The 57,671-nt window shown below is 40.4% G+C and carries 28 protein-coding genes; 19 read left to right on the top strand and 9 right to left on the bottom strand.

What is annotated here, in order from left to right:
• Positions 1-1,058, top strand: a 1,058-nt coding sequence (locus M23134_RS27490; protein WP_045114451.1) for a serine hydrolase domain-containing protein, incomplete at its 5' end; no start/stop codon positions are given.
• A gap of 375 nt (positions 1,059-1,433) precedes the next feature.
• Here M23134_RS27490 and M23134_RS27495 read toward each other — a convergent pair.
• The 6 genes from M23134_RS27495 to M23134_RS27525 form a co-directional block, all read right to left on the bottom strand.
• The gene (locus M23134_RS27495; RefSeq protein ID WP_157558675.1) at positions 1,434-1,850 is read right to left on the bottom strand and encodes a DUF1987 domain-containing protein; all 417 of its coding nucleotides are present in this window, start codon (positions 1,848-1,850) and stop codon (positions 1,434-1,436) included.
• A 64-nt stretch (positions 1,851-1,914) separates the two neighbouring features.
• Complete coding sequence (locus tag M23134_RS27500) at positions 1,915-2,640, bottom strand: helix-turn-helix transcriptional regulator (RefSeq protein ID WP_002701852.1); 726 nt, start codon at positions 2,638-2,640, stop codon at positions 1,915-1,917.
• A gap of 2,263 nt (positions 2,641-4,903) precedes the next feature.
• Positions 4,904-5,266, bottom strand: a complete 363-nt coding sequence (locus M23134_RS27510; RefSeq protein ID WP_045114455.1) for a hypothetical protein — start codon at positions 5,264-5,266, stop codon at positions 4,904-4,906.
• Between the two features lie 646 nt (positions 5,267-5,912).
• Positions 5,913-6,773, bottom strand: coding sequence for a helix-turn-helix transcriptional regulator (locus tag M23134_RS27515; protein WP_002701855.1), 861 nt, complete (start codon positions 6,771-6,773; stop codon positions 5,913-5,915).
• A 1,087-nt stretch (positions 6,774-7,860) separates the two neighbouring features.
• Positions 7,861-8,019, bottom strand: a complete 159-nt coding sequence (locus M23134_RS41885) for a hypothetical protein (RefSeq protein ID WP_198145102.1) — start codon at positions 8,017-8,019, stop codon at positions 7,861-7,863.
• Between the two features lie 247 nt (positions 8,020-8,266).
• Positions 8,267-9,547: a TAXI family TRAP transporter solute-binding subunit gene (locus M23134_RS27525; RefSeq protein WP_082226724.1), complete on the bottom strand. Its 1,281-nt coding sequence runs from the start codon at positions 9,545-9,547 to the stop codon at positions 8,267-8,269.
• A 1,349-nt stretch (positions 9,548-10,896) separates the two neighbouring features.
• Here M23134_RS27525 and M23134_RS27530 point away from each other — a divergent pair.
• A complete protein-coding gene (locus M23134_RS27530; RefSeq protein WP_002701859.1) occupies positions 10,897-12,231 on the top strand; it encodes a leucine-rich repeat domain-containing protein in 1,335 nt (444 codons plus the stop codon).
• 1,239 nt (positions 12,232-13,470) lie between these two features.
• Here the strand turns inward: M23134_RS27530 and M23134_RS27535 are convergent.
• The 3 genes from M23134_RS27535 to M23134_RS42565 all read right to left on the bottom strand — a co-directional run bounded on the left by M23134_RS27535 (position 13,471) and on the right by M23134_RS42565 (position 20,537).
• Complete coding sequence (locus tag M23134_RS27535; RefSeq protein WP_157558676.1) at positions 13,471-14,574, bottom strand: hypothetical protein; 1,104 nt, start codon at positions 14,572-14,574, stop codon at positions 13,471-13,473.
• A gap of 377 nt (positions 14,575-14,951) precedes the next feature.
• On the bottom strand, positions 14,952-19,871 hold the full coding sequence (locus M23134_RS27540; protein ID WP_002701865.1) for an FG-GAP-like repeat-containing protein: 4,920 nt from the start codon (positions 19,869-19,871) through the stop codon (positions 14,952-14,954).
• Positions 19,872-20,411: 540 nt separating this feature from the next.
• Positions 20,412-20,537, bottom strand: a complete 126-nt coding sequence (locus M23134_RS42565; RefSeq protein WP_002701867.1) for a hypothetical protein — start codon at positions 20,535-20,537, stop codon at positions 20,412-20,414.
• Between the two features lie 948 nt (positions 20,538-21,485).
• Here M23134_RS42565 and M23134_RS27545 point away from each other — a divergent pair.
• From M23134_RS27545 to M23134_RS27625, 17 genes are all read left to right on the top strand, one after another.
• Positions 21,486-22,235 carry a hypothetical protein gene (locus tag M23134_RS27545; protein ID WP_045114458.1) on the top strand — a complete coding sequence of 250 codons (750 nt, stop codon included), beginning with the start codon at positions 21,486-21,488 and terminating at the stop codon, positions 22,233-22,235.
• 118 nt (positions 22,236-22,353) lie between these two features.
• Positions 22,354-23,343, top strand: a complete 990-nt coding sequence (locus M23134_RS27550; protein WP_002701871.1) for a hypothetical protein — start codon at positions 22,354-22,356, stop codon at positions 23,341-23,343.
• Positions 23,344-24,422: 1,079 nt separating this feature from the next.
• Positions 24,423-28,337, top strand: coding sequence for a hypothetical protein (locus M23134_RS27560; RefSeq protein WP_002701875.1), 3,915 nt, complete (start codon positions 24,423-24,425; stop codon positions 28,335-28,337).
• Between the two features lie 72 nt (positions 28,338-28,409).
• A complete protein-coding gene (locus M23134_RS27565) occupies positions 28,410-29,546 on the top strand; it encodes a C1 family peptidase (RefSeq protein ID WP_157558677.1) in 1,137 nt (378 codons plus the stop codon).
• A 563-nt stretch (positions 29,547-30,109) separates the two neighbouring features.
• Complete coding sequence (locus tag M23134_RS42570) at positions 30,110-30,241, top strand: hypothetical protein (RefSeq protein ID WP_002701881.1); 132 nt, start codon at positions 30,110-30,112, stop codon at positions 30,239-30,241.
• 445 nt (positions 30,242-30,686) lie between these two features.
• Positions 30,687-34,628: a vWA domain-containing protein gene (locus M23134_RS27570; RefSeq protein ID WP_002701883.1), complete on the top strand. Its 3,942-nt coding sequence runs from the start codon at positions 30,687-30,689 to the stop codon at positions 34,626-34,628.
• A gap of 107 nt (positions 34,629-34,735) precedes the next feature.
• Positions 34,736-39,664 (top strand): hypothetical protein, encoded by a 4,929-nt coding sequence (locus tag M23134_RS27575; protein ID WP_002701885.1) that lies wholly within the window; start codon positions 34,736-34,738, stop codon positions 39,662-39,664.
• A 469-nt stretch (positions 39,665-40,133) separates the two neighbouring features.
• Positions 40,134-41,693, top strand: coding sequence for a hypothetical protein (locus M23134_RS27580; RefSeq protein WP_002701887.1), 1,560 nt, complete (start codon positions 40,134-40,136; stop codon positions 41,691-41,693).
• Between the two features lie 57 nt (positions 41,694-41,750).
• Complete coding sequence (locus M23134_RS27585) at positions 41,751-42,854, top strand: hypothetical protein (RefSeq protein ID WP_002701889.1); 1,104 nt, start codon at positions 41,751-41,753, stop codon at positions 42,852-42,854.
• 47 nt (positions 42,855-42,901) lie between these two features.
• Positions 42,902-44,293 (top strand): Hint domain-containing homing endonuclease, encoded by a 1,392-nt coding sequence (locus tag M23134_RS27590; RefSeq protein WP_002701896.1) that lies wholly within the window; start codon positions 42,902-42,904, stop codon positions 44,291-44,293.
• A 114-nt stretch (positions 44,294-44,407) separates the two neighbouring features.
• Entirely contained in the window at positions 44,408-45,820 is a 1,413-nt protein-coding gene (locus M23134_RS27595; protein WP_002701897.1) for a hypothetical protein, read from the top strand.
• Between the two features lie 130 nt (positions 45,821-45,950).
• Positions 45,951-47,408, top strand: coding sequence for a hypothetical protein (locus tag M23134_RS27600; RefSeq protein WP_002701898.1), 1,458 nt, complete (start codon positions 45,951-45,953; stop codon positions 47,406-47,408).
• Between the two features lie 19 nt (positions 47,409-47,427).
• Positions 47,428-49,017, top strand: coding sequence for a hypothetical protein (locus M23134_RS27605; RefSeq protein ID WP_002701899.1), 1,590 nt, complete (start codon positions 47,428-47,430; stop codon positions 49,015-49,017).
• 568 nt (positions 49,018-49,585) lie between these two features.
• Positions 49,586-52,903: a hypothetical protein gene (locus tag M23134_RS27610; protein ID WP_157558678.1), complete on the top strand. Its 3,318-nt coding sequence runs from the start codon at positions 49,586-49,588 to the stop codon at positions 52,901-52,903.
• Positions 52,900-54,348: a hypothetical protein gene (locus tag M23134_RS27615; RefSeq protein WP_002701905.1), complete on the top strand. Its 1,449-nt coding sequence runs from the start codon at positions 52,900-52,902 to the stop codon at positions 54,346-54,348. Before M23134_RS27610 ends, M23134_RS27615 begins: the two co-directional genes overlap by 4 nt.
• Positions 54,349-54,787: 439 nt before the next feature.
• On the top strand, positions 54,788-56,299 hold the full coding sequence (locus tag M23134_RS27620; protein WP_002701907.1) for a hypothetical protein: 1,512 nt from the start codon (positions 54,788-54,790) through the stop codon (positions 56,297-56,299).
• Between the two features lie 187 nt (positions 56,300-56,486).
• A complete protein-coding gene (locus M23134_RS27625; RefSeq protein WP_002701909.1) occupies positions 56,487-57,509 on the top strand; it encodes a hypothetical protein in 1,023 nt (340 codons plus the stop codon).
• The last annotated feature ends 162 nt before the right edge of the window (positions 57,510-57,671 follow it).

Raw genomic sequence — 57,671 nt, forward strand, 5'->3', positions numbered from 1 at the left:
TTACGCAAGCGATTTACTACAACTTTGCGGGAATATATGACTACAAAATATTTGACAACAGTACTATAGAGGTTGGCAAATACCAACCCTTGCCAATAGCCCAACATCAACTAATATTGCCTGTAGAAAGTTTGCAATCAATAAAAAATTACAAAACAGTAGCTTTTTTGGTTGTAAGAAATGACTCTATACAATATGAAGGTTATTGGGATGGTCACCAACAAACCTCCATATCCAACTCATTCTCGATGGCAAAAAGCGTCATTTCTTTGCTTGTGGGTATTGCTATCAAAGAGGGCAAAATAAAGAGCATTGACCAAAAGGTGGGTGATTTTCTGCCTCAGTTCAAAGAGGGAAAAAGCAACCAGCTAAGCATTCGTCACTTGCTTACGATGAGTGCAGGCTTAAGTTGGAATGAGGGTTATTCTGGGTTGACCTCCATTACCACCCAAGCTTACTACGGCCAAAGCCTGGAAAGGGTATTGAAAAAGGCGAATGTTGTAGAAAAACCTGGTAAGCGTACTAATTACCAAAGTGGTGCCACCCAAATACTAGGGTTTATACTTGAGAAAGCTACTGGGGACTCTATAGCAAAGTATCTGTCTGACAAGCTCTGGAAACCTCTTGGAGCACACAAAAAAGCCTTGTGGTCATTAGATACAAAAAATGGACACGAAAAAGCTTTTTGCTGTTTCAATAGTACAGCCAGAGACTTTGCTCGCTTGGGTTTACTGGTGCTCAACAAGGGGAAGTGGAAAGGAACCCAATTGGTGCCTGAGGCATATATACAGGAAGCGACCATGCCAGCGACACATCTTATAGCTGAAACTGGTACCCAAATAAACAATTATTATGGGCTCCACTTTTGGTTTCTTGAATATAAGGGAATGCAAATTCCTTATATGCGAGGTATTTTGGGGCAATATATATTCATCATTCCTCAAAAGAACGCAGTAGTGGTTCGTTTGGGGCATCAAAGAGACGCAGAGAACGGAGAGTATGATGCTCCAAAAGATATTTATAAATACCTTGATATTGTCCTAAATATATTGAAATGAGGAGCAAGTTACTACCACAAGCATATATAACGCAACCTGTATTAAGTAACAGCAAGCCTTGTTTACCAATGCACAACATGCCAACAAGGCATTGTGTATGTCCTTGCTACCTTGCTCAATACGGTGATTGATGAGTTAAATAATGTAGGATGTGGGCCTAATTAATGTGTTTAGTAGGATTATACCTTTGGTTGATGCATCTTTTCAAAGAATAGAATCATAGCCCAGATGTCGATTCATATCATAGTTTGGACTATGGTTAAAGTTTGCCTCAGAGGGTAGGGGCAAACCTCTTCTGTCACAAAGCCTTATTGCTCCAAATGGATTTAGAGCAAGCAAGCCAATTTGTTAATTGCTTAATGTATAGTGTGTCCCTTACCTTGTAGCGTGGCTTTCTATAAAATGAAACTCAAGTTCAGGAAAACATTCATGAAAAAACTCTCCGTCTTCTTTTGAATCAGTTATATCAGGCGTGATATACCAATTGATGATGGCTTTGACTTGTTTTTGAGATAAAACAGTAAAGATATCAAAGAGAACATAGCGAAATTTTGTATTAAAGTAAGATAGCTTTAGGGTAAGTTGTAGAGAAGATATAGGAGGGGACTTTAAAAAAGCTTCCAACCAATTGATGGCTTTAGAATAAATAACAGAAGGAAATTCAACAAAAGAACTTCCCTCTATCCTAAATGTCATGGTTTCTAAATTAAAATCAATACAGGGAGTATGTTCTCCCTCTTGCATAAAAAAACGATTTTGCATAACGATTTGCTGTTTTGTATAATATTTCATCCACATTGGTAATGTAGTGAATAAAGAAAAGATAACAGCAAAATAAAATAGGACTAAAAGCATACTATACAAAGTTAATAATATATTCTACCAAGTTGGTTTCTCGCTGCAAACTTAATTTTTGACGCAATCGGTATCGTCTTTTTTTCACGCTGTCTACAGTAATTCCCAGCAAGTCAGCCATGTCCTTTGTATTTAGGTTGAGCTTCAGCAGGGCACAAATGCATAAATCACTATTGGTAAGTGCTTTAAACTCTTTCTTAAGTCCAGGGAAAAAATTAGGGTACAACTGCTCAAAAATAATTCTGAACCTAAGCCAGTCTTCTTCAATATCAAATTCGTTATTTACCGATTCTTCAATCATGGAGCAAATGTTTTGCATCTGTGCCAGGTTTTGCCACCTATTGGTTTTGCCTACCAGCTCTTTTACCTCCTGTAATGCCTTGTCTTGTTGAGCGATTTGTTCTTCGAACCAAGCCACTTCTTGACTTTTGTGGGCAAGGTGTTTTTCCATATTCATTTTCTTGAGGTTACCCACCATGCCTTTTTTATTTTGTGGGTGGGCAAGCGTTTGAGGGTTGGGTGACGACTGGTTTGAAAAAAAAAGCATGCCAAACAGTAAAGTAAAAGAGCTTAAGCATAAGGTAGATATGGCTTCTCCGGCAAAAATATTTGCTTTAGCAGAGCTTAAAATGGCAGGTCGTATAAAAGCCTCTTGGTAAAAATAGGCAAAAGTTACCAATAGCAATAGTAGGGTAAATAGCCAGCATTGTTTTTTCATTATTTGCATATCATTCTGTTTGGTTGATGTTGAATAATGGACAATTTCTCTTGAAATAAATCTGTTTTTTTTACAAAAGTAATATTTATAGCAAAACTTACTCTCCAACGAAAAAAATGAAGGTTAAGTGATACAAATAAAGCATTTTTGATTGGGAAAACATAAAAAAACAATTAAAATAGCAGTTTAGAGATAAAAAATTACTATGTAAGTAATAAGCCCAATACCAATATTGAAACTTTTAAGTATTGGTAAAACTAGAGTCAGTTTGTTAAACACATTGGTCTACTAAAAATACTATGTTTGTATATACTGGCTGAAAACAGTGATTGACCTTTGGCAAAGTTTATAAAAAAAAATATATCAGTTTTTGGGTAGCTTTATTGCTTAATAAAGCATTTAAATTACTGAATTCAAGAGGGAGTTTTTTTTGAACAAAATTTCCTCAACTTTACTTTGACTAAAGGTAAAACCAGAGAAGTTACACTTTTAGGTTAATTAAAGGAATAACTAACCTATTTATAGGCAGAGCAAATTGGTGAAAAAATGCGTATGACTAAGCTCGACTTTGGCCTTTTATGATATTGGCTAAATTACTTCAAATGCCTCTAAATAATAATACGAACATTTTCTTACAGTCGTCTTTTTTATACAACTGTAAGAAATTAAATACAAAGGTATTGGTAATAAAACATCTCAAATATTAACAGTAGCTGCGTCAGCTGGACTCAGCCTTATTTTGTTGGCGTTAAGAAATTACCTTCGGTGAGCACAGCGAAGCTGTAGCTATCGGGTGTGCCCTGAAACAAAGCACAACAAGCTTTGTATGCTATAACTAAGATGGTGGTAGACCCACCAAAGGCGATTTACAGGAATAGCCTTTAAACCACTCTACGGTGCTATGACAGTAATGTTTTGGTATTGAACGGCTAGAGAAAAGGCTCCGCTGGTACGGAGTCAGGTGTGAATAAGAGAGATGAACGCAAGTGAACCAATGAAGAAGTGTCGAGAACAGCTACTTGTTGTCAAAACCAGACTTATCCGATAAAGTTTGGGACAAAGCATAGAGCGTACCCTGTCAAGTGTCTATGTGGCAACCGTCATTAAGTTGGCATGACTCTTATTTAGGCTTAGTTATGGAACAGGGGAAGCCCTCTATGATCATTAAGGGAAAGTACAAGTAGCGATCCTACAAGGCGAATACTGAGATGATAGAGGGTGGCGGATGAACTCGTATTAGTGTAGAAGCTTCTGTAATGGAAGTGGAGCGAAGGGGTTCAGTTATACAGTTTTCAAGTTTTTAACAACTTAATAATATGAGGAGGATTAAAAGCGACAAGACAAAGTCATTACCATTTTATCACTGGAATACAGGAGTTAAATTATGATGATTTGTATAACAAGAGCCGTGTGATGGGAGACTATCACGCACGGTTCTGTGAGAGATTTGGGGTGAAAATCCCCTTATCTACTCGACTTTGAGTAATGAAGCCGTTAAAACAGATCACTGTTTGAGCGAAGCGAGTTTGAGCTGTTTAGCCGAAAAGGCAGAGCCCCGAATCAAGTTCGGGATTTTAAAACTTGGGCTTCGCCCTGCGGTTCGGCGTAATGAAACAAATTTTAGCAACAACAAAATACAGCTGCGGGGTTTAGCCGAAAAGGCAGAGCTCGCCCCAAAAAGGGCTTCGGTTTTGGTTACTTTTTTACCTGGAGAAAAAAGTAACGGCTCTCAGATAATCAGGTCATTGGTTTTATTTAGGCGATTGCGGAGTAATTTTAAATGGCTAAAGTCGAGCTTAGTACACTGTAAAATAAATATCTTATGCTTTTTTCGGCTTCTTTTGCCCTCTGACTTCTCTTTACAAAAATCGCGTAGCTTTGCTATGCTCTATTTGTAAAGATCGCCAGCAAACAAAATAAACTCGAACTAAATGACAACTTACTTAATTTACAGTGTAATTAGGAATGGTGAGAAATTAAATTACCATTCTTGAGGTAGAGTTTTTGTTTTGAGACGAGGCTATTTTTTGCGCCCATAGCAGCGCTACGGGCAATAACCGATGGCTACAGCTATGCTGTGCCGAGCTCTGCCAAAGGCTAAAAATAACGAAGTATCAAGGCGAAAAATCACCTCTCAAAGTGTAAATTTATTTTTGAACAATTCCTTAGAGAAGAGTGCTCAAGGTATGATGTTGAGAGGAGGAGAGTAAGTACCTTAGAGGGAGCTTATTGTGTTTAATAGCCATTATTTAAGAAAACTAGCGAAGTTTTATTACCCAATGGGAATGCTGCATTGGGTTACTCTTAAGGTTTTTCCAATAATATGTTCGTGAGGGTTGTACTGCTGTATAACCCTCCATTCAAAGTATTGATAGTCAATAACACTGTAATCAGTCAAAATCAAGTTTGACTGAATGCTGCGTCGTAGAAAAAGTTGTTTATTGATCAACATAAGTAAAACCTTACTGCTTGTTTTGGCTATAGGCATAAGTTTTATGTCTAAGCCTTGAGGCACATCAAAAAGGTGTTCTTCTAATAACTTTGCTTCCCACAAAAAAACATTCCCAAATATGACTGTACATGAAGGATCACCATTGATAGGTTTTGTTGCTATCACTACAGGTACCATAACCATCTGTCTATTAGTTCAGAGTAAATTGTTACTTTTTTACAAAAAACAAAAACATACACCAAGACAATAAAAAGACATTGGTGCGCTTCTGATAAATAGTTTAAGTTGTTGCTTAACAGGAAGGGCCTGCCTTTAAATTTGAACCCTATCAGACAAGTTTTAAAATTCTTTGGCTACAAGCTGAGGGTTATGAGTTAAACTTGTATTTGGAGCTTTGCCTTTCCGACTCATTTTGTTTGGTATGTAGTGTCAATAAGGTTAGCCATTAGACATAATCATCAAAATTACCCCTCAATTAAATTACCGCAGCATGATTTCCAGAAAATTATGCAGTAACCATTGAGGGGTACTTTATCTGGCTTTTTTAAGCAGCATGATTGCCTCACCTACCTATCCAAATTAAGTTTACATTCTTCAATTCAACATAGGTACTTTTAACAATGTTAGCTTTGTTGTTAAGTTTTATTAAAATATAGGCATAGCAAATGAGAGGAAGGAACTAATTTTTTTCTGCAAGCAGATTGTACAAATATAAGAAAGCCAGGTCTGTGGTTTGTACAAAAAAAATAATTGTATAAATACTTAGTATAGATGCAACACATCTACCAATGTTTTAACTTACAGAATGAACACAAAGCTGGTTACTTATTTACTCTTCGTTATTTTTCAAGAATTCGCCCAAGCCTTGTACAGAATCAATATTCATTTTTTGGCGTAGCCTATATCGCTTTTTACGTAAGCTTTCGGGGGCTATGCCTAACAAATCAGCCATGTCTTCCACGCTCATCCCAAGTCTTATCAAAACACATAAGTGTAAATCATTGGCAGTAAGGTCAGGAAATTTTTTCTTAAGAGTGTCATGAAAGCTTGAATGAAATTGTTCAAAGATCAGCTGGAAATTATCCCAGTCCTTACCCATTCTTAGCCCATAATCCGCCAAATTGTTAACTCTAGCCAGCAATTTATGCAAGTACTCTATATCATCTTGTTGTTTTAATTCTGCCACAAGTCCTTTTAACTCGGTTAATGACTGATTTTTTTGAATCATATGCAATGCATAAGACAACAATTGTTGATTTTTGAAATTAATTGCATCATTTAGCTGGGCAAGTTCTTTTTCTTCTAGTGAGGGGTCACCTTGCTCTTTTTCTGAGCCTATGACATCTACTTTTTGTTGTTTATGAACTTTTTTATTTTTCTTGATTTTGCGTTTAAGGTGGTGAATAATAGAAATCATCATACTTAACACAAACACCATTAAAAACAACTCCCAAGAACCTGCCTTTAGAGTATACAATTCCCTTGCACTTTCTGCTCTTTTATTGGGTAATTCTACTACCAAAAATGCCAGTAGGGCTTGTCTCCACTCCTTGGCAATAAAACACCTGTGGTTTTGGTTTACATTTTTTCGGTTACTCTGTTTGTTTGTTATGTTTTTTACGAAAAAAACAATATATTTAAAGAGGAAATTTTTTGAATCTAAATTTATCGCTTCGTGTTGCTCTTTCATTTTTTGATTTTATCAAATAGTTTAACTTTTCTATGCTAGCTATTTCCCAATAACTAGAAGGTTTTTTTATCAAAAGGTGTGTCTGGCCCAATGACAAGCCCAATGTTATGTTTTTTGTGTCATCTCCATTTTATAAACGCAAGACGAAAAATGCCTAGAGAAGAATTTTGACAGGATAAACAATGGACAGGTTTTGTTAGGGGCAGGACTATGAGAGGACTAAGGTTGGAAGGGGGAGGCCTAGGAGCATTATTAGGCAACCTGAGCGTATATTTTGGTTTCCAATGAGTGATTGTTAGACAGGATGAACCATTTGTCCTAATGTCATGTTTGACACTCAAGGAATTTTTAATGTCTTTTTGGCGATTAAACTTTTTTTCCTCCATAAGCAGGCGGCTTGTGTTGAATATTTTATACAAAATGTTTCACACAAAAGCCAATGTTGGAGGTGTGATGCGGGCAAACAGAAATTTCTTGTTTACATTTCAAACAAAAGCATTCCTCCACGGATATAATCTTTAATACTTTACACTGTTACAATTAGGAAACGCCCTGTTTATGGCAAGTGTAATTTATTCTATTGGTGCCTCATTATAAAATATACTGTAGATGAATAACGCAATAAAAAGCTGCCAAGCAACCCACAGTAATGTATCAGTGATAAAAACCCAACCAAGTAGGAGACACCCAACAAAGGTTTTTAAAGTTACCCTCCCTACGCAAAAATCCTGCATGACCACTTCATCTGTGCTCAATAGCTGCTGCAAGTTTTTCCTGTAGCATTTAAACATTTGAAAACAGGATGGTTATACAAGGTAAGATAGCACATTCACAGTTTTTCTGAACTTTTGAAGCTGGTCAACTGAAGCTGCAAGGTGGTACAAACAATACCATACCAAATACACTATATGTTTTTGGGTGATTTCAGAGAGTTATGTAAAACTTGTGCATTGTTTGACAGAACAGTTTTTTGCGAATGATTTTGACATATAAATTGGTATACACTAACCGATAGAAAGGAAGACATCAAATGCTCAATTTTGGGTTGGAAAAATATAAAACAACCCTTTCTACAGGTAGGTGTTGGTTAAACATCTACCCATGTATTGGTTCTAAACCTGGAGTTTTGAATTTTACCACATCTTCGACAAGTTCTGACAAGCGTGTTGCTATGCCATTGATGCCCCAAAATGCGACACCAAAAAAATGTGCGTTTTTCTTCTGATGAGGTTGTTTCTGTATTCATAAAACTTAGATTACTTTGCCAAGCGAAGTTCCCAAAGTATTCAAGGGGTATTCTTGGCTGATAAGAACTAAAACTATGACAATTCAAATGAGTTAGCTATTTGTGTAACAGCATTGTTTTTGAATTAAATATACTTCTAAGCTCGTACATTGCCTCAATAATAAGGAGACAATAAATGGACATCATTAATATTGATTTGCTACTGCTGTTTCAATAAGTGCCCTGCCAAGCCTTTATATGCAAAAAGTCATTGTTTCTTTAAAGCCTTAAGTTGTTTGGTTTTGTGTTGCACGTTCTCATTAACCTCTCTCCAAAACAACAAAAATATCTGCAAGCTTTGATTTGCTTCTAGTTTGTTTTGTCCCACCAGATAAATCACCTGGTCTCTCAGAAGACGAGCCTTTTTTGATACTTCAATTAGAGACTCCAAACTTTCTTGCTGTAAAATTTCCCGATCAAACGCGGCTAATTCATTATAGTATTCTTCTATCCTTGATTTTTTTCTCCTTGTTTGCCATCGCTTTACTATTGAAAAGACGCCCAAAATAGCTGTCAAAAGGCTGGCAAATCCCTTGAGTAGGCTAGAGTTTCTTTGAAAAAAACCTGGTTTGTTGCGTCGCAAATAATTTTTCACTCCCTGGTGTAAAGGAAACCTGGTAAGCAAATCTTCAAAGTCATCACTCAAATATCTAAATACTGAATTTTCTTTTGCCAGCCTTGCCTTGCTTGACAAAACTCTATCTACAACATCATAAACTACGTGGTTTGGTATTGCCACATCAGCAAATAACATATTATCGATAGCAATGGTCAAAACAGGTTGCCTTGGCAGATCAAAAAAAAGTTCTTTAGGAATTACATACGGGCGTGCCAGTGGGTACTCCATACAAAATCCTTCAGCAGAAGATCCCCTCCGTGTAGCTTCATCATCCAAGCTAAAAAGTTTACCTTGCTTATTTACAAGCATGTCTTTGATAATGGGGTTGTTATGGGCTGTTACATGAATACTTATCAACACACTGTCTGAGAGTGTATTTTCTTTGCTAGAAGAATAAACAAATTCATATGTGTCAGGATCTATTCCATAGGAAGAAAACAAATGTTTGGCAAAGGTCAATGCTCCACCAGTCTTAGCGCCTATTCCTATCTTATGTCCAACTATCAAGTCTTTCAAGCTTTTGGGGCGTAGAGAATCATGGTATACAATAAAAAGCACCTCAGAGTACAATGGTAATACGCTTCTAAGATTGTCATTAGGGCTATCTGTTTCTACATCATTCTGTGCTAAAGCAAAAGCAGCGCTTCCTATCAAAACTCTTTCACAGTTATTGGTACTACCTTCTCCGTGGGTGTCCAACCCAAATGTTTTTTCGTCACCACTATTCAATATAGCAATAAGTTGGGTACCTATTTTATAGTAGGAGCCAGTTTCACTGCCAACGGCTATTTTATATTTCATTGGTTTAAAGTATTGACATCCTCCCCCCAAAAAAACTGTCATACAGAGTAAAAGTAAATGATTTTTCATAAAAACCTGAAAAAGCTATGTGTGTGATAAAAAACAGGTAAGCATATAATGCATAAGCATTTTTTGTAGGCTTGTTTTCTTAAAACCCTAAACCATAACAAACTACATAAAAAGAATATGACATCTAAATATGGGAGGAGACATTGAATGGACTGATTTGGTAATACTTTTTTTCTGATCAATGTAGCTGTTTAGGGCAAAATTAAAATAAAAAATACCACAAAATCCTGGTGTTTTTGTTCTCTTATAGGGAGCAAAATATGATTGAGCGTAACCAAAACACTGTTAGCCAGTCAAAATAAATCAGACATTAAGTGGATTCCCCCTCTTAGATAATCAAGAAATGAATCATTCAAAAGACATCAGGTAGACAATGTGCCTACCTGTTTTTTATAACCTTTGATTTTTATCAATACTTGTCTATGATTGTGTTTTTATTATACCTTATAACTCTTCCAAAGTTAGGTTATATGGTAAACTAAAAGCATTCGTTATTGTAAAATAAAATACAAATATCGATGCATATAGCTCAAGGCAGAAACAAAAAATTACTCTGGATATGCAAAATATAAAAGTAAGGATTTCGTCTTTCATAAGGCAAAACAAGTCGGCGTGACAAACGCTTGTTTAAAATGAGTTGAAAAAGGTAACGCTTGCTAAGGTGCGGCTCATTGTTTATGTTTTTTCTGATTGAACTTTAGCGAGTTTAACTAAAGCAATATTTATCAACACATAATGGCTTTCCACAGTAAAGCTGTAGGCTTAGTTGGCTTCAGTGTAAGTTTAGTTTATGACTTCGAGTTTGTTTCGGAAGGATTTATAAACTCGCCTTTGGTGAGAAGCATATGCCTCTAAAAAAATCATTGAAATAGGCTCTTTTTTATAATAAAATGGGGCTTATAAAAACTATGCAGTGATCTATTTAAACAATGTCAGTTTACCATTGTTATGAAGCCAAATAACCTCCAATCTACAAATATTTATGGGATATAATTGTGGTCTTACCCATTTGATGAGGCTTTGTAAAAGTTTAGTAGGAAAACCATATCAGGTTTTTTTATAGTTTCAAACAAGTGACTTACTATTGGATGGAGTTAAGGAAAGTGGGTTACATCACACAAATCCAGGCATCATTTAATCAGCAAAAGATGATTTTTAGCCATGTTCTGCTTGGGTAGATATATGACCTTATGAAGGTGGAGTTATGATTGCATTTTCTCTCCAACACTCAAATACTCTCATCCAAGTTTCTCATTATGCTATTGTAATATGCCCTGTTTATAAAAAGTCATCCTTCCAACTCAAATCATAACTTTAGATTTTATTAATAAATTCAGATTTTTGAGAATGTGAATAGACTAAAAAAAAATAACAAGAAGATACTTCAGTTGCTAAACAGCAAAAATAAGGAGAATGTAGAATTGGGCTACCAACTATGCAAGGGAGCAGCTAAAGGTTACGATGAAGAAGTAGCGCTGGTGCTTAGAAAAGACTTATTCAAATGTTTGATATTTGGGTTAGAAACGAAGTATCTCGAATCTTTGAGAACAATCCACCTGGCAGGTATCTCTGGCAAACAACTTGAGGCTGCAATGCCTGCCATAGCATCATTACATAATTTATATGAATTAGATCTAAGCTTTAATAGTTTTTTTACGCTTCCCAAGCAGATAGGCAGCTTGAGGAATATCAAGAAACTATCTCTTATGGAGGTGGGTTTAATGGAATTGCCTAAAGAGATAGGAAAAATGGCTCAACTTAGGCAACTCGATTTACACGGCAACAACTTGCAAACATTGCCGCCTAATATGGTCTGTTTGGAAAAACTCCATAAGATAGACTTGAGTAGGAATCACTTTCAATATGTGCCTTATTTGCTTTCAGAACTAAAAAATATCCGAGTTATTAATCTTCGGGAAAACTTTCTGACTTCGATCACAGCATTTGCTTTAGCTAAGCCTGGAACCAGAAACTTAAAAATATTGGATTTGTCAAGCAATTCTATCGACAAGTTGCCTACTGGCATAGCAACTTTAGGAAACTTAAGAAAACTATACCTCGGTGATAATAACCTTCAGGAATTGCCAACAAAGCTTCCTACAAACCTTGAGGTTTTAGGCTTAGGTAAAACTCCCAAGTTGTTTCACCAGTATATTTCAAAATATATAAAATGCTTGCATAATCTCAAAGCGTTAGAGTTGGGTTCCAATAGCATCACAAAAATACCAGAGAAAATAGGGGTAATTAAAGCACTTGTTGCTCTTGACTTGAGCAACAATCAACTTGTGAGCCTTTCTAAAGACATCAGACAGCTAGAAGTATTAATGTTGTTGGACTTAAGCTCCAATGATTTATCAACGCTTGCATCAGAAATAAAATACCTTAAACGCCTTAAATCGCTCAACTTGCAAAACAATAAATTGAGTAAAGTATCTCGTGAGATAGGAAAGCTTGTGGAGCTTGAGAGGTTAGATTTACAAGAAAATCAATTAAAAAGGTTGCCCAGTCAAATCAAAAACCTGAAAAAACTCAAAGTGTTGAAATTGGATAATAATCCTTTGGCAGCGTCTTCGATTAGAAAAATAAAAAAACTATTGCCTCATTGTGAGGTTACAGCATCCTGGCCGGACAGACCTGACAAGCTCTTCCAAAAGCAGGACTTTATTGATGATATACCAACCTGAGCTATTTTTTTCAAGCATTCATGATTCCTTGATACAAATACCCAAGATTGTATACAAACATAAACTGGGAAATATTCTTTTTTAGCCTTCAATATTCTACTTGGTGATGTTAAAATCCATTTGAAATAGTTGTTTTACTATATACTGATACCAAATCCTATAAGGTAATTTCTTTCAGATAACTGGCTTACCTTCTTCCCAATTTCAAAATATTCCGAACTAAGCTCAGAGCCGAGAATCTCTCCTGATTCAGGGCATTGCCTTTTCGGCTACACCTCATAGTAGGCGCTTGTTTTACCTAATCGACTTGCTTTTTGCCAGCCTCCAGTTTGCCAGAACAAGCTTTACGTGTTTTGTCTCACCTTCAATATAGCACCAAGGAGGTGAAATCAGCTTTTTGGGTGTAACAACGAGGTACATGTTTAAGCAGGGCAACATATCATAAACCAACCATAGGGAGTTTATGAACACACACACTTTATGGTTATAAATGTTGGTGAATTGATTTTATAATGTAAGTTCATCCAGCTTTTAATGGCAAGCTGCAAGTTGTTCGTTTTGTCCATTGACTTCAAGATTTATCATCACCATAGTGTTGCCATCTTCTTGCTAAATCCTAGTACTTTGGGAGCTAAGTAGTTTATACACTATTTCGAGTTTATTTTGGTGGTTGTCAAACCTCCAAAAAACGAGCATAGCCTAAGCTACGTGAGTTTTTTTTAGGTGAAGTCAGCAGGCAAAAGCTTGCAGTCCTCCAAGAACAAGCTCGGAGCTGTGAGCCGAACTTGATTCGGGGAAGCCGAAAGGAGTGAAAGAAATTTAGTACCCAGAGCACTAGTGCATTAGGGATTAAATAAGTTGCCTATTAATTTGGATGAATTAACTACGTTGAGCTCGCGAAAAGCTCGGTTTTGTTTTCTGACGAGTCGTGAAAATGGCGGATAGTTCGCTTTCTGAATTCCGATGCATATCGGAACCTTAGCTATCTAACTTTTTTACGAGGAAGTCAGGGGGCAAAAGCTCACAGTCCTCCGAGAACAAGCTCGGAGCTGTGAGCCGAACTTGATTCGGGGACGCCAAATAACCGAGCCTACAGCTCTGCTGTGGCGAGCTCTGCGAAGCTAATATGTGAGTAACTTAGTACCTAATGCACTAGTTTGTCAGGGAAAATCTTCTCGCCACTCAACAAAAGCAATAATTTTTGCAAACAGTCAAAAAATAGAGGCGAGTACTGTTTTTTTACTTTTTGGTTCGTTTTTTTGGCCACTTCTTCCCCTGGTGCGATATCACATCATACCTCCTGTACAAAGAGAAAAAATCATCTACTCCAGTAACTCCCCAACCTTGTGCTTGTCCTTCATATATAATAAGCCTACCCTTCGAGTTTAATTGCCCAAAAATGACATGCCCCTCAGGTACTCCTCGTTTTTTTGGTTTTCCTGCCCAAATAGAAAATCTGTCACCATAATCATGTGCTTTCATTATATTGAGCACCTCTGTAATGTTATCACAATGAATGTATCTGTAGGGAGATGCACCTATTTTTTTTAATCTTGATATATGCATAGACAGGCTGGTACCTATACCCACTTTGGTGTCTGTGAATAGTACCCTTACTCTTTTGCCAGCCCTGGCTGATGCTTCCAGGTTACAAACAACTTCTGAGCAATTCCAGAGATATAAAGGGTCATTAGCACCACGGGGATTAAAAGCACCTCTTGATGCAAATTTTTTAGAGGAGAGGCGGCTTCTCCATGAGTGGTAGCCCCCAGCTTGTTTGATGGCATTTGTTATATCAGCGGTTGTTTTATCAGGGTAAGCAGCAATGTATTTCTTGAGGTGAGAAAGTTGCTGGCCTGTTCGAGAGCTTTTGGCTTCTCCAGTTTTTTTTAGTATCAACCAACTGTTTACCCAGGTTGAATCTTTGTCAAACCTATTAAAAACCTGTATGCCTTCTGCCCCAAAATCTGTGAGAAATAGTGCTTGGTTTTGAGCAGTTTGCCGGTTGAGTTGTCGGGTGAGTGATGAGTGCCTTTTATTCAAGTGCACAGGTGGTTTGACCAACCCAATAACCCTACCCGAAGGGCCACGAATGTAGTGTGTTTTGTTTTCCCTCAACCCAATCCGATTTGAGGAGCCAATGGGTTCGTTTTGCAGGTAAATGCCCAAAGCGTCGATGAATTGTACTTTGCCTGATAGTTTTACCAGAAAACCATAGTCATAATTTTTACTTTGTGGATGCGTACGCGTAGTACGCATCTGTGCAGGTAACAAGAAAGTACGCTCGTTGTGTTTTATTTGTACCTTCAAACTATGGCGACTGTTGGCTTTTGTCTGAAGCACACTTTTATCTAATGTAACCTCAAATTTATAAAAGTGATTTTGGGAGTAGCCTGGTTGTATGCAGACAAGACAGGAAAAAAAAAAGCCTAAATATTTAAGTAATTTCATAGGGTAACTATTTTGTTGATGTGCTTGACAATTAGCGAGTACCACTGAGCATTTCACGTTTAGATGCAATGCATTAGATCAGGTTTATTTTTGGTGTGTCAAGTGCTTTCGCCTGGAGCTGGAAAAGTAATTAGCTTATTTGCTCAGTCTTTTGTGTCGTCTGTTGGCAAACATAGCCAAACTCTAACAACTGTTTGCCAGGTTCAAGCGGACAAAAAGCAGACTTTACCTCTTTTTATAAGTGATGTGATCGGTGCAACCCAAGCAGCTTATTTGATGCAAACTATTTTTTTTACTCCATAGTGTTTTCCTATAACTATTTCGAGCAGATATATACCTGAGGGTTGGGTACTAAAATCAATGCTTTCTTTCAATGTACTGTATTGTTTTGTGCCTTTCTTTGTGTACACCCGTTGCCCTTGAGCGTTTCTAAGCCATAGTTGGTAATCTCCTTGAATGGGTGTGTCCATCACAAGCTGGTGAGTTTGGTTTGCGTGGTTGTAAATCACCTGCATTTGTGCAGATATATCCTGATTATTCAGTCCGTTTACACTAAAATAGATAACATTAGAACTGTTCGTACAATCGTTGTTTTCTGTGACCAAGTGGTATCTGCCAGGTTCTTTGGGAATAAAATAGTTTTCTTGGGTTTGTTGTACTTTCTCATAGTTATAATACCAAAAATAACGGTCAGCCTGAGGTGTGGAGGCTCGTATGGTGTCTTGCTCCAGTGTAATTTCTACTTGGTTTATGCTTTGTTTTAAGATAATTACTTGGTTGGTCGTTTGCACACAACCCTGAGCCGATATCTGGCAGGCATAAATTCCTGTTTCTTGAGCCAGATAAAAGGGAAGGTTGGCATGAGGAATTTCTACACCATAATTAGTCCATTGATATTCCGGCTCGTTTATGCTTGTGGTCACTATCAGTTTACTGCCTTGTCCGTTGCATATTTGCTGAGTTTGGTCATCAGCCAGAGATATAAAAATGGGCAAATTGCATTCCGCTCTGGCAAATGCGATGTTTGAAAAGTCAGAATAACCACCTGACCCTACGGCTCTCATTCGGTAGTAATATACTGTGCTGTCATCCACGGTGTTATCCTCATAGTCGTCTGCTTCTGCATTCAAAATAGCTATCTGTTGATAGTTCAAGCTGTCTTCCTCCGAAGATCTTTCGATGCTAAAATAATGGGCCTTTTCGGAGTCGTATTGCCAGGACAAGGAAATAAGAGCAGGCGATATTGGACTGGCAACGATGGTTGGTTTGGCAGGAGGTATAGTGCTTGAGTCGCTGGGAGTAGTTGCAGAGGCTTCATTGGGCGAGGTAGAGCGCCCATTGGCATTGTAGGCAAATACCCGGTAAGTATAGGCAACATTGCCTACCACCCCTTTGTTGTCAATGTATTCGGTGAGTTCTGCACCCATCAAAGAATCCTGAAATACATACAGGTGGTTAGTGCGTATACTTTTGCGTTCAACAATGAATCCTTGTTCCGAAATGGCCACGTCTTGCCACGAAAGCCGTATTTGCGTAGCCGAGGCAGCTACTGCCTTGAGCTGAATGGGTGAACGTGGCAGGTTAGTGGTGGTAGCAAAAACTTCGTCACTGATGCCATTGCCTGCGGTATTTACTGCCCGGATGCGAAAAAAGTAGGCAGTGTTTTCATTTAGCCCTTCTACCTCATATTGGTAGTTATCACTTGTGATAGTATCGACAGGCGAAAAGTGGGCATTGTTGCTGGGCGACGCTTCGATAATGTACCCAGAAAAATTGTCGGCATCAGACAAACTTGTCCACGTAAGTACTATAGAGGACGAGCTAAGGGGGGTAGCAGTGAGGTTGTTGGGAATTGCAGGGGGAGTTACTACCCTAAATGTCAGTTCCTGGGCAAAAGCCGAGCCTACCAAACTATGATCCAACGCCTGTACACTCCAGTGATAAATGCCAGGACCCAGCCCATGCAGGATTTTCTGATTGCCCTGAAACCCTCTTTGGGCAATTTTTCGGAGACCAGTTGTGGGGTTAGCCATAGAAGGGCAGATGTCTTCTTTTTGAGCGCTGGTTCCTATGCGTAAATTATAAGTAAGTGCTGCCTGTGGGGTTTGTGCATCTGTAGATTTGTTCCAGGTCAGGGTCACCGTATTGTCAGCTACAGTGGCTTGTAGTTGGGTAGGAGTGGTGGGAGCAGTGTTTTGTACTATAGCTTCGTTTTTATAAACATAGGCACCATACAAGTTGCCAAACGATGAAGCAGTTCCCTGAAAAACACCTGCCAGCGCAAAGTCTATGCTCCCATCGTTGTTGTAGTCTCCTGGCGAAACACGACCATCGTAAGGGGTGATTTCCTTGCCTAGGTCATCCCGATAAAATTTTTCAAAAATGCCAAAATCTGTGTCTTCAACAAAAGAATCATTGCCGTTATTTCTATAAAGTTTGCAGTCACCATCACTAAAACTAACCGCTATCTTTACCCCATTCACCAGTACGTCCAAATCACCGTCATTGTCATAGTCTAGCCAACGGGCTACCCCTTGTACTGCCATAAACGAAGTGGCTATCTCTTCAAAAGTTCGTCCATCACCCAAGGGGATATTTTTGAATATTTTCACGCCAGAGGTTCCCAACAATGGTGCAATTGCACCTGCAATGAGTATATCCAAAAAACCATCATTGTTATAGTCTCCCCACCGAACACTGCCATTGCCTGCTCCCCAAGTAAAAAACTCATGCAAGGAAAACCCACCACTTCCATCATTTATATACACATTGACAGAGGAGCTGTCGGCACCAGCCTTAAACCCCCCAATCAGTAAATCCAAATCCCCGTCGTTGTCATAATCTCCCCATTCCAGGTCGCCCTTATTTATTCCTACCACTCCTTTGTCGCCTTCATCTACAAAACTTACCCCTTGTTCGTTTCTATAGAAATTAATACTTACGATCCCTTGTTCCTCCCCCGAAATTATCAAGTCCAAGTCTCCGTCATTGTCATAATCTCCCCATAGAGCAGTGCTTTCTGCTTTATTTTGCAGCACATCTATTTGGCTGTTTTTAAATGATTTTCCCTCATCATTCCTAAATACCCTGGTCAATGTTGTACCAAAATCACCAGTGAAGACCAGGTCTAAAAAACCATCTCCATTATAATCACCCCAGGCAGCGCTTCCTTCAGCCAAAATGGGCAGATTGTTTATGTTAGAAGCCAAAGAAAAACTTTGCCCATTGTGATTGTTATAAAGTAAGTTTTGCACCACATTCTCTCCTTGTTTGCTTCCTTCACCCATCACAAGCAGGTCCAAGTCTCCATCGTTGTCATAATCTCCCCAAGTCAGTGCTTTGCCATTCAGAGAAGCATCAATGTTCATTTTTTTTGCCCAACTAAACACCTTGATGTTACTTGTTGCCACCACTGGAAGCGATAACTCAGAATGGCCTCTCTTGTTGAATGCTTGCACCTTATAGTAATAGGTAGTATGGTTAGCCAAGCTGGTATTGTCGTCTATATACTGGGTAGATGGAGACACACTGGGGAAATCATTATGGGTAGTGTTTGGAATGGTATCTATAATTTCATAACCGTTGTCGACAGACAAAGATCGATATACAATATAAGAGGGGTCAGCTTGGTTGGTGGCTGCTACCCAAGTAATTTTTATTCTGCCAATATGGTCTGTTTCTGCCTGTAAGCCAGTAGGGGCAATTGGAAGTGGCTTAAAATCAAAACTTTGGGGCTGGGCAAAGAAGGATGCCTTCCCGTTTTGGTCTATTGCTTGTACGCTCCAGTAATAGGTTTGGGCGCTGGTTGGTTCTGGCAGGTTAACCAAAGTAAAATGATTTTTATACCCTGCATTGCCTTGTCTTATTACCTTTCTCACCCCATAAAACAATGAAGTAGGATCACTAATAGATTCAGGCGAGAGCACATCTTCTGTAAAAGGAGCCAAGCCTACATACAGGTTATAACTAAGTGCACTTTGTGAGGTTTCCTGGTCAGTTGATTTGCCCCAGGCAAACGTGACCTGATTGCCCTGAAGAGAAGTGGTTAGGTTTGTAGGAACGGTTGGTGTACCAATGTTGACCTTTTCGGTAATGCTTCGGTAAATATAATTGTTGGTGGCAGCATCACGGTCACATACATCCAGCCTGCCATCTCCATTATAATCTACCAATTGAGGTTGAGTAAATTCGTTGCTATGGCTTATTTCAGTAAATACATTTTCTCCATCGTTTCGGAGCACCGTTTCCTGACCCAATACATCCAAGTCTCCGTCATTGTCATAGTCACCCCAAGCAAAAACAATCTTGGAACTTGTGATAAAAGTATTTTTAAACTTGCCGTCTCCTTCATTGCGGTAAATTCTGGTAACCACTCCATTTATATTTTTTCCAGAGATCATCACATCTATATTGCCATCTCCGTCAAAATCTCCCGCATCCAAATGCCTTGGCTCGCCCGCAAGAAACCGAATGGTATCGTGAAAGCTACCTTGCCCATCATTTCTCAAAATCCTTGCTTGTGGGGTTTGATAAGGTGAGTCAGGTTCCGCCCCTTTTTGTAGGGCTGCCATTAAAATATCCAAATAGCCATCGTTGTCATAATCGAGCCATTGGATATTTGCATTAATGAGGGTGGCCTCATTTTCAATCAGTGTAATTTTAGAGAAGGCGAAGTTTTGGTGATTTTCCAGCAAAATGGTTTCCTTGTCATCATCGTCACCGCCCGATGCAAGCAAATCCAGGTCGCCATCATTGTCGTAATCACCTGCATTAAACGATACATCAATGTGGGCTGTAATCAAGGCACTTAGGTTGGCCGCTTGGTCTAGGTTTCCATTGGTGTTAAAAGTGTAAATATAGGTTTGGGAAGCATTGACCAACAGGTCCAGCTCTCCGTCAATATTGGCGTCAAACCAAAATACAGAGGCACCTGGTTCAATAGAAGGAAATGAATGAGGGGTGTTTACCTGAATGTGGACATCACTTAAAGTACCATTCCCATGGTTTTGGTATATTTTTACTCCCACAGAAGGGGCCGCTATAGCTAAATCTAGGTCTCCATCTCCATCATAATCTCCCCAGCTTGAGTTTCCTGCCGGCAAATCCAGGCTGGTTCTTACAAATTGTGCTTGCAGGGTAGTGGTTGCCACCAAGCAACTCAAAAAAACACTATAGACAAATAAACGCATCTTAAATAAAAAATAAGTTGAACATACCCATGCTAAGGAATGCTTCCAAAATAAATTTACATTCTTAACCTCATCTTTTGTTGCTATGCTTTGTTAAAAAATAGCCGAATAGCGCTGCTATTAGCCGACCATCCCTCAAGCTCGCTCAATATCCACTAGGACAGGCATTTGTTTTTTAATAATCGAGTAACAGTGGTTGCGTCAGCTGGATTCAGCCTTAGTTTGTTGCCGTTAAAAATCTGTGAAACGAAGCCGTAAAAACTGATCACTGTTTGAGCGAAGCGAGTTTGAGCAGTTTCGGCGTAGTGGAGCAGATTTAGGCAAAACAAACTACAGCTGCGGGTTTTTTGGTTACTTTTTTACCTGTAGAAAAAAGTAACGGCTCACCGATATTCGAATCAATCATTACACAAGTGTGTTTAATGATTGACAACTTTTTAATAGAAAAATCACTTTATAATTATTAAATACCAGTTGTCGCCCCTGCTGGATATTGCCGTGCCGCGTCTAGCTTCAAAATATTTTGTAAACTATAGAAATTTATTTTTTCACCATTCCTAAGGCAAAGCCCATTTGGAATGAGGCATAATACGACACCTGCATGGTTTTTTTATAAGCTTTGGTAGGGTGCTGCTCTGGTTCAATAAGCACCAAGGCAGAATTCAATATATCTAATGGGTAGGCGCAACAGCCTTATGATGGGCAAGTGGTCTTACTTGTAGCACCGATATACACCGGTATCTAAGGGCTTTTAACCACGCTTTTTGTAAGTTGCTGAAAATCAACACGATATAAAAGTGTAGTTACCTGTGAACCGAATCTACAGCAATTTGCTGTGATGAGCTCAACGCAGTTAAACAGAGTTTGCCTAGTGGAGGCTACGCCGACATCCCGCTTGCGGGGCACCGATATTCATCGGCATCTAGGGACTTGCCCCCTGTCGGGGCTTATAGCTAATTATTTGCTGCTGCCTGGCCATTAATCTACCACATTGTATAGAAGCAGACGTTTGCCCGAATCGGTCATCAAATTTTGATTAGATATTTCCACTTAATAAAATTATAACCGACTGAAAATAAGCGGGTCTTGAATTGTTGGCTACCCTTGAGCAGCCTGTCGTTGTTATGAATTATTGTGAATAAATTTCAACAAAAACAGAGGTACATCCAACTTTCCAAAAGGACAAAAAGTGCCCGTACAGAAAAATTTTGAATGTCCATTTTTTTTCTTCACGGCAGTCCTGTTTGTGTCTGTCCTGAGAAAGGCTTTGTGCCAAGGGCAAAACGTTGTTTGGATAGACGCTTTCTTATCAATAGCCCGTAGCGAATTTGAGTAAATGTGTACACTGTTTAAGGTTGGGAATTAACGATTTATGACAAATATGTTTACCAAGTTTATTTTAAAAGGGAGTTGGGGCGTATCCCTCAACACACCAATAAATATTTTTTAAACTTATAACTGGCTGATAACCAGAAATCTATTTTGACTAAAATCGTTGCGGAGTATTGTTCTTATTAGAAGCGTGTTTTAATACCTGCCAGATTTTCGATGCCTGACAGGTGTAGGCATAAAATCAGGCATAAGGTTTTTGTTAAAGATCCAATTTTAAAAGCAATGGATAGCATCAGCAACATATTGGCAGTTTTGCCAGATAAGGCAATAAACACCACAGGGAAAAAAGCCAGGCATAGTTTTGTGAGGGTCATACGACGCCTATGGTTGTCATGGGGGCGGCACCAGGGGGCTTGGGAGGGAGGTTTTTTGCCAGAAACCAATACATTATTTAAGAAAACCAGCCTTGACCAAACCTGGTGGCAAGGTTTCGCTTCTGCCATTATTTGCCAGGCAATGTACCAAACAGGTTATTTATCTGAATTAAATGAACAAAGAATAAACTATGCCATCAATGGCTACAATGCCACCTTGAGGTCAAGGGCGTGGGGGTGGTATGTGTATCTTTTTGCCGAAGACCTGCAAGAGCGTTTGCCAAAAGATTCCAAAAACAATGCGCTAAAAAAAGCATACTTACGCTGCCTAAGCAACACGCAATGGATTGAACACAAAAGGTTGTTTTTCCAGTGTAAAAAGAACGATGAGGAGGCAGCCTGGGAGATGTACCATCATTATGTCAAGTTTGTGGTGTTGGGAGCGACCGAGATAGAAATAAGGAAGGTGATTAGAATACAAATCAACGAAGGCTTGATGACTGAACCAATGCTGTTGAAGTTTAAGTTTGACTGGCGGTTGTATTGCCCCTGGTTCTCTAGGCCTATCAGCTGGAAGGATTTGCCAGACCTCGAAATTGACACAATTCCTTATGATTTTTTATCCCAAGGCAATCCAGGGTTCAAATACGTGAGGTAAGGAGGTGGTTATTCCTCTTGCCGTAAAACAAAGATAATTATACAACAGGTGTTGCATAGCCTAACTTAGTCAACAAAGCCCACAAATAAATATAAACATCAATTCAAAAATGAAATCTATGAAATATTTAATATTTATGATAGGCTGTTTGCAAATGACAACAATACAAGCACAATGGCGGGTGATTTCTGTAAGCCCTGCCTCTAGGTGTTTGGTCAAGGGGGATGGCAAAATACTGAAAAAAGGAGATGTGATAAGTCCTCAAACAAAAATTATTTTTCAAAACTTAAAAGGGTATGTGCACATTTACCGCAAAGGTGCCGCTCCTTTTATGCTAAGCCCAAATAAGGCAAAGTCAACCGGAGGCAGCGAGCTGATGGCGTTGGCACACGAACTTGTAGTTCCCAAAAAAGAGAGGCTATCGACCAGAGGAGCAGAAGACGCTTTAGAAGTGGCTGAAACCTTGTTGAGTTTTAAAATGTGGTTAACTGGTGCGTCCGCTGACGCCAATACTGAATTGGTCCAGGGAGCGAAGCCTGTTTTATTTTTTGGCAACAAAGCGCACCTATATGTAGCAAAAAAAGCTTTTACAGAAGTAGGCGATTTTTACCTTGTGTACCTTCTTCAAGGTAAAAAAGTGGTTTACCCGTTGGTCAAGGAAGTTGACAAAGAAAAAATGACCCTTTCTTTTGACCGAAACATCTTACCTCCAGCCAAATCTTTGGCAAGTAGCAAAAGTGCCCTTTTTTTTCTACCAAAGGAAAAGGGAGCCAAACCTGTAAAAGTGGCTCGGTTTAGACCCATGATCATAGAAAACATCAAAGGGGAGCAAATAGAAGAGTTAAAAGAGGTCATACAAGCTTTAAAAGAAGCATACGGGCAGGCATACAAAACCCAGGCTTTTGCCCGGTATAAACGTAAACTGGCAAGCAACCGGGATGATGTCATCATCAGGCAGCAAGTAGCACAAGATGCCAAACGAGCAATTTTTGAAGGCATTTACACCTATCTTGAAAGCGTCTATGAGGCTTCGCCTGACCGCAACAGCCTAAAAAAGTGGTTGAAGGCAAACTTTCCCAAGCTTTTTTTGCCATACAAAAAGAAATAATCACTAAAGTTTGGGTTTGCCCACTTCTAGTCCGGTGCGATTGTATGAAAGTCGCCACTTTATGGGTAGGTTTATAACAGTAGGGTCAATACCCCTGCCGATTTACTGAAAGGCAGCATGTGGTTGCCTTTTGGGCATCATAAATAGTAGTGAATAGTGATTGAAGTTCTGACAGAAAGGAGAGCCCTGTTTTTATACTAAAAAGGCAGGGGAAATTCTTCTTTCTGTTTTTTGCAAAAATGCGATCAAAAATTTCCTAAATATAAAGTCTTTCTAATATGATTTTGATAGATCGTAGACTCACCTTGAGCATTGCTTGGGGTGAGTTTTTTATTAGTAAGCGTTTAGGAGCTTATAGTAGGTGATGGTGATGGCTGCAAGGTACAAGCACCCAGCTGTTTTAAGTCTGAGTGGAGCGGAGACTTAAAACTTGTAAATATTGGAAAGTCTCTGACTTTCTTTGCGACACTTAAAACAGCTAGGGTAGACAGAGGCATTTATCAAAACAAACAGACCAACGACCAATAAAAAAACACACATGACAGCATCAGGTGTGTTTTTGTTTGGGGGTATTTTGAAAGCTACTAAGAAAATACCCCGGTTATTTGAAAAAGCCAGGGATTTATAAGCTTTTGGGGTTTACTCATTGCCTCAAAATGTGCCAGGCTATCACTACGAACGAATAAAAACATTCTATGCCCCAAAGGTAACGACTGAGGTGCTAAGAAAAGAAAAAACCAACAGACTCCGAGTAGACCTTCAGGCATATAAGGTGGAGGGGGTACATGTTTTGGTTGTGTGTCGATTTATCAGGTGTGCTTTAAAAAACTTCTACACAGTATTACTTGATGTAAAAGAGTGTGGGCTGAAGCAAGGGTATGTTCTTTACTTATGTTTCCCGTCTACTTTTTATCTTATATTTTATGCACTTATCGTCTGGTGGTTTTTGGCTGCTCCCTCCTAAAGCAAAAGTAGATTGCCCAAAGTTGTTTATGGGGGTTTCTTTGCTGACACAAGTATACTGTTGGTTGAACTGAAATTCTCACAATATTTTTTTTAATCATACATGAACTAACTTGATGACAACAGCAAAAGAACATCACCAAAACGTTGAAAGGTTGCTAAGGAGACCTAGCCTTTCTTACGCTACTACCACCGGACACGTTATTTCATACACACCTGAAGCCGAAGAAGTGACTGTTAACGGTGAAAATATTGAACATTCTTACTGGGAAGACCAAGAGAGAAAAACGCTCAAGCTCGAGCATAATGGAGTAGATTTAAAAGTAAACTTCCTACACAGTAAAATAGAAGGAATAATAGAAAGCCTGGTAAAGGAAAAGTTAGTTTTAAACCCTTTTGTTTGCCATAACCTCCAGTTAAGTGATCAGGTAGAAATTACAGTCAATAAAAAAGGGCATTTTTATGACTTATCCTGGAATCCTTCGACTAAGAGTTGGAAAAACGTCAATTGGCACAGGCAGGGAACAAACCTGATGTTTCACTTTAAAACTCCTTCAGAAATAAGTTCTCATGCCCGTTTTGGGGGATATCTTGAAGGGGGACCCATTACAGCAAGTTTTGATACCCAAGTGACCAAGGTAAGTTTACCCGTAGCCAATGATTGCCGAGTGCATTACCTCGATCAAGGAAAAGCATCTGTAAGGGTTGAAAGCTTGTTAACACCAGCAGCAGAGAAATTCCCCATATATAAAAACGATAGTGCTACCGCAGCAAGCTTTTGTTATCTTTTAGGAATTCATATAGTACCTTCGTTAGATGGAAAATCTTTTACGGGAGTATTAATTGCAGAATTGGAAGAAGGAGAGGTTGTTTTTTGGGGAGTAAGAGGCGATTTGGCACAATATACATTGCCTTATACAGACCATCATGTGACCCAACCACCAATAGATACGCCTACCACTGTAAAAGTAGGAGCAAATGCTTTTTTCCAACAGCACATCAATGATGGGCTGGATGATCAAGAAGAACCAGTGGTTGTTGGACCGTTTCCAGAAAGTATGAGTAAACCAGGTGTTATCCCAAGCTTGGTGGATGGCAAGCTTGGGGCAGGTCAGGGTAGCAAAACAGCCAAGGAACTGAATCTGAGGAGTTGGCCTAAGGACAGCACATTACCAGGTAGAATTATTCCATTAGACCTGGAACGGAAGCTAGAAAGCTTGGTACGGCGGTTTTCTTTGAGCGATAGCCTGCGCAGTGACTATCAGAACATAGTAAAACATGCGGTACCCAACCAAGAAATAAAAAGTATCTTTTACTCAGTAGGCGATGCAGGACTCTCGGGCGAACTGAAGGGCATTGCTAGCAAATACAGCGACATCAACGAAAAGTCGAGCATAGCACAAATAGTAGCCGCTATAGAAGGCACCAAAGATACCGATAAAGTAGATGGCATGAATGAGCTGAATATGAAGCGGGCTGATACTTGGCTGAATACTTACCTCAAGGGAGATGACAATTTTAAAAAGCAGCAAAAAGACCTTTTTAAACTCGCTTTTGCCAAATCTGTCGAAAATACTTCATTTCAAGAGTTGTTGGAGGGGCAACGTGACCCAAATAATGAAAAGGCATATTACCACCCCGACAAGGTCATTGCCGATTATGATGAGGAGCGTTATTACCAGGGGACGGTAGAGATACTGGTGGCTGCTATAAAACAAGACCATAACTTTTCGGATGCTACAGAAAAAAAACTTATTGCCAAGGGGCTCAAACCAGAAGATACCAATGCCATTCATGACATAGAGGCATACGTGATGGAAAACAAGTTGTACCATGCGTTGGCTATGTTTAATTATGTTACCCAAAAATCGAAAATAGAAGAGTTATTTTTGCTTCCTTCTCAGGCAGACCAGCAAGGAGTCATGGATAGAATCAACAATGTAATGACTTTGCTGAGTGAGTTGGAAAGGGATGGGGCAAAATCTGCTACGCCTAATTTGCTTTCTTCGACATTTTACAATACAGTGGTGGCTTCGGTGTTTTTACAAACTGTAGACATTACCCCAGATGCCACCACAAAACCAGCAATGGTTGACCTATCGCGAACGATGGTAGACATTATGGTAGAAGATTACCTCCCCGGTGCGCCCCGCGAAGTGGCAGATTTGATAGAAATACTGGATGATATGAGAAAGACAAAGGTGGATGGAGAGTTTGACGACCTGTATCATATGTTTGTGAGTGAGATGTTGGACATTGCCAGCCTCAAATCTTGGCAAGATACGCTTACCCTTAGAAGCTATAACAACAGCACTGCTCTAGAAAACTTTCTTAGCACAAGGGCCTGGCCAGGCAAAGGGTTGAGTGGACTTACCTGGCTGGCGGCTATTACTGCCTTTGTACCTTTGGTGATAGTAATTCAGAAATTACAAAGCAAAGAAGCCATCAAAGGCAAAGACATTGCATATATGGCGCTGAGCGTAGTTCCGCTTTTTTACGATTCTATTGTCAATAGTTTGTTATATTTTACCCAAGGAGGGGTGTCTATGGGGGCTCGAATGCTCTTGTCCAAAACATTTGGTCGCTTATGGGGCATGAGCAAGCTGGTTCCTGTAGAAGATTTAAGGTCTGGCGGCAACAGTTTTCTCAAAAGGTCTATTATCAAAGACCAAATTCAGGCAAGAAAAAGCATTGATTTTGATGGGCTTCAGCGAAGATTGAAAAACATTGATAAAGAACTTCAACCGTTGTCAGAGAATGAGAATATTTGGATGGATGAATATAGCGATGATTGGGCAAAAATGAAACGTCTTCAAGGTGAAAGAGATTCGGTAGTGAAAAAGATGGGAGGAAACGAGGATATTGGGAATATTGAAGATTTGCAAAAAATGCTGGTGGATTATGAAGGGATGGACGGTGCACAAGGGTACAGCCTTGATAGTGCTATGGGTAGAGCCACCCTCAATAGTTATGTGGGTTCTTTCTTGGGCATCACCTTGTCTACTTTTGGCTTGGTAATGACCAGCCTCCAGCTGAGCAAAGACCTTCATGATGGGGCTGACAAAATGCAAATTACCACCGATGCACTTTTTCTATCTTCTTCGGTGGCTATATCAGCCTCGGTGCTTACTACCTTTGGGGTAGAGCTGTTGCCCGCAACGATGGCAAGTGCTATAGGGCCTGTTGCGGGAGCTGTTGGGGGAGCATTAGGAGCCGTTGGTTTTGTACTTATGGCGGTAGGTTTGGTGTATCAGATCATAGCGGCTACCAAACAGAAAAAGCCCCCTACTTATACTGCCTACGACTTGCTGCGCGACTACGTGGCGAACCAAAACGGTAAAAACAACCCCGATCCGCTGTTTTATCAAATCTTTTACATGTCGCAAAAAGTAGCCATTGACCATTTTAATACCAACCTAGAGCCCAGTGCTGGGGTAGGAGTAGGAGTATACATGGCGTATACAGGAGCCACCCACCCCAAGGTGGTTGAGAATGCTCTATATGTGTCTTCGCTTGCCGACAAAAGCATAGAGGCTTCGCCAATAGTGAGTCGTTATTTGGGTTATGGGCTTAATCGTTACCTGTGCCTAAACACCGATTACTTGGGCTATACCTATATCAAGGGCTATGCTTACGACAACAAACAGTTGCAGTGGGTGGCGCTGTATTTAACCTATGATGTGAGCGATTATACCCTGAAGTTTTTGCCTCGGTTTGGCGAAGTAGACGGTGCCGAGAAGGTACGACAACAGCAATGGATATTTGAGGTATATAACGCCCCAGAAATTATCAATGTCAAAGACAAGGATAAAGACATAAGCACCATCACCGAGGCCAACTTTTTGGTGCAAAGTCGTTATCGTAGCGAAGATTTGGGGCAACCTGGCAACTACCTGACCTATGGTGGCATTACAGAAGGTGTAAGTACTGGGGGAAATATGGCAGATTACTGGAGGGTAGCTCGGTATACTTGCGGCTGGGATGTGACCTCGTTTGTGGACACCACCACCACTACTACAGTTTCCTCATAAATGATGGTTTTACCACCCAATGTTTGCCAACGCAGGCATTGGGTGATGTTTTTCAATAAACTCAAAAACATTATGCTAAACGAAAATCAAACATTGCGTTCAGGGATAGGACTGAACAGCAAACCCAGTACCTATTTTCATCAATACAATTTATTTGATGTAGACGAACCACAACCTACCAGTCAGGACTTTCCATCTAAATACAATATTTTGGATAGCCTACCCTCGTTAGAAATCTTTAATCAGTTGGCCTTGAACGATTGTGTAGCAGTGTCAGGTTCGTTTGCGTTGTATGTAGCTTTGTACAAAAAGGCAGGTATACAGTTTATGCCTTCGGTGAAGTATGGGTTTTATGCGGGTAGAATAGTGAGCGCTGGATACCTGGATGCAGTTGCCGAAGAAAAAATACTCGAAAACCAGGCAAACAACGGGCAAAGCAGCTTTAGAGTGATTACTCCCTCTGGAGGCTTAAAGCCCACTGATGACATATCTATGAGTTTTACCGATTATTTTGTGGCCATTGCCAAAAAATACAATGAGGTAGGAGATCAACAACTGGTACCAGGCTTGTATCAATATGGCATACCCAGCGAAGAATTGGTACCCTCTTTTCCTGACAATTCCTTTTCGGAAGACTACATCAAACGCTTCAGAACAGACCATAAGTTACAGATTGACTTCATGAACCAAGGTTTGCCCAATGAGGTAGGCTTTCAATATAAAAAGGGTCAATACAAGCTTGTGTTAGACGAGGTAATGCTTAAACTGATAAAACTCGATAATAGCCAGGAGCTGGTGAAAAAACTCAAGGAGTTGTTGGTGCAAGACAAAACCATTATGTTTGGTATGAGTGTAGACGACAGCCAGTTTTGGAAAAAAGACAGCGCTCTTTGGAAAGAAGGCTTATTTTCGCTGGATAATGGCATTGCCCAACAGCAAAACTATGGCCATGCCATGGTGATTGTAGGATTTGACGATGAAAAGGTCATTGACAGCGATCATCCAGATAGAAAAGGAGCGTTTATAGTACGCAATAGTTGGGGAGTAGCGTTTGGTGATCATGGCTACTGGTATTTGCCTTATCAGTTGGTATATACGTTTCCCCAACCTCCTTTTTTCAACAGTTTTGGGGTAGGGTTTGTGTACATCGATGACCTGAGCATTAATGCAAGCTCTTTGGAAGCACATATAGCCAAAATGGAGAAGTAGGCGTATTACCCAGCAGAAATTATATTTTTATGTTGCAAAAAAGCTGAATAGGAAAAACTCAGCTTTTTTGCTTTCTAGCTTTTCTTAATGACTTTTAGTCGCATATTTGCAAATACAATAATTTAAACCTAAGCCTATCTGCACAAAAGCTCTTACAAAAGGCATTTCAATAAAACCAATCACTTCTGCTATTTGGCAACTTTTGAATGATGAGACACGCCCTTTAGGAGAATATACCCCAAAAAAACCACATTCTCGCCTCGCCGGACCTTCCGAATCAAGTTTGGAGCAGGCAGACTTGCCCCACGGGGCAGTGTCTCTATGTCCAGGGTTTTCTTATAAAAAGCGAGAAACTTCCTTTCGCTATTTTGAAAACAACTTGTCATACCCTCTGACGCCTTCGTTTGTGTCTCCACAAGCGAATAAAAAGTCAAAATCTTGACATACGTTTATGCAACGATTCGATCCGGTTGTGAGGACACAACCAAGGGCGATGACGATGTTATTTATTGATAGTCAAACCATTAAGTTGAAAGATATTTTTAGTTATAAATTTTATAAGAATGCCTGTTTTACTTGTAGTAGGAACGACTCAAAATCATCGCGAAAAAATAGACTTTATGTTGGTTGCCCTCGTGACCCTCCAGCCAATCTTGACCAAATCAGCGAGCACCCAACTCTCTAAGTCGGGCTGAGAAAGCCATTTGTATAAAGTTCGACGACTTACTTACCTCTTAATCACCGAAATCAGTTACCTTTTAGTTACCAATCACACCAAACCCAAGCCCCTAAATATAACCAGACGCTCCATGAGCGGATGGATTTCGCTAAAATTACCGCATAAAAAAAATAAAAAGGCGGCGGACTATTGAAGTATAGGACAGGTGCAGTATTCAGAGACGTTTTTTGCCTTGCAATTAAGTAGGTCAAACCAGCCAACATCTGTGTTTATGGCACCCATCACACTGTCCACTTTTTTTTCTTGCTCCAAAGCACTTGCTGTCCGTCACTTTTTATTGAATACTTTCACTACCCTCCTAGATTGCACTTGTTAATTTTATTGGGTGTCTCCTCCTGCCTAAGCTGGAAGCGACCGCCCACATTAATTTATTACAACTATCACATGACATTTTAGGTTCGATGAAAACACCGCATATCTCCTCAAGTTTTAGCAATTTGCTTCAAAAATTTAAGCCTTCTTACACCACCACCACTGGGCATCAAATCTCTCATACCCCCGAGGCTGATGAGGTCTGTATTAACGGTGAAAATATTGACCACTCTTATTGGAAGGATTCTCAAAAAACAGGATTACGAATTGAACACGATGGCTTTGAGGTAAAAGTCGATTTTTCTCAAAGCAAGGTGGAAGGAATCATAGAAGGTCTGGAGGACGAAAAGGTGGTGCTGAATCCCTTTTATTGTCATAATTTTCGGTTAAGCGATGGTGTAGATATTCAGGCAAACAAAAAGGGCAAGCACCTTGAGTTATCCTGGAATCCCGCAAGCAAAGGTTGGAAAAACGTAGCTTGGCATCGTCAAGACCTTATCCCCTATTTTTATTTTAAAACCGCCCAGCAAGTAGTGGCGTATGCCCGTTATGAGCCCCACATAGAAGGCAGTGCCATTGCGGTCAGTTTTAAGAATGCTGTACAGGAAATTCCTTTGCGACCTTTTAATGATTGTCGCTTGCATCACCTTAAAGACAACAACCATACTATAGAAGTAGAAGGCACCCTGACCCCCTCCGAAGAAGCGTTGCCCATATACCAAAACAATGTACCTTCGCCGGTAGAGTTTTGCTATCCTTTAGGGCTTCATCTGGTAGCATCGCCCGATAAAAAAACGGTGACGGGCGTTTTGATCGTAAAGACGCAAAAAGAAGACGATGACCTCAAGTTTTTTGGGGTACAAGGAGACCTGGCCCAGCAAGAAACCGCCCAGACAGCACACCATTGGGACAAACCCACCAAACCCACCCAAGTCAATCGGTTGGGGGCGAGCGGTTTTGTGGGTGCTTGGGGCACCAGTATTCCCAAACCTTATGAAACGGGGGTAAATGGAGGGCCATTTGGCCCACAAGTTCGGTCAGAAGGCAAGCTAGGAGCCGCCGCCAGCCAAGGCGAAACCCCCGATACCGCCCAAAATCTTGGCTTGAGGTCTTGGGCAAAGAGTGGGGAGCTTCCCTCTAGAGTGATGACCATTGACCTGGAGCGCAAGCTTAACCGAATAGTAAACTGGAACCAAGGCAAAGGTACCTATACTGACGACGATGGCAACACCCACCAACTGGATTTGCTCAATGAAGCCATTGGCAACGACTACAAACAAATAGTACGCTACTTTACCAAAGGCTCAGAAAAAGAAGGAGGGAAGTTTGGCGGAAGCCATTACAACTTCAAAGGGGAGTTTTATTCGGCTGCCGAAACCGCCTTGCCAGGCGACCTAAAAGATATTGGTGGGCGATATAAAGCGATCAATGAAAAAACCAGCTTGGTGCAGTTTGCTTATGCGTTTCCTAATGCTACCAACTCGCTGGGGCTAGGCGATTTGGAAAAAGCCAAGAAAGCCATTCGACAGCTCAATTCTAAACGAGCAAAAAAATGGATGGATGAATACCTCAAAACCAATGATGATTTCAAGGCACAGCAAAGGGAGTTGTTTGACCGGGAGTTTAAGAAAATGGCCGACACAGTAGGCATTACAGCCCTCATAGAAGAGCAACGCAACAAGGAAATATACTACCATCCAGAACGAGTAATTACCGACTACAACCCCGAAAACTACTACCAAGACACAGTAGACATATTGATAGCCCGGATCAAAGAAAACTTGGGCATGACGGTAAACATAGAGGAGACCTTGATGGATAGAGGGGTAGATGTGAGCCTGATGAGTTCGGTTGATGATCTGGAGAAATATGTCAGAAAATACAAATGTTTCAGCGCCTTGGCATTTTTCTATTACGTGACCCAACCCGCCAAAATTGAGCGCTTGGCTTTGTACTCTTCGCGGGAGGACAACTCGGCTACCACCTCAAAAATTAACGACATTATGGTGGTACTCAGTTACCTTGAGCAAGACTCAAAACTACCCGACAAGCAAGTAGATCCTAGTGGGGTGTACCCTTCTTTTAACCCCAATTTGCTAAGTGCTACTTTTTACAATGTCATCATGTCTGACCTTGCCCTGCGCGAAATGGCTCAGTACATCCAGCCCGACCAGGAAGTATTTGGGCAATTGATGGAAGAAACAGCTAAAGCCATGATTTCGCTGTACCAAAACAGCACTATGGATGGGGCACAAGGAGTAATCAAGGAACTTCAGGATATGATGGGAACATCGGTAAAAGACTACCAAGAGTCGGTTTTCCAAATGTCTTATGCCAAAATGTACAACATGGTGGCCGCGAGCGGCTGGCAGGAATCTTTTGTGAAGGACAACTACTCTTTTGGAGCAAAAACAGATCCACGGGAAATAGCATTTCGTAGCACCGTGAGTGAGGAAAGTCTGGTAGGTGGACTATACAAAAACCTATACATTATGGGAGGCATGATGCAAATGATGACCATTTTGGTGCCTTTGATAGCTTCTGATGGCAAACCTACCGCCAAGGATATTGGAAACCTGAGTGCAGTGATTGCCCCCATTATACTGCCTACTTTGATTGAAGGCATTGCCCGGTCGGCGGTAGTGATAGGGGCTGGAGGCTGGCGAGCGGTTTGGGCTCGTTCTGGAGGCTCTATGTTTACGGGCACTTCTAAGATCATTCCGATGGAAGAAGGCATGGGCAAAGCTAAAATATTTTTTGCCCGCAAAACCATTGTCAAACAAATAGAATTGCGTAAGAGTTTGCTGGATAGCAAAGCAATGGAGGAATACAACCAAGCTGTGGAAGATTTCAATAACGCAAGCTCAGAGGATGAGTTTGCTGCATTTGAGAAAATGCAGGAAAAAGCCAAGCCTCTTGTAAAAGAAGGTGTAGCAATGGGAGAAGATGGGGTTGCTACCAGTGAAGTAGTTCAAGGGAGCATAACAGAGCTGGAAGGAATGCTATCTGCCTATGAAGAATCTAGCCTGTTTTTCAAGATGTTCCCCGATTTTGCCTCCTTTGCGGGTGCTTTTTTTGGGTTCTCTTTGTCAGTATTTGGCTTGGTGTATACCAGTATACAACTGGGCAAAGACCTGAAGGGTGGGGCTGATCAAGAGCAAATCATTGTAGATTCCCTGTTTGTAACCTCAGCAGCTTTGCAGGTAACGGGCTTTGTGGTGGGCACACTGGCAGTAGAAGCCATCGTAGGCGCCACCGCTGCCGCAGTTATGAGCGCCTTTGCCTTGGTGCTGGGGGTAGTAGGCTTTCTCATATTTGCGGGGGTCTTTATTTACCGGCTTATCCACCCTCCCAAACCCAAAGAGATTACTTCGCCTTATGAATACTTCCGCGACTACATAGCCGACAAAAACAATGTGCATGGTACCAGTGTGTTTTATATGCCCTACGAAACCGCCATTGATTACCTGGATGTGACCACCTCTACCTCTATGGTCTACAGCATCAAAACTGGAGTGTTGTTTTCCTTTCAGGGAGAAACCAACAGCTCTAGCTTCAAAAAAATACTTTGCCCCAAGAGCGATAAAGGTGCCCAGGTGGTAGAGGAAATTTATTTGAATGCCCTTGCCTTTGGCAACTTGCTTAATATTGATACCAACCCAGGCGGTTATACCAAAATATCGGGCTTTATGAATACCTCTAGTGATGGTACCCCCTATTGGCAGCGGTTTTACCTTGGGTATGACCCCAGCGACCGAAAGGTCAAGTTTATGCCCTTGTTTACCCCCACTCAAGAGAACGAAAATGATAAAATGTATCAGCAACAATGGGTATTTAAAATTGCTGATGCAGCTTCTATTACCAAACAAGACGATAACCTAGAGTCGGCTAAGTTTACGGTGATTAATCGCTCTTTGGGCGAATCGACCTATTTGACTTACAACTCTATGACCAAGAGCTTGTCGATGGGGGGCGATGCCCAAAGTAGCCGTTGGCTGGTCAAATCGGTTATTGTAGATACAGCTATTTAACCTTTACATTTTTTGAAAACTACATACAGGCTTGTTGTTCAACTGTTGATAACAATAATGCACAGACCTGTACTAATGCTTTTACTCATAAACAAATATTAATTTTTATGGCAATGACAAGAACTCAACGGATGAACCTTCTTTTTGATGTGTACAAAAAGAATGACCATGAATTAACCACACCTATAGCTGAGATTGAGCTTGTGGTTCCTGATGATGATTATGCGACGAGTCACCTCTATTTTCAGGCTTTAGAAAGTAGCAAAAGACTGGAACTATCAGGCACAGATTTTTATTATGAAGATGATCACTACTGGTCTACAGCTGACAATAACTGGCATATAAATTTCAGTTTTATCAACATGATGTTTCAGGACGACAACGGTGGACCTAACCTTTATGGTGATGATTATGACTACTATGTGGCCAGTGCCTCTATTTTTTTACCAGAAGACTTTGGCTTGGGAGAGAAAGAGTTAGAGGTGTACTTTGTGCAGAAAATGCCCAAATATGAGCTCTACCTCAATGATGATCCTACAGCGATTGGGAACTACACAAAGTTTACACCAGCAGCCTCTAATAGCGAGATTTATAAATTTGAAATGTTGTTGGGTGGTGATGATACGACCCAGGAAGGGAATGAAAGTGAGAACAAGAGTGAAGGTCAGGCGTCTGTGCCTCTTTTTGAAGAAGCTGCCAAAAACATACATTGGCAAAAATCTAACTTAAGTGTATCGATAGGAATGGATTATTCTAACAACAAACACGTGTTGTTTCGCGACCCATCCAAGACCATACAATCACAGCTAGACAATGCCTTGCACCAAGTAGTAGGTTGGAATGGAAAAAACCTGGAGCAAGCATTTGGAATAAGCAAAGAGCTTACTGTGAGTAACAAGGGTTTGAACGAATTTGTGATAAAAGTAAACGACCGCGAAGTAGCCATTCCTGTCAAGGATAATAATGGTAACACCAAGATGGGGAATGGTAAGCCTACAACAACCAACAAGTTGTACTTTGCAAAGGCTATATACCAAATGCCTGATGATCCTTTTTCTGATTCGATGTACGGGGCTTTGCTCATGGTGAACGACCCTAAGGTAGATGCCACCACCGGAGAAAACGCAGAAGGCAACCTTGGTATTCATCCCTTAACCGAGCACAATACCAAAGTATACTTATTCAAGGCGGTGTTGGCAAATGCCTTACCAATTACTGGCGAGGTTACCTTAAAAGGTAAAATGGGTGCGGCAGTGAAGGTAGATTTAGGAAGAGCAAGCGATTCAATAGCTCACATTGTCACCAACAAGTCACAACCAACCACTACTGATACTATTTATAAGCGATGTCAAAACAACGGTATGCTGACTTTGACAAATATCAACGCTGGAGTGCTGAGAGATTTGGGGGTAGATGATGATAAACTAGATTTGACACCTGACCCCACTGACCCTCGCAAACTGGGATCACCCCAGGGAGTTACAGGTGAAAGGAGTAGTTCCAGTAAGCAACTGTCGTTGCATGACCTTTTGAGAAAAACCCCCCTTACCTATAGTCAGGATAACTACTCTAATAAACTTATGCTTCAGGTAGGCCAAGACATCAATGTCATTATTATGCAATATGTGCCTGATAAAGTCATGAAAAGCTTGTTTGGCTCTATGACACGCCCTGAATTGCCTGAGTACTTCAGCAATGGGCAGGTAGAAATACCAGAAGCATTTTTGAGAAAACTGGCGATGCCACACTTGGTGGGAACCATCATGGATAATAGTGCTTTGACCAAAAGGTTTGCCAAACAAATTAAAAATATTAATTACCACAAGGCTGCCCGACAACGAGCAAAAATGATGGCTGCGCCAGAAATTCAAGTACTTCAGCAAGATATTCTTGATTATTACCTGACCACAGAAGATAAAAATGGCACAGTAGAACAATTAAAAGAGACGATGGACTTGCGTCCGTATTTGGACGACCAACTCCTCAAAGATGTATATCCTACTTCGTGGGAAGAGCTTTCGGCTGATCAGCAAGCCAGAATTGAGGCTATGTTTAAAAGACAGGAGCTCATGTTCAACACTCCTATACCCGCACCTGGAACAGATGTGAATAGTGAAGAGTATAAAAACTACATGGGTTCGCTCAAAGGTATGGTAATTAAATACGCCCTTGAAAACCAATGCTATTGGGCTCTATTGTACCTGCTTGAAGAGTTGCAAATGCGAAAAGTAGGAAGAGGCATGGATTTGCTGGAATCTGGCAGAAAGCCTGAAGCCTTGGATATGAAGCTGGATGTACATAAAAATATTGTAAGGATTTCTTCTGTACTGAGGATACTGGACACAGGACCCACAAAGTTTTTATATCAAACATATTTTCGTATAGCCAACCTAGTGAACGCAGGACATCTAATAAGCACTGCTGTTCTTACCGAAGAAGGAAAGGGCCAGGTGGAGAAAATCATGATTGATGTATTTAAGGCGTTTATGTCAAAGGACGCCAATAAATATCCAGAAATGGCCAAGGTAAAACAAATGGTAGGGGAGAAAGCTGAAAAGGAACAGGTGCTTGTCAAAAATATGAAAGATGCGGCTCTGAAGGAGGGGAAGAGTGAAAGTGAAGCAAATGCAATGGCAGCAAAGGCAGATACCCGCTTTACTACACTTAAGCAACAGTTGGATGCCTTGGAAAACTATCCCCAGCAAAGTAAAAAACTTGGTGCAGGCAATAGCTATGAGGCAACAGAGTCGTCAGATAAGGAAATGGATGAAGCAGCGTCAGCGTTGTCGGCACAAATGCTAAGTGTACTTTCAACAGCGCAAACATACACACCTGCAATTGCCAATATTTTCAAGGTCTTTGGTGATTCAAGTTCTTTAAGGCTAAACGCCTCTATTAGAAACATGACTGCCAACATAGGTGGACTAACTTTGTTTGCTGTTTTTGGAGCCATTGCAGCAAAAGATTCAGATGATGATAATGAGTGGATTTTTTATGGTGTAAAGCTCGCAACATCGGTTGCTGAGGGTATTATGCGAGGTGTTGGAAGGGCAGCTACCAATATCCTGGCTAGTCATACAGTTGATGAGTGGAATTTTGCTAAATCACTGGTGGGTTATATTCCAAAAAATGCTGTAATTTCCACGCAAACTGGGATAACTTTTGAAGAAAATAGTTGGGCAAAGTCTTGGACAGATTTACAAAGGTATGGCAAAAATCGCTTTTTGGTTCAAGAGGCTAATAACGTCACAACAGGTGGGGTTTCTAATTATAGTTTGGTTTCGGAATATAAACTTTATGGAGAGATGAACAATCTTGAATATAAGGTTAACTTCGCTGGAACTCCTTTTGTGCAGCAAAATCCAGATGTTCGAAATCCTCTGTCAGCAAACCGTCAAGTGACGCAGCATAATATACAGCCTCTGGTTGAAAATAATAATGAGAATGCCCTATTATCGCAAAACGTGCTTGTAGATGATGTGCCATTAAGCAATCCATATGATAAATCTTTTGGAGCAAAATATGATATCGGAGCTGATGTGCTAGGTTTTATGGGTATGGGGGTAAATGCGGCAATAGCTGGGTATGCCCTTGCTAGTCTTGTGAAGAAAAAAGATAGCTTCGAGAGAGATACTTACAGGGTTTTATTGGCGTCTAATATCTCCATGGTGACTGCTGCTGGCATACAAACAATTACTCAGCCCATCAAAGCATTTTTTACAAACAGAAGTTTCCTGAGTTGGCGGGGCTATGTGGATATGGCGAATAATTTTTACAAGGGAGATGACCTTACTGACTTACGGAGTTTGGGAGAGTATGCCAAATATAGAAGAGAGGTACAAGCCGCACAGAAGGATTTTGATGAAAACAAACAAAACATACTGGAGAAGATCAGGGGAGATAATCCTGATCCGATTAGTTCAACCTCAACCTCACCTCAGCAAGTACCAGAGTATGCAAACGGTTTGACGTACCAAGAGTATTATAATTATGCAAAGAGTATGCCCAACACGCTTAATGGTGATACAGTGTACAGTAAACTTACGGATCAACCACCTAACCCTCGTGCTGTTACGAATGTGGACGCCCCACAAAACCTACAAGGGCAGTATATTGAAGGGCTTAACCTTAATAACGGTGACAATCTCGCCAAACTTAAGGCTTTTGAGGAAGAGGTAGATGCTATCAATACTAGAGGTAGATTCATGACTCAGGTAACAGAAGCAGATTCAGTAACTTGGGGAGTAGTGGATGCGGCGGTAGCTTTTGCAACAGTACTGTCTATTGGTTTAATGGCTATAGGCATGTATAAACTAGTAAAGGATGCAAAGAAAGACAGTAAGACATCATTAGATGATGAAGAAGAAGCCTTGACTGACTTTGCTGTGGCAAATGGGTCATACTTTGATACCAAAACAACCTATGATGGATTTATTATGTGTGTCAAAGATGATAATGGCAATGTCAAAAGTGGCATCGTTTTCCAGAATGCTGATGAGAAATATCTTTCACGTTCAACAAATGAGTTTGATGATAGTGATGATACTACTACACTATATACACTAACAACTGAGGCAGGTCCCACTCAAACCGACAGCGCTTCTGACTATGAATCCAGGTTATGGTTTTATACCTCTGCCAATAATGATCCCGACAAAGGAGCATTGCGGGTTTCAAAGACAAACGGGGAAATGGTGGGTGACAAGCCTGCGGTTTATGAGGCTCAGATGAATGAAACAGATGACGGGTCAGGAGGTACAACCCGAACTGCTACGGTTAACCTTACCGAAGAAAACTCCCTAGTCAATAATGTATCATTGGTGGACAAGCCTGGCGAAGACGCAGAATACCAAAGCATTGATTTGACAGCATCTATTGGTGATAAGGACATTCAAATAGACAGCGTAAAGGTGTTGAAAAAAGCGTCGTTTGGAATTACATTTAAAAAGTCTAATGTAACCTATTATCTACAGGGCGATTGTTCTTTATCAACAGCGGCTTACTATTGGGATGCCAAAAGCGTGTTTTTTGACTAAGTTCATTGCTTATTATTCTAACCTTTTAAATGGCGTAGCATCTCCTGCAAGGAACCCTTACAGGAGCTACGCTTTTTATTCCCACATTTTAATGGCATTGCCAGAGAGGAGGCAGGCGTGTACAACTACAGGCTTGCCTACCGTAGGCAGTGCCTTGAGGGGTGGGGAGATCATAGTCAAAAAATTAGTACACCAGCTCCTAAATTTGTAAAGTCTATTTTGTGTTTTTTGCCCCCTGATTTCACTTCAAAAATATCACGTAGCTCAGGTTCCGATATGCATCGGAATTGTAAACTAACTCTGATCAATTTTTAAAATTCATCAGAAAACAAAACACACTTAAATACTCTATTTACCTATTTAAGAGCAAGCGTACTAGTGAAACTACCAACACAAGGCAAGCCGCCCAAAAGCATTGCCTTGTGTTGATTAAATGTTTTGTTTCATTACACCCATAAAGGCTTGAATTATGCAAAAATTTATATTTAAAACTGCCAAGTTTCGAGAGGTTTTCAACAAAATACCCGAACCAGTGGTGTACTTGTATGCCCAAGAAGAGGTCACCGCGTTGAACCCGTACTTGCACCTTGAGGCGTTGCCTAGCCAACCGCCTGTATTGCCCAAAAAAGGGGGAAACCCATTGGGTGAAAAGTTGGCTGAAGTGGTTCGGCAAAAGATCACAGCACAGCTCACTGGGGGCTTTGCTTGGGCAAAGGCACCCAAAAAAGCCGAGGAGCAACTACTCAAAGTTTTTTTGCGTGTATCACAGGGCACTGTCGTATTGCCTTTGGTAGCGCCCATTAGCCGCTGGAGCGCTCAAAATAAGGAGCAATATGCTGCGGCATTCAATGCTTATCTCAAGGAACAAAAAACCAACCCTTATACCCTACAGGTAACGCTGCCAGACGGAACAAACTACGTACTTTCGTCGGCGAAGCAGACCTACACAGGGCAGGAGCTGGCAGATTTTTTGACCGAAAGCTTGAGTACCGAAAAGCCAAGCCCTCGCAAAACTTTGGCAACCCCAGTGGTGCCTCATAATTTTGAATCACCTCTGGCACCCACGCAAGAAAGAGACCTCAGCTTTGAGCCCGCTCAAGGCAATTACCAAGACCTACTTTTTGGCCTGACCAATGCCCCAACCCCTAGCCCCTATAGCGATCAAATGCCACGATTTTTTCCAAATATGGACTCAGAAGATTGGAAAGAACTGTGCATGGCTTTGTTATGCATCAATGTAGCCCCCTTTGCGCGTGACTTGCCTGGGCAGGCAGACATCAACAAGGCTGCCAATGCCATCGCAAAGCTTGAGCACAAGCTGATGGGCAAGGTGGGAGATAACCTATTCAACTTTTACCAATACTTGTTAGAAGAGCACTTGGGCAAGGCACTCGCCAGCATCCCTGACCTTGCCGCTCTTAAAGAAGCACTGATCAGCGATGACTTTTTGCAAGAATACAATGCCTGTGTAAACCAAGGAGTCGAACAAGGAACCATCGAGTGGTTTTGGTTCCATGTATGGTTGCTCATTGTTTTGAAAAAAGGAAGCGACGAAGACATAGGCGAAGTAGGCGCTGCCATTAATGGTAAAATTGCTTTGCCTGAAGGCAAAATATCGGGAGGAGTAAGAATGCATACTTGGCGAAGTTACCAAGGTTGGTTGGTATTCGATCATATTTTTAACCTACAGGTCATGCCAAAAGCAATGCAAGCTATAGGCAAGGTTACGCAGGTAGTTTCCAAACGCTTGGCGACAGAAGGAAAAAATAGTCATTTAATTCCAAACGTACTTGTGAGGTTGCTGGTGGGAGAAAAGGTAATGGGCATAGCACCTGAAGAAAACACGGCGCCATTGAGGAAATATTACACTACCCAAACATCATTTGAACCTGCAGAGGTGTCGAGTCGTGGTTTAAGGGTGTTTAAAGCCCTTATGTCTACGGTTATAGGTGTTTTTACCAAAGCCAGTGACCTTTGGCCTATAAAAAGCATTTCCTCTCTGGCCTTGCCTGAGCGGGTTACCAAGTAGTAGCAAAAATACCCCTCAAGCCTTGCAAGGTAAATTTTACAACAAAGAAACAAGATTATGAACGAGTTTATATTTAACAAGCCTGGGTTCTCAGATGTCATAAACAAAATACCTGATTTTGAGAGCAATCCCTTGGGGAAAAAGTTAGCCAATGCGCTTATCCAAAAAATAAAGGTTCATTTGAGTGGCGGCTTTACCTGGGAGGATGAACCAATGGGAGCACCTCCCGAAAATTTTACTCCGTTTTGGGGAGACTTTAGAGACATATTTTTTCCAGAGCTCAAGAAAAGTAGTATTTACACAGCAACCGATGTGCCCTATAATGACATAATAGACAAGGTTTTTGCCACCATGGCTCCTGAGCATTGGCAGTTGTTGTGTGTAGCCTTGGTATGTTTAAACATCAGACGGGCAAAGCTGAATCTTGCGGGTGAGGTTGACTTGCCAAAGGTAATGAATGCTATAGAGGAGCTGAAGCCGAGATTGTTAGGAGAAGGAGGCATCAATTTCCAACAATTTTATCAGGAACTTTACAAAGAACAGATGGGTGAGGTTTTGCAACAAATACCCAATGTCATAGAGTTGAAAAAAGTACTGACCAGCGAACCTTTTTTGAGCGAATACAACGAAAATTTACAGGCAACTACAAAGCCTGAAGCTATAGATTGGTTTTGGTACCATATATGGCACCTTTTTGCGATCAAGATTCCAGAAGACACTACCCAGCTTTCTCAGCATATTGATGATGTAGCGGCAGCAATACAACGATCAACTGGGCGTAAAATATCTGAAAATATAGGACACCTCAAGTGGTTGAATTATACCCAATGGCTCACCCAAGATAATTTGTTTCATATCGCCCAAAGTGTGCTGAACCAAGCAAGAAAAATGGTGTTTGATGATGGTGCCCAACTTGCCTTGACTGTACCCCATATTTATCCTGTGCTGTTTTTGAGTAAAAAGGTGCAAGGCATAAGCCCTTGGCATAACGATGCCCCTGGTCAAGTTTTTTATACTACCCAGGCAACCCCACCCAGCAAGTTAGGAACAGGCTTATTGGGCAAGGTTTTGTCGTTGGGCAAGTATACAGGAGTAATAGGGTATGCCACCAGCAAATGGCTGAGTGATGATGAGAACGACCCACTGGGGATAAACATGTAGTTGGCGTTCAAGCAATAGAACTTAATCATATCAAAACAACAACAAAGATGGAAAAAACTGAAGATATATCAACCATTGCGGATGAGCACTTTTTTTCGGGAGGCTTTGTGGCAGGTACACAAATACTGATGAAGGATGGTTCGTCGAAAAACATTGAAGACATCAAAGATGGCGAAGAGGTAATGTCGCCCGATGGCTCCGAAAGGGTACTCAAGGTCATTCAACCAAGCCTACATATGAGGCGTAACCTGTACCACATAGCAAACCAAAACGGGCAGAAAGTTGAAAACTTTATGTTTGTTGACTCTCAAGTATTTTTAACTGGGAGAAAAGATGTTGGCGAAGGAGTGTTTGCCGCAGCAGAGCCCCAGCAAGTGAAAAATCCTTTGATGCGCATGAAAGGGGTAGGTGATATAGAGGGAAGTGTGCTGGTTTCGCATGAGCACCTACCTTTTGGCACTGTAGCAAAAAGCCTTGTCAAAGACGTGCCACCCCAGCAGGTCTACCATTTAATGTTAGATCATCAAGACTATTTTTTTGCGGGCAACGCCACCCAAAAATTCATGGTGTTGGCTTATTGCCCCAAGTTGTTGGACTACCAGACAGGTTTGACAAAGAAAATACATAGTGTGGTAGCCTCGCTAGAGCAGGAAAACAAGAATGAAATAAGCAAGCTTACACTGGATAATTTATGGGAACTTGAGAGAAAAGGTTTGTTGGTGAATGAGAAGCTGTTAATAAACCGCTTGAGTGAGAAAAAAGGTGTACAAGCTGTTACTGCTACCCCCATGCACTCGGTAAACCTTGGCTGGAAAATGCGCATGATTCAAACATTGTTGGTAAACATTTTTGTGCCCAAAATACAGCACCTTGTCAACCTTTGTCATCGACAGCTTGTGCCTGTCAAAGTTGCCCACAATAAAATGTGGATTTCGCCATCTATTCATGACATTGAGTGGCGTCCTGGGGTCAAGCATCTTGAGGTATTGAAGCTGGCACTCTCGATCACCAACACCTTGGATAGTACTGTAGAGCGGACAATAGAAGAAAAACCAACCGACTTTGTTACCAAGGTTAGCAAGTGTGTGTATTTGCGTACTCAAAAGAACCTAGATGACCCCACTCACAACCATTGGGTGCTGCGGTTGAGGCTATCGGACGGAAAACGACAAATGGAAGGGAGTTTTCCATTTATAGATGATGTAAAGGATTACTACAGTACTGGAAAAATGAAGCTGTGGGAAGGCAACCAGCATCAAGCTTTTGTTTCCTTTGATGTACGAATTATTGATGAAGCAACAAAACTAGCTGAAGAGGCAACCTTAGACAATAAAGAAGCTGCCTGTGGTGCACCTATGGAGACCAAATTATTGGATGCTTTGAGAGGCTTTGCCAAGGAAGTTTTGATTCCTCAACAGGCCTTGGCATTGAATAAATAACCACCAATAAATGACGTTTCACTTTTTGTAGTCAATCTGCTGATTTGGTCAGGGTTTGTGGTAGATGTTGAAACGTCATTTTTAAATATATAGAACTCTAAAAAACTTAATATAATGGATACCACCACAATTGAAGATGACTTGCTGGGCTTTTTTGGAGGGTTTGCGCTCGGAACCCAGGTTTTGATGGCAGACAACTCTTGGAAAAACATTGAGTGCCTCAAGCCAGGAGACGAGGTCATGTCGCTCAGCGGGCACGCAGAAGTAATACAACTGGTAGACTTGACCAACAAGGTGCAGCAGCAGTTGTATTACCTAGACGGAGACCCCAGCCTTACATTTGCTGGTTCGCAATTATTTATTTCTTCTAAACAGCATATTGGACACCAAGAAGAGTTTTTGTGTGCAGAACCCCACCATATAGCGTCCAGAAGACTGAAAGCTGTAGGGGTAGGGTTTATAGAAGGAGGAGCAATGGTTACCCACCAAGGAAAAAACAGGATTCCAGTGCATGTAGACAAGCTTCAGGCAAAAGACAGCCAACAGCTTACCCCTGTATTTCATGTAATGGTAGATCGCAATGATACCATTGTTGTGGGCAAAAACCAGCGATTTGCTGCATTGTCGTTAGCCCCAAAGTTATTAGACTATACCACTAGAATAGGCAAAAAGCTCTATGCCATTATAGCCAATTACGAAGCAGATGCTGCACACATCACCAACAAGCTTACTTTTGAGCAATTGTTGGGCATGAGTCAATCCCTAAAAGCACAAGATGGGCAGGAAGTTTTATTTGCGGGTGAATTAACCCCTCAGACCATACCCAATGCTACCCAAAAGTTGGGCTTTGCAGCTCGTTATTTGTATGCCTATTTACTGACAAACCACTTGGCTCAATTAGAACAAATTGCCTCTATGGGCTGGAGAATATTTACCCAATATTGGAACAGGAATCATCGTATGGTCATTGCCCTTTCGTTGCATTCTATAGAGTGGAGACCTTCTTACATTCCATTAGAAAATGTGCAGGTGTCGTCAGCGTTGTCAAGCTACTTGAAGGTAGGGCAAAGTTGGGAGCAATTGCTTTTGTCAGGAAAAGAACAGCCGTTGGTAGGGTTGATGAAAAAGAGCCAATATTTTGTGACTGAAAAAAAAATGGATGGTCTCAGAGTAGCCAACTGGGTTTATCAGATTGAACTTGCCGAGGATGACCAAAACCTAAAAGGAGAGTTGCATTTTCCAGATGCATTGGATGTTCCCTATTTTCAAAGCAGGTGTGGGCTAGAAGATGAACAAGGGCAACAACAAGCCACATTGTTGTTTGATGTGCGCTTTATTACTGAAGAAATCATGCTTGCTGAACAAGAAGCACATAAAAATTATGATGAGACCAAACAAGGAGATTTTGAAGATGCTTTTCTTACAAAATGGATGAACAACATATTCAAGGCAGTAGAAGAACAAACATCCTCATTGGCAACAGCAGCCACATTTTCAAAACCATCTGTCATGTCAGTAAAATCATAATATTTTTATAACGAAGCTAAAGCCTTCTGTTAAGCCAAATGGGACGCTACTTTTAGGAGTAGCAATGGGTTATGTTGGATGCTGGCAAAGGTCCACCTAAGAAGAAGCAAGCTTTATAAAACCTGAAAAAATGAGCATAACCAAATCAAAACCGTCCACAGAGAAATACACTGTTGATATTTCGCTTACAAAATTAGGGGCAGAGCTAAAGCTTCCTAAGCAACCCGACCGGGCAATGGCACCTCCACAAAGTTTTAACCTGTATGCTGCCAACGGTGCAAGTCAAGGTGCTGCCACATCTACCCGCAGACTTACAATATATACCAATCCTCTAGAGCAAGTCATACACATTATCAATGCGGTGCCAGTGCCTGGTTACCATGCCGAAGGTAATGAATTAAACCCTTTAGGTTTTAAATTACGTGACGCCATTACTAAAAAAATAAAAGTACAGATGAGTGGGTATTTTTCTATGTATAAAATGCCACTGTCTGACAGCTCAAAAGATCAAAAGGTCATTGATGCATTTTATGCAGCCAATCCTCTTTTGCCAAGGTTTGATCCATTAGAGGGACGGTACCAGCAAGTGTTCTTTCCTGAATTGGACAAAGCAAATATTTCTTCAGACAAAGACGTGCCCTACAATGACCAGTTTGATAGGTTTTTTCCAGCAATGAAAAAAAATGACTGGGAAGATTTATGTATTTGCATGGTTTGCCAACTGATCAAAGAGGTAAATAGTGGATACAAGGACAAGATAAAGCCAGAAGTAGACAGCAAGGTGAGCGCCTATAACCAAAAAATCAAAGGTTCTGGTGGGCACAATATTTTTCGCTTTTATCAATACCTCATGGAAGAGTGGATGAAAGATCAAGGCATTTTGGGTGATGATGATAATAGGAGTGAATTGTTGGATTTATACAAAAAAGTTTTGTCAAGTAATTCATTTATTTCTGAGTATCGCCTTGGGTATGATAGAGGAGGCTTCTTGGCCGACTGGTTTTGGTTTCACGCTTGGCTCAAGCTTTTGATTCTGGGAGGAAACCCTAAAGATGTTGACCCTATCTACGCTTTGTTGGAGAGTAGGCAAGTTTTTATGCCCAAAAGTGTTGCCTCAGAGAAGTGGATGTCTTATGATTATTGGTTTCGGATGACAGACCACACAGATAGTAGTTTTTTTAGGGCTATAGACATAGACCAATCGGCAAGTATGGCGCTTCGCAAGACTGGAACAGCCATGATTCCCTCAATATTGATAGCTAAAGGTAAAAAGAGTACCAGTAATATTTATGCTGAGTTATTTTTTGGCAGAAATTTCAAAGAAACACCAGTGGTAGGCACGGCAGAGCCTGACCACAACGATGCCCCTGGCAAACAGTATTCCAGCGTAAAGGCGCCTTTTAGTTTACCCGATTGGCTACCCAAGCCACCTACCCCGGCTAAAGTGTATGGCGATTTGGTAACCAAGGGGTATGCTGTAGCCCACGCAGTGACCCACCCTAAAGAAACCGTGGAAAACATAGCAGATGCTGTTACTCACCCCGCAAAAACAGTAAAGAAAGTCTGGAATCATCTGAAATTTTGGTAAACAACCATATACACACATCATGCAAACAACCAAAACAGCGCCCTCAACAGAGAGCTATACCATTTTTATACCCAAAGCAAGCATCAAGGCAGAAGTAACGCTGCCAAAAGCACCTGATACAATAACAACCGTCGATAACCGATCATTTTATGTTGGGGGTAAGGCAACAAAATCGCTTACGGGCAACGAGGCATCTTTGAGGATTTCTCAAGACCCTTATGATGTAGCCATAGGGTTGGTCAATGCTATGCCTGTGCCTGGGCACCATGCCGAAGACGACAGCTTGAACCCTTTGGGTTTTAAATTAAGGGATGCCATTATCAAAAAAATAAAGGTACAGGTAAATGGGTACTTCTCTATGTATAAAATGCCATTGGCCAACAACAAAGATCAAAAAACCATTGACGCATTTTATGAAAATAACCCTGGCTTGACTGTCTTTACCCCTGTGATTGGAGAGTATCGTGATATTTTTTTTCCTGAGTTGGGCAAAGCAAATATTTCTTCAGACAAAGATGTTCCCTACGATGATCAACTTGCTTTGTTTTTTCCACAAATGAAAAAAAGCGATTGGAAAGAACTCTGTATTTGTATGCTGTGCGAGTTAATCAAGACGAAGGCTGACGAAGACTTCAAGTCGAAAATACAGTCAAATACACCACAGAAAATAGATGCCTATAACAAAAAACTTGAGGGAAACAACCAACAATCATTCTTTAACTTTTACCAACGCCTCATGGGCGAGTGGTTAATTGCCGAAGAAGTTTTATTGGAAAGTGATGACAAAAAGTATTTTTTAGATTTATACCTAAAAATTTTAATGAGCAATACTTTTGTTACACAATACCGCCTTAGTTATGATAGAGGCACTTTTGTAGCGGATTGGTTTTGGTTTCATTCTTGGCTCAAACTAGTTATGCTGGGGGCTACCCCCGAAAACATCGCCCAAGTATACAATACATTAAGCAGCCAAGGGGTGTATATTCCTGATAGTGTATCGCCCAATACCTGGAGATCCTACAACCAGTGGTTATACATGACAGAAAGACCCACCGATGAAGATAACAATCGGTTTTTTGTGGCTGGTGATATAGACACAGTCGCCAGCATGCAATTTGGTATAAAGGGGGTGTCTGTATCGATTGCCAGAACAGTGGGGTATCAAGGGAAAAAAACAACCAATAATATTTATGCAAAACTATTTTTTGGGGGCATATTTAAAGCGTCGTTCTCAGATGGGCAACCTTACCACAATGATGCACCAGGCAAAGGTTTTTCGAGCATCAACCAAGGTTCAAAGCACACCAATTCGCTGCTACAACCCTCCAACCCTCTTGAAAACTTTTCGGAAGCTTATGGGGAGTTGATTACTACCTCTTATGAAATGGAGCAAGCCGTTGCCCACCCCAAGCAAACAGCCGAGAACACTGGCAAGGACATAGCGAATGCTGTTACCCACCCTGACAAAACTGCTGAAGACGTAGGCAAAGACATAGTGAACACTCCCAAGCAAACGGTTGAGGATACAAGCAAGGACATTGTAAATACAGGTAAAGACATAACAAATACTGTTAAACACCCCAAGAAAAAAGCAAAAAGACTTGGATAGGTAAACATCCCTGGTAGTTTTTGTAGATAATAAAAATAACACGATCCCACCTGGAGTGTCTCATGGTTCATGGGGCACTCCTTTTTTTGGGGCAAAATGCAAAACAGTAGACAACAAGCCATCAATGAAGGGTAGGTGATAGTTGGGACGCGACAAGCCCACAAACAGTCAGCTTTCATCATTACTCTAAACTACCTTGATCATTGACACAAAGCCTCTAAATGGTCTCCCTAATTTATTAAATGGCAATGAAGCCTTCCATACATTGAATAGCCTTGTAAATATAAAGTGTTCATAGTCAGTAGCTTGTAGCTTGATGTGTTTACCATGGTTGCATCTACTTCACATCCTTTGCTTGTCTACTTGTTGTCTGTGTGTTTTTTGGCAGATATGACATTGCTTTTCCAAATTGCAAAGGATGAATGGCTTGTATTAAACGTTTGTATGGTTGGAAACAACCCCTCTTTTGGTTGATTAATCACGCTGCTTTTAAGAAGCGGATCAGTCCAAATGCTATTTTTCTAAAACCAAAGAATCAAACCAAACTTGTTATATAATTGATAAAATTATGAAAAATCTTGGAAGTATAGGGATGGATGGAGATTGGAGGCATCAAATGACTCTTGCTATGCCTGACAAAGAAGAGTTACCTTGGTACTTGGCAAACATCATTAGTATGCAAATAAAAAAGAGCCTACCTGGCACTTATAGTCTTGTTTATGAAAAACTTTGGAAGCCCAACCTGCCAGCATTGCAAAATTTGATAAATGAACTTGCAGAAGAAGTAACAGAAGCATTGGTGCAACAGCTTGTAACGAGCGATGACCAAAGCATTGATGCATCGGCTGGACAACTATTTGAAAAAACGACCAATCATTTGTTAAGGAGCGTTGGCGAAGGAGAAATGTCTAAAGATAGGGTTGCTCGCATTACTACTGAAGCAACAAAACAATATTTTGAGGAAAATTCTGCCGAAAAATTGGGCATAGAGCCAGAGGTTTACAAGAACCTTAACCAAAGGGTTGACAAGGTGTTTGAAGATAACCTTGATTTGATAGAAGGGAAGCTGCTCGGAATTGAACAAAAAGTTGACCAGACTTCTCAAACCTTGGTTCAGCGAATAGTTCCTCAAGGTTTAGGAAGTGCGCAGGTTGTAAAAGCGGTGGAAGAGGATATTCAGAGTTTGAAGCTAGAACTGGCAGACTTGCAAGACCAAGCATCAAAGGATAAAATTGTAGCCGTTTTACAGAATAAGAAAAAAGTTGGGGTAAGTTATGGAAGTAAGATTGACGCTGAAATTGTCAACTCTTTGAGCAAGATTGCTACCGAGGTGTCTAAGTTAGGAGACCACTCTAATATGTATACCATATATGGTGTCATAGATAAAACCTCCTTGGGCATGGGCAAAGATATAGTAGACGCACAAAGCAAAGGCCTTGACACAACAGCCAATGCCCGCGTGGAACATATCCGAAAAGATGTTGTGGCGGCAATGAAAGGAGCATTTTTTAAAGCCCCTCAGGTAAATAGTGTAACCAACCTAATTGAGGCAAACTTTACTCGAAGCATTACTGAGTTTAAACTTAAAAATGTAGATACTTTAAGAAAGACCTTAGACCAAAAACTGACAGAAAAAAGAACAGCGCTAAAAAAACTGGGCAACAAACTGACCGATGTAAGCAGTTTGACCAAAGAGGTAGAAGCTGGCTTGTCGAGCATACAAACCAGCATGGAAAAAGACTTGAAGCTGAATAAAAATAAAAAGGATGATCGGGAGAAGATAGAAAAAATAGCCGAAGTTTTGGATGCGATTGGCGCGCAAATGAAAGAGAAAATAGAGGCTTTGTTTTACCCCAACAAGCCTGGTAAAACAAGTTTGATGAGAACCATAAGGAATGCCTCAGAATTAGAAGAAAACAAGTTGTTTAATGGGGTTTTGCTGAGTGGGGTCAAAGCCAAAAATGATGCTTTAAACAAACTATCTACCAGAGATTTTAGCAACCGGTTTACACTGGAAGAGAAGATCAATGATCAGTACAAAGCCTTGACGTTGGATAAGTCTGCCTTGGCAAGCAACATAGACAAAGAAGTAGGCAAAGTGTACACAAATCATAGTAAAAACATTGCAGACGCTTTTACCAAAAAACAGGAAGTAAGAAAAATACTCAAACAGCATGCCGATAAGCAAAGAGATTTTGGAGAGGTAATGAACCAGGTTGTAACGAGTGAGTTTCAAAGTGTTGCCAATAAGTGGGCAAAGGCAAGCGCTGTCGAGCTATCGGACAGCAAATATGTAGAAGGTGACATACAAAAAATAAACGACAGGATAAGCAGCGAGGCAAACGCTTTTTTTCAAGGAGCAGATAAAGTCCCACAAGCACTATTTGCCCAGCAAAAAGCTGCGTTGTTGGCTATTCCTCAGAGCGAATTGTCAGGTGACCGTATTATCAAAGATGTAGAAAAAGTGGCTGGTGATTATATCAAAGGCCAAACAGCAAAAAAACTTGGTGTGGGCAATGAAACACAAGATTTTATCAAACAAAGTTTAGGATCTTCTTGTAAAGATTGGTGTGCAAAGGTAATTGATGAGCAAAAAGTACCACAGGATATCAATGCTGTTTTTGGGGAGTTAAACTACAGGTTTTCAGGCAAAGAAAAAGATGCCGATGCTCAAAATACTGCCAAGTTAAAGAACTTTGTAGGCGCTTTATTGAATCCTACGAAAGAAAACTTGATTCAAAAGCTTGCTGGTAAATCGGGTGCTGCATTGGCAAATGAAAATATGCGATCAATGATTCAGCAAGAGATGGTTTCTCAAGCAAAGTCGCTCCCTGTCAACGACCCTATTTATCGAGACCTGGGCGACAGCATAGAAGGCATACTTGATGGTAGCAAGGCTTGGCAAAACTTATATAAGCTTAGGAAAACAGAAAATTTAGAGGGTAGAAATGATCTGGGCTCAAGTTTAGATGAGGATGCCAACGAACCTGTAATTACGATAGAAACTCCTGGCATTAATCCAATAGGTTTTTATCGTGATTTATTTTTTCCAGAACTCAAACAAGGGAGAGCCGATGGCAATAATCAAGAGTTACATAATGAACATATTAAGAAGTTTTTTCCGGACATGCAGCTGCAGGATTGGGAAAAGTTGGCAGTAAATATTGTATGCCTGCTTATAGGGCATAACGTGGCAGAAGAAACTCATCATATAAAGGCTACTGTATGGGATAACATAGTAGACTTTCATCAAAAAATAGAAGGAGACGCCTACACCAACTTGTTCAATTTATACAAGTACCTCATGGAAAATTGGATGCCCTTTAGGGATATTTACAACGACGTTAAAACTGAGTCAAGCAACGTTATCAAAGCTTATGTAGACTTCCTCAAAAGCAGAGAGTTTGTTGATTTATACAATGAAAGTATTCCTCACCTTGAGCCTTCCGTTTTGGAGTTAAATAGTTTTTGGTTTCATAGCTGGCTTAAGATAAGCATTATGGGAGGAAATGATGAAGACATTCAGGAGATAATCGGATTTCTTACTTCAAAAGGTGTAAAAATATCATCAGTGGTTGGAGCCAAAACTTGGCGTACTTATGTTGGACAGTTGCTAAGAGAAATAACTCCCAACCCATGTTTTTTCAATGTTTACCCAGAGATTAGTTCTCAACTAAATTTATTTGGAAAGAAAACGGTTTCTAGGGGTGCTGATGATTTACAAGTAGATTTTATTTCTTATCTCTTTACCAAACTATTTATGGGAGAGTCAATGCTTGGGCACCCACTAATCAATAGTGCCGCTCCAGGCAGAGAGTATGCTACAAGTAGTAACATTACTGCAACATTACGTACAATTATTCCATTAATGACTAAAGACCAATGAAAAATAAAAACACTCAAGCTGTTCCATTAAGGGATTTTAAATCCATGAAAAATAAAAGTAATAAAGCTCCTCAAACAGTTTTTACTGGCGGTTTTTCACCTAAAACTCAAGTTAAAATGGCAGACAACAGCCTGAAAAACATTGAGGATGTAAAACCAGGAGAGAAAGTTTTGTCTAAACAAGGAGCAGCCAAGGTTCTGGCAAATATAGTGGTGCCTTCTCCCGAAAAACGTAATTGGTATCATATCCAAGGGTTGAATAATTTTCATTTTAGTGACAACCAAATTTTTATGGGGGTGGAGTTTCCTTATTTAGCGGCTGACCCTGACAGGGTTCCGTCAGTGGCTTCTGCAATGCTTACAACAAACCTGATTACTTCTAGGCAGGGAGAGGATAAGGTGCCTTTTAGGGTGGAGCAAGTGGTACTTTCTGAATTAGCAGAAAACCCTAACATGTGCCAATTGATACTTGACAAAGAAGATTGGTTGATTGTAGGTGATAAAACAAATCAGTTTCTTACTTTATCTTTTGCGTCAACTGCTTGTCATACTAGCCTGGCCGACAAGATACTAAAGCACCTTGTCTCATACAAGCGTATAAACAAAAGTGTGATACAGGCTTTGGAAGAAAAATCATTTGATTTTTTGATCACAAATTTAGAGACAATTGCTAGTACAAACACTGACCGCTATCTACTACTAAGGACACTTGTGACAGCCCAAAATTTGAATTCTGATGCGATGCTTTCTCAGGCTGTATCAGGGCAAGTTCCAGTGTCATTGAAATTATTGCAAGCATACCTTACCAGCAAATATGCTGATAAAATTGAAGGGTTGTCAGCCCTGGGTTGGCGAATGGTTGAAGAAACTACTCCTGCATCAGAAAACGAGATTTTGGTATCTCCTTCTGTTTATAACCTAAGCTTACCTCAACTTGCCTATTCTGAAGTTTCCAATGCAAGCATTAGAATTCTTTTGAGTGAAAAATCTTTAACAACGCACCAGTTCCGCATAATCAACGAAGCACAGTTTGATATACAACCCCAGGCAAGTCCAAACAATGTATATGCTTTGTACAAATGTTTTTACCTTTCAACCAACGTTGCAACAGAACAGTTTGATAGAAACCCTTGGAGGATCACTTTTGAAATAAGTGTTGGAACTAAAACATTAATTGGTACCTACCAGATAGGAGGCAAGCCAGGGCAAGTTAACTGGCATAGCTTGGCGCTCAGGAATGAAAATGGTAAAGTTGAAGGACACCTTCAGATCGATACCAGAGTAATTGGGGTAAAAACCAAGGAAGATGAGGAAAAACAAGAAAATGAATTTGACCTAGAAAGACAGAAAATGCTGGAAGGAAACCTGATAGAATTTATTATTAAGGAAACATTGAGCGAGGTCATGCCATCGTCTGCTCGAGAACTTGTAGACCATAGCCTGTAAAAAACTGCTAAGGTATAAAGTTGACTACTGATTAACTCGTTGAGCTCACAAGTTCGGTTTACAGGGCTTAATAAGGTAAACATTTACTCGAATCAGCTATGGACTACGGACTAAATACTATGGACTATTGGTTTTAAGGAGCTCTTTTGTAATTTTTCAGGTGGCTGTATTTGTTGGCGAATTTTTAATAATTAACAAAAGTTAAGCATCCTCAGAGTTTCGTTTTTTATTGCTTAATGGCTGCATGGCTTATTACTCCGCAATGCATTACACCATCGAAATGAGTGGATTGGGAATAAAACGTGTAATATCAGCATGTTTTGAAAACCCGTGAGACATAGGTAGAAAACGCTGATTTTTTCTTGATTTACAACAAGTGCAAGCCGCTACGATTTTTTGGATGGCTCATCTTTATTGGTAAAACATAAAAAACATAATAATGACAAAAATAAATGCAATGGCAAATATGCAAGCTATGGCAATTTTGCCTCCTTTTATTGGGGGGATCACCGCAGGCTCTTGTATAAGAATGGCTGATGGTAGTCTTAAAAAAATAGAAAATATAATGCCTGGTGATGAAGTAAGGTCAACAGATGGGGACGCAAAAGTCCTCAAGTTAATTGACTTGACAAGCCAGGGAAAGCAGAATGTCTATCAGATGTCAAATGTTGAACGTTTTGGTTTTACTGCAACCCAACTGTTTGTTGCAGCAGGCAAAAAACATGGTCAACATTGTGCAAAATATCTATGTGCTGAACCTCAACAAGTAGAAAATTTTGCCCTAAGAAAAGTAGGATTAGATGCTTTAAAAGGAGGAATCGTGGCAACCAAAGCAGGACGTAATTTCTTACCAACAATGGTGGAAAACCTCTCCTATGCCAAGGGAAATAATTACATTTATCAGCTTTTGTTAGATGACCAAGATTGGTTTATTGCAGGGAATGAAACACAGCAGTTTCCTGTATTATCTTTTGCTCCACTATTGCGAGAGTACCCCTCGACAATAAGCAGTGAGGTAAAAAGCTTGCTTGTTGGTCATGAAAAAAGCGTTCTAAAATCCTTAGAGAGTATTTCTTGGAGCAACTGGGTAGATCTAAGTAAAAAAATAAACTTTAATGATGATTTGGTGGTCCTAAGGAGCCTGGAAAAAACTTCTCTCAATCACCAAGAAGTGCTGCCTGATGGCTTGGCAAAACCTAGTTCTGCTACCAGAACACTTCACTATTTGTTGATGAGTAGGCATGCACGACAGGTTGAAAGCCTTATAAACCTGGGATGGCGAATTTTTACTCCTGACCAGGATGACACACAAAATATGGTCATTGCCATTTCTTTGTTGGACATAGAATGGTCGCCTTCTTTGGTTTCTCAGCAGGACCCGACTGCAGCTAATGCCCCAGTAGGACAGTTCTTCAAAGATGGAGCTATAGAAAGATTAGAAAGTGTACCTGGAGAAATAAAAGAGAACTCTTATCCGCAAATTCCAGGGCAAGTTTTCAACTTTTCTTTGCGTTTGGCTAGCGACTTAGATGATTTACAAAATTATCGTGCACAAATTCCTTCTTCTGAAGATCCGTCTTTTATCAATCCTTTAGATGGGTGTGTATACTTTTCCACTGAGAAAAAAATGGATAGCACTAAAGTCTCTAGTTGGAAGCTGGATATGACCTTGCCAAAAGATCAGCTAGAGTTTAAGGGGAGTTATTCTTTTAATGACAACTTAGATGTGCCATATAGAAAAGATTCTATGCTCCTTAAGGATAAATCAGGAGCTTGGGTTATGCTGACTTTTGATATTAGACTCATCACCAAAAATACTCAAGCCAAGGAAGGTAGGGTAAAAGACGGTTTTGACCAGGACCAAAAACAAAAGTTTAAAGATGGGTTTCTAAGGACTTGGGTAGATGGAGTTTTTAAGGAGGTCAGAAAATACTTGCCTGTCAAGTGCTAAGTAAAACGTAAAAAATAAAGTACTCCAAAAGGACAAAATATTTGGTGGGAGGACGAGCGAAAAAATCTTTGCATAGCTTTAGCTATGGAACTATTTTTTTGAGAAGTACCCCTGCCAAAGATGCCGTTCTATGGATTAGGTTATTTTTGTAGTTTTACTAAATCAACCATCATTAAAAAATACTATTATGTTGAGCATATACACAAATGTAAGCGAGCAAAATCCTATAAAACAGTTGTTTTCCCTAACGCCTGAACTAAAGGAAAACCCCGTAGGCAAAAGCTTGCGAAAAGCTATCATTACCAAAATCAAAGCCAGTTTTCCTGGTATATGTAGTTATGAGAGTCAAGAAAAGAAAGCATCAGAAACTTATGTAAATTTGCTTTTTCCTGAGCTACAAAAAAATGGCATTACTACACCATTTGGCATTCCATACAATACATTGATTGAGCGTTGTATTCCAACAATGGAAGATCAAGATTGGATCAAAATGAGTGTTGGCTTGGTTTTCAAACTCATTAGTACAATTGAATCTAAATACGAAACTGTTATCAAGCAAGAAGCCTTGGATATAATTACCAAGAGCAATACACTTATTGAGGGCAACGGTAACCAAAATCTTTTAAATCTGTATCAGCAACTGATGAAGAAGTGGCAACCTATGCAAGCTCATCAAAATTTGATAGATTCTGAAGGTATTTTTAATAAATACAAGGAGTTGTTTAAAAGTGAGGGCTTTATCAACCAATACAAAAAAGATTCTAAAGATTGGGCTCCTGACTTTAAAGCATGGTGGTGGTTTCATCAATGGCTAAAGATTAGCTTGATGGCAGAGGGGACTGACAAAAAAATTGAAAATATTATCGATTTTTTGAAAACGCAAGGAATAGATATTCCCCCTCAGGTGCAATCACATAACTGGCGAGTTTTTAAATTATGGCTTTGCAAGGGTGCCCAAAAAACGCCTTTTGCTTTTGATGCACAAGACTTAGGTTCTAATGTTAAAACAGCCCTTGAATCTGGAATGATTTCTGGCCTGCCCAGTGTTTATAAATTTCTTTTAGGTATTGTGGTACATAGTAAGAGTGATAACATTGGTAAGGATTTAGTAACAACCAGTGCCCTGGCAGATGTCATACATATGTCTTATCCTCTTGTTAAGAAAGGGTTTAGAATTATTACAGGTCTGATGTCTGGTATCTTAAAATAGGTATTCATAGGTTGCATTAGAAATAACTTAAAAAAATGTTATGAAATAGCAGATGTAAATTTGTTAAAAGTTACATCCTTAGTAGTCCCAAACAACAATATATAAAACATTAGCTACAATTTATTTCTTAGAGAGCGACTAAAAACTTTATGCTCTGTTTTT

Source organism: Microscilla marina ATCC 23134, assembly GCF_000169175.1.
Taxonomy (GTDB): domain Bacteria; phylum Bacteroidota; class Bacteroidia; order Cytophagales; family Microscillaceae; genus Microscilla; species Microscilla marina.

Excerpts from the sequence above, each read along its gene's own strand:
- M23134_RS27615 (WP_002701905.1), top strand. The coding sequence starts at position 52,900 with ATGAAAAATAAAAACACTCAAGCTGTTCCATTAAGGGATTTTAAATCC.
- M23134_RS27565 (WP_157558677.1), top strand. The coding sequence starts at position 28,410 with ATGCTAAACGAAAATCAAACATTGCGTTCAGGGATAGGACTGAACAGC.
- M23134_RS27610 (WP_157558678.1), top strand. The coding sequence starts at position 49,586 with ATGAAAAATCTTGGAAGTATAGGGATGGATGGAGATTGGAGGCATCAA.
- M23134_RS27605 (WP_002701899.1), top strand. The coding sequence starts at position 47,428 with ATGCAAACAACCAAAACAGCGCCCTCAACAGAGAGCTATACCATTTTT.
- M23134_RS27570 (WP_002701883.1), top strand. The coding sequence starts at position 30,687 with ATGAAAACACCGCATATCTCCTCAAGTTTTAGCAATTTGCTTCAAAAA.
- M23134_RS27510 (WP_045114455.1), bottom strand. The coding sequence starts at position 5,266 with ATGGTTATGGTACCTGTAGTGATAGCAACAAAACCTATCAATGGTGAT.
- M23134_RS27625 (WP_002701909.1), top strand. The coding sequence starts at position 56,487 with ATGTTGAGCATATACACAAATGTAAGCGAGCAAAATCCTATAAAACAG.
- M23134_RS27515 (WP_002701855.1), bottom strand. The coding sequence starts at position 6,773 with ATGAAAGAGCAACACGAAGCGATAAATTTAGATTCAAAAAATTTCCTC.
- M23134_RS27600 (WP_002701898.1), top strand. The coding sequence starts at position 45,951 with ATGAGCATAACCAAATCAAAACCGTCCACAGAGAAATACACTGTTGAT.
- M23134_RS27595 (WP_002701897.1), top strand. The coding sequence starts at position 44,408 with ATGGATACCACCACAATTGAAGATGACTTGCTGGGCTTTTTTGGAGGG.
- M23134_RS27580 (WP_002701887.1), top strand. The coding sequence starts at position 40,134 with ATGCAAAAATTTATATTTAAAACTGCCAAGTTTCGAGAGGTTTTCAAC.
- M23134_RS41885 (WP_198145102.1), bottom strand. The coding sequence starts at position 8,019 with ATGAATACAGAAACAACCTCATCAGAAGAAAAACGCACATTTTTTTGG.
- M23134_RS27620 (WP_002701907.1), top strand. The coding sequence starts at position 54,788 with ATGACAAAAATAAATGCAATGGCAAATATGCAAGCTATGGCAATTTTG.
- M23134_RS27575 (WP_002701885.1), top strand. The coding sequence starts at position 34,736 with ATGGCAATGACAAGAACTCAACGGATGAACCTTCTTTTTGATGTGTAC.
- M23134_RS27525 (WP_082226724.1), bottom strand. The coding sequence starts at position 9,547 with ATGAAAAATCATTTACTTTTACTCTGTATGACAGTTTTTTTGGGGGGA.
- M23134_RS27545 (WP_045114458.1), top strand. The coding sequence starts at position 21,486 with ATGGATAGCATCAGCAACATATTGGCAGTTTTGCCAGATAAGGCAATA.
- M23134_RS27560 (WP_002701875.1), top strand. The coding sequence starts at position 24,423 with ATGACAACAGCAAAAGAACATCACCAAAACGTTGAAAGGTTGCTAAGG.
- M23134_RS27585 (WP_002701889.1), top strand. The coding sequence starts at position 41,751 with ATGAACGAGTTTATATTTAACAAGCCTGGGTTCTCAGATGTCATAAAC.
- M23134_RS27540 (WP_002701865.1), bottom strand. The coding sequence starts at position 19,871 with ATGCGTTTATTTGTCTATAGTGTTTTTTTGAGTTGCTTGGTGGCAACC.
- M23134_RS27495 (WP_157558675.1), bottom strand. The coding sequence starts at position 1,850 with ATGAAATATTATACAAAACAGCAAATCGTTATGCAAAATCGTTTTTTT.
- M23134_RS42570 (WP_002701881.1), top strand. The coding sequence starts at position 30,110 with ATGCCTGTTTTACTTGTAGTAGGAACGACTCAAAATCATCGCGAAAAA.
- M23134_RS27500 (WP_002701852.1), bottom strand. The coding sequence starts at position 2,640 with ATGCAAATAATGAAAAAACAATGCTGGCTATTTACCCTACTATTGCTA.
- M23134_RS27590 (WP_002701896.1), top strand. The coding sequence starts at position 42,902 with ATGGAAAAAACTGAAGATATATCAACCATTGCGGATGAGCACTTTTTT.
- M23134_RS27550 (WP_002701871.1), top strand. The coding sequence starts at position 22,354 with ATGAAATATTTAATATTTATGATAGGCTGTTTGCAAATGACAACAATA.